The organism is Streptomyces rapamycinicus NRRL 5491 (assembly GCF_024298965.1).
GTDB lineage: Bacteria > Actinomycetota > Actinomycetes > Streptomycetales > Streptomycetaceae > Streptomyces > Streptomyces rapamycinicus.
Map to the genome: position 1 here is coordinate 4,575,877 of NZ_CP085193.1, position 57,671 is coordinate 4,633,547.

The 57,671-nt window shown below is 70.0% G+C and carries 48 protein-coding genes and 2 pseudogenes (2 of these 50 only partly in view); 29 read left to right on the forward strand and 21 right to left on the reverse strand.

All coding sequences use genetic code 11. From position 1 onward, the window contains the following. Nucleotides 1-81: the final stretch of a M1 family metallopeptidase gene (locus tag LIV37_RS18725; RefSeq protein WP_020868682.1), read on the forward strand. Its footprint begins 1,362 nt before the window's first position; only the last 81 of its 1,443 coding nucleotides appear in the window; its start codon lies off the left edge, out of view; its stop codon occupies nucleotides 79-81. Nucleotides 82-698: 617 nt separating this feature from the next. Here LIV37_RS18725 and LIV37_RS18730 read toward each other — a convergent pair. Next, entirely contained in the window at nucleotides 699-1,079 is a 381-nt protein-coding gene (locus LIV37_RS18730; RefSeq protein WP_148717832.1) for a hypothetical protein, read from the reverse strand. Between the two features lie 34 nt (nucleotides 1,080-1,113). Between LIV37_RS18730 and LIV37_RS18735 the strand changes: the two genes are divergently transcribed. After that, the gene (locus tag LIV37_RS18735; RefSeq protein ID WP_020868685.1) at nucleotides 1,114-1,704 is read left to right on the forward strand and encodes a Uma2 family endonuclease; all 591 of its coding nucleotides are present in this window, start codon (nucleotides 1,114-1,116) and stop codon (nucleotides 1,702-1,704) included. Between the two features lie 66 nt (nucleotides 1,705-1,770). Here the strand turns inward: LIV37_RS18735 and LIV37_RS18740 are convergent, their stop codons facing one another. The 5 genes from LIV37_RS18740 to LIV37_RS18755 form a co-directional block, all read right to left on the reverse strand. Next, complete coding sequence (locus tag LIV37_RS18740; RefSeq protein ID WP_020868686.1) at nucleotides 1,771-2,397, reverse strand: NADPH-dependent F420 reductase; 627 nt, start codon at nucleotides 2,395-2,397, stop codon at nucleotides 1,771-1,773. A gap of 100 nt (nucleotides 2,398-2,497) precedes the next feature. Next, nucleotides 2,498-3,937: an ATP-binding protein gene (locus LIV37_RS18745; RefSeq protein WP_121824772.1), complete on the reverse strand. Its 1,440-nt coding sequence runs from the start codon at nucleotides 3,935-3,937 to the stop codon at nucleotides 2,498-2,500. Between the two features lie 101 nt (nucleotides 3,938-4,038). Continuing rightward, nucleotides 4,039-5,937 carry a propionyl-CoA synthetase gene (locus tag LIV37_RS18750; RefSeq protein ID WP_020868688.1) on the reverse strand — a complete coding sequence of 633 codons (1,899 nt, stop codon included), beginning with the start codon at nucleotides 5,935-5,937 and terminating at the stop codon, nucleotides 4,039-4,041. 162 nt (nucleotides 5,938-6,099) lie between these two features. Continuing rightward, nucleotides 6,100-6,246: a creatininase family protein gene (locus tag LIV37_RS52595; protein WP_373920632.1), complete on the reverse strand. Its 147-nt coding sequence runs from the start codon at nucleotides 6,244-6,246 to the stop codon at nucleotides 6,100-6,102. Further along, nucleotides 6,182-6,463 (reverse strand): creatininase family protein, encoded by a 282-nt coding sequence (locus tag LIV37_RS18755; protein WP_243146207.1) that lies wholly within the window; start codon nucleotides 6,461-6,463, stop codon nucleotides 6,182-6,184. Before LIV37_RS18755 ends, LIV37_RS52595 begins: the two co-directional genes overlap by 65 nt. Nucleotides 6,464-6,644: 181 nt before the next feature. Here LIV37_RS18755 and LIV37_RS18760 point away from each other — a divergent pair, with 181 nt between their 5' ends. The 5 genes from LIV37_RS18760 to LIV37_RS18780 all read left to right on the forward strand — a co-directional run bounded on the left by LIV37_RS18760 (nucleotide 6,645) and on the right by LIV37_RS18780 (nucleotide 9,936). Then, nucleotides 6,645-6,800: a DUF6131 family protein gene (locus LIV37_RS18760; RefSeq protein ID WP_020868689.1), complete on the forward strand. Its 156-nt coding sequence runs from the start codon at nucleotides 6,645-6,647 to the stop codon at nucleotides 6,798-6,800. Between the two features lie 345 nt (nucleotides 6,801-7,145). Continuing rightward, nucleotides 7,146-7,355 carry a cold-shock protein gene (locus LIV37_RS18765; protein WP_020868690.1) on the forward strand — a complete coding sequence of 70 codons (210 nt, stop codon included), beginning with the start codon at nucleotides 7,146-7,148 and terminating at the stop codon, nucleotides 7,353-7,355. A 263-nt stretch (nucleotides 7,356-7,618) separates the two neighbouring features. Then, complete coding sequence (locus tag LIV37_RS18770; RefSeq protein ID WP_121824771.1) at nucleotides 7,619-9,136, forward strand: DEAD/DEAH box helicase; 1,518 nt, start codon at nucleotides 7,619-7,621, stop codon at nucleotides 9,134-9,136. A gap of 46 nt (nucleotides 9,137-9,182) precedes the next feature. Next, nucleotides 9,183-9,581 (forward strand): CBS domain-containing protein, encoded by a 399-nt coding sequence (locus tag LIV37_RS18775; protein ID WP_020868692.1) that lies wholly within the window; start codon nucleotides 9,183-9,185, stop codon nucleotides 9,579-9,581. Between the two features lie 46 nt (nucleotides 9,582-9,627). Continuing rightward, complete coding sequence (locus tag LIV37_RS18780) at nucleotides 9,628-9,936, forward strand: SCO5918 family protein (RefSeq protein WP_020868693.1); 309 nt, start codon at nucleotides 9,628-9,630, stop codon at nucleotides 9,934-9,936. Nucleotides 9,937-10,068: 132 nt separating this feature from the next. Here the strand turns inward: LIV37_RS18780 and LIV37_RS18785 are convergent, their stop codons facing one another. Then, nucleotides 10,069-10,443, reverse strand: coding sequence for a hypothetical protein (locus tag LIV37_RS18785; RefSeq protein ID WP_020868694.1), 375 nt, complete (start codon nucleotides 10,441-10,443; stop codon nucleotides 10,069-10,071). Between the two features lie 625 nt (nucleotides 10,444-11,068). On the opposite strand from LIV37_RS18785, the gene LIV37_RS18790 reads away from it, so the two are divergent. Further along, entirely contained in the window at nucleotides 11,069-11,407 is a 339-nt protein-coding gene (locus LIV37_RS18790; RefSeq protein WP_020868695.1) for a helix-turn-helix domain-containing protein, read from the forward strand. Between the two features lie 190 nt (nucleotides 11,408-11,597). Here LIV37_RS18790 and LIV37_RS18795 read toward each other — a convergent pair whose 3' ends face one another. From LIV37_RS18795 to LIV37_RS18810, 4 genes and pseudogenes are all read right to left on the reverse strand, one after another. Next, the gene (locus LIV37_RS18795; RefSeq protein ID WP_185057977.1) at nucleotides 11,598-11,783 is read right to left on the reverse strand and encodes a hypothetical protein; all 186 of its coding nucleotides are present in this window, start codon (nucleotides 11,781-11,783) and stop codon (nucleotides 11,598-11,600) included. Then, entirely contained in the window at nucleotides 11,762-12,406 is a 645-nt protein-coding gene (locus tag LIV37_RS51770) for an HAD family hydrolase (RefSeq protein WP_274596674.1), read from the reverse strand. The genes LIV37_RS18795 and LIV37_RS51770 overlap by 22 nt, the downstream gene beginning before the upstream one ends. 81 nt (nucleotides 12,407-12,487) lie before the next feature. After that, complete coding sequence (locus LIV37_RS18805; protein ID WP_020868696.1) at nucleotides 12,488-13,474, reverse strand: LLM class flavin-dependent oxidoreductase; 987 nt, start codon at nucleotides 13,472-13,474, stop codon at nucleotides 12,488-12,490. A 102-nt stretch (nucleotides 13,475-13,576) separates the two neighbouring features. Further along, nucleotides 13,577-13,801, reverse strand: a pseudogene (locus LIV37_RS18810) (MFS transporter); the annotation flags it as partial. Between LIV37_RS18810 and LIV37_RS18815 the strand changes: the two are divergent. From LIV37_RS18815 to LIV37_RS18830, 4 genes and pseudogenes are all read left to right on the forward strand, one after another. Further along, nucleotides 13,706-15,136, forward strand: coding sequence for an APC family permease (locus LIV37_RS18815; RefSeq protein WP_243146319.1), 1,431 nt, complete (start codon nucleotides 13,706-13,708; stop codon nucleotides 15,134-15,136). The pseudogene LIV37_RS18810 and the gene LIV37_RS18815 overlap by 96 nt on opposite strands. Further along, nucleotides 15,133-15,801, forward strand: coding sequence for a ThuA domain-containing protein (locus LIV37_RS18820; RefSeq protein ID WP_020868697.1), 669 nt, complete (start codon nucleotides 15,133-15,135; stop codon nucleotides 15,799-15,801). Before LIV37_RS18815 ends, LIV37_RS18820 begins: the two co-directional genes overlap by 4 nt. A gap of 36 nt (nucleotides 15,802-15,837) precedes the next feature. Then, nucleotides 15,838-17,625 carry a thiamine pyrophosphate-binding protein gene (locus LIV37_RS18825; protein ID WP_020868698.1) on the forward strand — a complete coding sequence of 596 codons (1,788 nt, stop codon included), beginning with the start codon at nucleotides 15,838-15,840 and terminating at the stop codon, nucleotides 17,623-17,625. A gap of 472 nt (nucleotides 17,626-18,097) precedes the next feature. Next, nucleotides 18,098-18,355: pseudogene (locus tag LIV37_RS18830) on the forward strand (aminotransferase class I/II-fold pyridoxal phosphate-dependent enzyme); the annotation flags it as partial. Here LIV37_RS18830 and LIV37_RS18835 read toward each other — a convergent pair. Beyond that, complete coding sequence (locus LIV37_RS18835) at nucleotides 18,298-20,430, reverse strand: nuclease-related domain-containing DEAD/DEAH box helicase (protein WP_309471151.1); 2,133 nt, start codon at nucleotides 20,428-20,430, stop codon at nucleotides 18,298-18,300. The pseudogene LIV37_RS18830 and the gene LIV37_RS18835 overlap by 58 nt on opposite strands. A 224-nt stretch (nucleotides 20,431-20,654) precedes the next feature. On the opposite strand from LIV37_RS18835, the gene pglW reads away from it, so the two are divergent. The 5 genes from pglW (at nucleotide 20,655) to pglX (ending at nucleotide 32,450) form a co-directional block, all read left to right on the forward strand. Further along, a complete protein-coding gene (gene pglW, locus LIV37_RS18840; RefSeq protein ID WP_020868701.1) occupies nucleotides 20,655-25,082 on the forward strand; it encodes a BREX system serine/threonine kinase PglW in 4,428 nt (1,475 codons plus the stop codon). A 41-nt stretch (nucleotides 25,083-25,123) separates the two neighbouring features. Further along, complete coding sequence (locus tag LIV37_RS18845; protein WP_148717831.1) at nucleotides 25,124-25,633, forward strand: hypothetical protein; 510 nt, start codon at nucleotides 25,124-25,126, stop codon at nucleotides 25,631-25,633. Further along, the gene (locus LIV37_RS18850) at nucleotides 25,630-27,027 is read left to right on the forward strand and encodes a KGGVGR-motif variant AAA ATPase (RefSeq protein ID WP_020868703.1); all 1,398 of its coding nucleotides are present in this window, start codon (nucleotides 25,630-25,632) and stop codon (nucleotides 27,025-27,027) included. The genes LIV37_RS18845 and LIV37_RS18850 overlap by 4 nt, the downstream gene beginning before the upstream one ends. Continuing rightward, nucleotides 27,024-28,511 (forward strand): hypothetical protein, encoded by a 1,488-nt coding sequence (locus tag LIV37_RS18855; RefSeq protein ID WP_020868704.1) that lies wholly within the window; start codon nucleotides 27,024-27,026, stop codon nucleotides 28,509-28,511. Before LIV37_RS18850 ends, LIV37_RS18855 begins: the two co-directional genes overlap by 4 nt. A 96-nt stretch (nucleotides 28,512-28,607) precedes the next feature. Continuing rightward, nucleotides 28,608-32,450, forward strand: coding sequence for a BREX-2 system adenine-specific DNA-methyltransferase PglX (gene pglX / locus LIV37_RS18860; RefSeq protein WP_020868705.1), 3,843 nt, complete (start codon nucleotides 28,608-28,610; stop codon nucleotides 32,448-32,450). A gap of 156 nt (nucleotides 32,451-32,606) precedes the next feature. Here pglX and LIV37_RS18865 read toward each other — a convergent pair whose 3' ends face one another. Genes LIV37_RS18865 through LIV37_RS18875 form a run of 3 tightly spaced genes read right to left on the reverse strand, consistent with a single transcriptional unit; the run spans nucleotide 32,607 to nucleotide 33,363 of the window. Further along, complete coding sequence (locus tag LIV37_RS18865; RefSeq protein WP_020868706.1) at nucleotides 32,607-32,828, reverse strand: hypothetical protein; 222 nt, start codon at nucleotides 32,826-32,828, stop codon at nucleotides 32,607-32,609. Further along, nucleotides 32,825-33,142: a hypothetical protein gene (locus tag LIV37_RS18870; RefSeq protein WP_020868707.1), complete on the reverse strand. Its 318-nt coding sequence runs from the start codon at nucleotides 33,140-33,142 to the stop codon at nucleotides 32,825-32,827. The genes LIV37_RS18865 and LIV37_RS18870 overlap by 4 nt, the downstream gene beginning before the upstream one ends. Next, nucleotides 33,139-33,363 (reverse strand): hypothetical protein, encoded by a 225-nt coding sequence (locus LIV37_RS18875; RefSeq protein WP_148717830.1) that lies wholly within the window; start codon nucleotides 33,361-33,363, stop codon nucleotides 33,139-33,141. Before LIV37_RS18875 ends, LIV37_RS18870 begins: the two co-directional genes overlap by 4 nt. Before the next feature lie 296 nt (nucleotides 33,364-33,659). On the opposite strand from LIV37_RS18875, the gene LIV37_RS18880 reads away from it, so the two are divergent. The 6 genes from LIV37_RS18880 (at nucleotide 33,660) to LIV37_RS18905 (ending at nucleotide 46,656) form a co-directional block, all read left to right on the forward strand. Then, nucleotides 33,660-34,634: a helix-turn-helix domain-containing protein gene (locus LIV37_RS18880; protein WP_121824767.1), complete on the forward strand. Its 975-nt coding sequence runs from the start codon at nucleotides 33,660-33,662 to the stop codon at nucleotides 34,632-34,634. A gap of 206 nt (nucleotides 34,635-34,840) precedes the next feature. Continuing rightward, nucleotides 34,841-38,761 (forward strand): BREX-2 system ATPase PglY family protein, encoded by a 3,921-nt coding sequence (locus LIV37_RS18885; protein WP_020868709.1) that lies wholly within the window; start codon nucleotides 34,841-34,843, stop codon nucleotides 38,759-38,761. Beyond that, nucleotides 38,758-41,508 (forward strand): BREX-2 system phosphatase PglZ, encoded by a 2,751-nt coding sequence (gene pglZ, locus LIV37_RS18890; RefSeq protein WP_020868710.1) that lies wholly within the window; start codon nucleotides 38,758-38,760, stop codon nucleotides 41,506-41,508. The genes LIV37_RS18885 and pglZ overlap by 4 nt, the downstream gene beginning before the upstream one ends. Next, entirely contained in the window at nucleotides 41,505-42,836 is a 1,332-nt protein-coding gene (gene brxD / locus LIV37_RS18895; protein WP_020868711.1) for a BREX system ATP-binding protein BrxD, read from the forward strand. The genes pglZ and brxD overlap by 4 nt, the downstream gene beginning before the upstream one ends. A gap of 35 nt (nucleotides 42,837-42,871) precedes the next feature. Further along, the gene (locus tag LIV37_RS18900) at nucleotides 42,872-45,007 is read left to right on the forward strand and encodes a DEAD/DEAH box helicase (RefSeq protein WP_020868712.1); all 2,136 of its coding nucleotides are present in this window, start codon (nucleotides 42,872-42,874) and stop codon (nucleotides 45,005-45,007) included. A gap of 656 nt (nucleotides 45,008-45,663) precedes the next feature. Further along, the gene (locus LIV37_RS18905; protein WP_148717829.1) at nucleotides 45,664-46,656 is read left to right on the forward strand and encodes a MerR family transcriptional regulator; all 993 of its coding nucleotides are present in this window, start codon (nucleotides 45,664-45,666) and stop codon (nucleotides 46,654-46,656) included. 241 nt (nucleotides 46,657-46,897) lie between these two features. Here LIV37_RS18905 and ychF read toward each other — a convergent pair whose 3' ends face one another. Continuing rightward, entirely contained in the window at nucleotides 46,898-47,986 is a 1,089-nt protein-coding gene (gene ychF / locus LIV37_RS18910) for a redox-regulated ATPase YchF (protein ID WP_020868714.1), read from the reverse strand. A 202-nt stretch (nucleotides 47,987-48,188) separates the two neighbouring features. On the opposite strand from ychF, the gene LIV37_RS18915 reads away from it, so the two are divergent. Further along, nucleotides 48,189-48,857 carry a DUF6542 domain-containing protein gene (locus tag LIV37_RS18915; protein WP_158634902.1) on the forward strand — a complete coding sequence of 223 codons (669 nt, stop codon included), beginning with the start codon at nucleotides 48,189-48,191 and terminating at the stop codon, nucleotides 48,855-48,857. On the opposite strand, the gene ppgK is transcribed toward LIV37_RS18915, so the two are convergent. Both ppgK and LIV37_RS18925 read right to left on the reverse strand, forming a co-directional pair. Further along, on the reverse strand, nucleotides 48,763-49,554 hold the full coding sequence (gene ppgK, locus LIV37_RS18920; protein ID WP_020868715.1) for a polyphosphate--glucose phosphotransferase: 792 nt from the start codon (nucleotides 49,552-49,554) through the stop codon (nucleotides 48,763-48,765). The genes LIV37_RS18915 and ppgK overlap by 95 nt on opposite strands. Next, nucleotides 49,551-50,576 (reverse strand): 4-hydroxy-3-methylbut-2-enyl diphosphate reductase, encoded by a 1,026-nt coding sequence (locus tag LIV37_RS18925; protein ID WP_020868716.1) that lies wholly within the window; start codon nucleotides 50,574-50,576, stop codon nucleotides 49,551-49,553. Before LIV37_RS18925 ends, ppgK begins: the two co-directional genes overlap by 4 nt. A 135-nt stretch (nucleotides 50,577-50,711) precedes the next feature. Between LIV37_RS18925 and xseA the strand changes: the two genes are divergently transcribed. The 3 genes from xseA to LIV37_RS18940 all read left to right on the forward strand — a co-directional run bounded on the left by xseA (nucleotide 50,712) and on the right by LIV37_RS18940 (nucleotide 53,327). Next, nucleotides 50,712-51,932, forward strand: a complete 1,221-nt coding sequence (gene xseA / locus LIV37_RS18930; protein ID WP_121825381.1) for an exodeoxyribonuclease VII large subunit — start codon at nucleotides 50,712-50,714, stop codon at nucleotides 51,930-51,932. A gap of 10 nt (nucleotides 51,933-51,942) precedes the next feature. Next, complete coding sequence (locus LIV37_RS18935) at nucleotides 51,943-52,257, forward strand: exodeoxyribonuclease VII small subunit (protein ID WP_020868718.1); 315 nt, start codon at nucleotides 51,943-51,945, stop codon at nucleotides 52,255-52,257. A gap of 479 nt (nucleotides 52,258-52,736) precedes the next feature. Continuing rightward, nucleotides 52,737-53,327, forward strand: coding sequence for a malonic semialdehyde reductase (locus LIV37_RS18940; protein WP_020868719.1), 591 nt, complete (start codon nucleotides 52,737-52,739; stop codon nucleotides 53,325-53,327). 108 nt (nucleotides 53,328-53,435) lie between these two features. Here LIV37_RS18940 and LIV37_RS18945 read toward each other — a convergent pair whose 3' ends face one another. Beyond that, nucleotides 53,436-53,975: a DUF4245 domain-containing protein gene (locus tag LIV37_RS18945; RefSeq protein WP_020868720.1), complete on the reverse strand. Its 540-nt coding sequence runs from the start codon at nucleotides 53,973-53,975 to the stop codon at nucleotides 53,436-53,438. Between the two features lie 212 nt (nucleotides 53,976-54,187). Between LIV37_RS18945 and glpX the strand changes: the two genes are divergently transcribed. Then, nucleotides 54,188-55,219, forward strand: a complete 1,032-nt coding sequence (gene glpX, locus LIV37_RS18950; protein WP_020868721.1) for a class II fructose-bisphosphatase — start codon at nucleotides 54,188-54,190, stop codon at nucleotides 55,217-55,219. Between the two features lie 216 nt (nucleotides 55,220-55,435). Here the strand turns inward: glpX and LIV37_RS18955 are convergent, their stop codons facing one another. Together LIV37_RS18955 and LIV37_RS18960 are read right to left on the reverse strand one after the other, a co-directional pair. Next, nucleotides 55,436-55,792 carry a WhiB family transcriptional regulator gene (locus tag LIV37_RS18955; protein WP_020868722.1) on the reverse strand — a complete coding sequence of 119 codons (357 nt, stop codon included), beginning with the start codon at nucleotides 55,790-55,792 and terminating at the stop codon, nucleotides 55,436-55,438. 178 nt (nucleotides 55,793-55,970) lie between these two features. Beyond that, entirely contained in the window at nucleotides 55,971-56,669 is a 699-nt protein-coding gene (locus LIV37_RS18960; RefSeq protein ID WP_373920777.1) for a DUF1707 SHOCT-like domain-containing protein, read from the reverse strand. Between the two features lie 219 nt (nucleotides 56,670-56,888). Here LIV37_RS18960 and LIV37_RS18965 point away from each other — a divergent pair, with 219 nt between their 5' ends. Continuing rightward, nucleotides 56,889-57,671 carry the 5' portion of a fumarate hydratase gene (locus LIV37_RS18965; protein WP_121824764.1) on the forward strand. Its footprint extends 909 nt past the window's final position, so only the first 783 of its 1,692 coding nucleotides appear in the window; it begins with the start codon at nucleotides 56,889-56,891; its stop codon lies off the right edge, out of view.

Genomic DNA, 57,671 nt, shown 5'->3' on the forward strand with positions numbered 1-57,671 from the left:
TGCGAACGCAAGTCCGGCAAGGACCTGACCCGCCTCTTCGACGTCTGGCTGTACGGCGAGGGCAAGCCGAAGAAACCGTAGGCGTCACTCACAGAGGTTCGGCTATGTCCTCCAACAGAGGACGCAGTTGGCGCAGGCCGACCTCGGCCGTCATCACCCCGAGCGCCATTTCGTCGGCCTGTTGACGGCTGAGGGGATGGAGCACGGACTCCTCCCGCGCTCGGGCGGCGAGGCGGTCCCTCAGCCCCCGGAGTGGAGCAGCCAGACTGGGTCGCAGACCTCTCCGCGTCGTAGCAGCCGGGAGCGCTCGCCGCCGAGGGATCGGTGTCAGCAAGTCCTGTTCCCCATCTCCTCCGCGTCGGTGGAGGGCATTGACGGCGGTCGCCAGGTCGCCGAATCCGGCACCCGTTCCTCTTCATCCGTGTCGGCGGCGGCGAGCAGTTCCGGCAGCCGCCGCCTGGAGGGATTCAAACCATCTCGCACATCGGCGAGTTGGAATACCTCCGCGATCCGTGGGTTCCATGGGCGGGGGTAGCTTTCCGAGGTCAGAGCAGACCACGCACGTGCGCGTCGGTTGACCTCAGGCGCACACAGCTGGGAAGGGGGTGACTCGCTGAGTGCACGCCGAATGAGCAGGCGCTTACGCCGGTCGGCGGGGAAGAGCTCCCTCAGTAGCAGAGCAGCATCGACCGCACGTCTCATAGCTCGGATACCGACGCGTCCACGGGTACATCGGGAAGTTCGGTGATCGGAGCACTACCGGACAGCACCTCGGCGATCTTTTCCTCAAGGAGTCCCTCAACCACGCAGACTCCCATCACATTGCGCCCCAGCGCACGCCCCCGGTCATTGGGCGTGAATTCAAGTGGGGAGTGGACGTGATCTCGCCTGTTGCTCATCTGCGCGATGCGATACAGCCGACGCGGCGTGGGGCAGCCGACCACCAGATGCGATTCCACGACCGCCACCTTGGCCGCCCGGACCGCGCGCGGCATCTCGCCGATTTCACTCACACCTTGGGCGTCCACAGATTTCGCGTATTCCGCGTATTCCGCGTTGAACAGCCTTGACGATCTCATGGCCCGTGCCTGGGGAGACCGCTACGGTTGACCCATGACCGCCCTCCCCGATTGGATGCGCCCGCCCCGCCCCGAGGGCTGGTTTGCGGATGATCTGGACCATCTACCGGAAGCACCCCGCCATACCGAGCTCATCGACGGAGCACTCATTTTCATGATGTCCCCGCAGAGGTGGTGGCACGGCCACCTCGTCACGATGCTCACCGTCGCGCTCATGGAGCAGGTACCCGCCGATGCAAGGGTCGGCCGCGAGATGACGATCAAGCTGGATCAGCGCAACCGGCCGGAACCGGATCTGCTGGTGACGACGGCCGACTTCGACAGTGACCGCACTTGGTTCGCACCGGATGAAGTGCAACTCGTGATCGAGGTCGTCTCCCCCGAATCGGCCCACCGAGACCGCACGGTCAAGCTCCGTAAGTACGCCGAGGCCGGGATTCCGCACTACTGGTGCATCGAGGACGAGGACGGGGTGCCTGTCGTCCACGTCTATGAGCTCGACGAGCCGACCGCCGCCTATGCCCCGGCCGGGATCTTCCGCCACCACCTCCAGCGGACGGTTCCGTTCAAGGTCGACATCGATCTGAACGGCCTCACCCCCGACAAGGACAAGCATGGCCGGTAGAGCGATCGGATCGGCGCGGCATCCGCGGCACACGGACGCCGGGCCCACGTGCACCGGGCCCCGGGTTCAGGCGACGCTCAGCAGGGCGCTGGTCTCGGCGGAGGACATCTCGGTCGCGTAGACGCGGCTGCCCGGCTGGTGCTTGCGGCCGCCCTCGCCCAGGTGGCCGGCGTCCACGGGGTCGAAGCCGATGTCGCGGATCAGCCCGGCCACGGCGGCCTTGGCCTCCTCGTCGTCGCCGGACAGCGGGATGGCCACCCGGTCGGTGGCGCCCTGGGGGCGGGCGTGGTCGCGGAGGTTCTCCCAGTAGATGGCGTTGAACGCCTTGACCAGGTTGGCGCCGGTGTGGGCCTGGATCCTCTCGCTCGAGGTGGTGGCGTCGGCGTCGAGTTCCGGGTCGTTGCCGTCCCGCTCGGGGTAGTAGTTGCAGGTGTCGATGACGACCTTGCCGCGCAGCGGCTCGGTCGGCAGCTCCCGGTAGCGGCCGTAGGGGATGGACACGACCACCACCTCGCCGATCCGGGCCGCCTCCTCGGCGGTCACCGCGCGGATCGGGCCGCCGATGTCGGTCACCAGGTCGGCCAGGGTGTCCGGGCCGCGGGAGTTGGCGATCGCCACCTCGTAGCCGATCGAGGCGAAGTGGCGGGCCAGCGTCGAGCCGATGTGGCCCGCTCCGATGATTCCGATGCGCACGGCGTTGCTCCCCTCCTCGTGTGTGGTGGGCCCCCGGCGGGTTACCGGCACCCCGCGGATCATGCATTCGAGGTGGGCCGGGTTTGGCCGAGGGCCGCGGCTATCGGGGCTGCCATGCCCGTACGAGGTCCTCCGGCCCCCAATGCGCGGTCAGCGGCAGACCGTCGGCCACCCCGCAGCGGGAGACCGCGACCAGCGGTGTGTCCGGGGCGGTACCGGGGACGGCGAGCATGTCGCGCACCAAGGCGTCGTACTCATGACGGCCGAAGGGCTGGGTCTCCAGCCACTTGACCGATCCGACGAAGTGAACCTCCCGGGCCGTCGGCTCGCGGTCCGCGCCGATGAGGTCGATCTCGGGGTTGTTCTGACGGTTCCACCAACCGCCGATGGCCTCGGTCCCGGGCCACTCAGCGCTGGGCATCAGACGGAGCAAGGACTCGCGGATCAGTGGCTCGACCGCTCGCCCGCGCCAAGTGGTCCACGACCGCTCGATACGTTCCAGTGCCAAGTCACCGCGGCCGCGCTCGATGAGCGGGATCGCGCGTGCCAGGAACGCCAGCCAGAACCGCAGATACGGGTCGGCGATCCGGTAGCGCTTGTTCTTGCTGTCCGGCTTGGTGGACAAGGGGAGGTCGGCGGCCAGGACTCGCTTGGCCTGCAACATGGCGAGCAGCGGGGAGAGCGTGCCGGACGGCAGCGCGCTGGCGCCGCCGGCCTGGGCCGCGATCGCGCTGAACGTGCGCTCACCGCTGCCGACCGCTTCCAGTACGGCCCGTGAGTGCGAAGCCTCGGGGAATTCACCCAGCAGGGTCAGCTCGCCGGCCACCAGCAGGGGGGAGAGTGGATTGGCGACCGAGGTCCGCAAGAACTCCGTACGGTCCATACCCGGCCGCCAGGACTGGACGATCTCGGGGAATCCACCGGTGATCAACTGGGCGTCGACGGCCCCCGAGGCGTCGAGCCCGGTCATGGCCCGCACATCGGCCAGATTCAGGGGATGGACGATCATCTTCGCCGCCCGGCCGAAGAACGGGCGTCCGTACGACTGCAAGGCCTCCATCACCGATGTATCGCTGCCGACCAGCACCAGAAGCACGGGCTTGGCGGACAGGTGACGGTCCCAGACGGTCTGGAGCGCGCCCTCGAATTCCTGGTCCTGCTCGACCAGCCAGGGCACCTCGTCGATCACCGCGATGCTGGGCGAGTCATCGGGTACCGCGAGCGCCAGCGAGCGAAGCGACTGGTTCCAGTCCTGCGCCTGGAGGCCACCGATCAGCTCCGCCCCCGGCAGCGGTGACCCCGCGAGGGTCGAGGCGAAGTCGGCGCGCTCCGTCGCGGGGTGACGCCCACGGGTGGCCTGGAACACCACGTACGGCACTCCCGAGTGGTCACAGAACTCCTGGACCAGGCGCGATTTCCCCACCCGGCGTCGGCCCGTCATGATCACAGCTCGCCCCCGGGTGGTTCCAAGGCCCTCCGCCACTGCCCGGTACTGCCCAGCCAGCAGCTCAAGATCTCCGGCCCGGCCTTGGAACTCCACGACACACCCCAGGGAACTAACGTAGATTCATTCTTACGTAGATTGAATCTTACTTTACCGGGATTACGGTGCGGCGCGAAAACTGGACCATTGCGCGAGAACTAGACGTCGTCGCGGAGTACCGGCCGCAGCGCCTCGATCACCGCGGGATCGTCGATCGTGGAGGGCAGCTCGGTGTCCCGGCCGTCGGCGATGTCGCGCATGGTGCGGCGCAGGATCTTTCCCGAGCGCGTCTTGGGCAGGGCCGCGACCACGTCGACCCGGCGCAGCGCCGCCACGGGGCCGATCGTCTCCCGGACGGCGGCGACGAGTTCCGTGGCGATGTCCCGCGGATCGCGGTCGAGGCCCGCCTTGAGTACGACGAGACCGCGCGGTACCTGCCCCTTGAGCGGATCGGCGACGCCGACGACAGCGCATTCGGCGACATCCGGGTGGGCGGCGAGCACCTCCTCCATCGCGCCGGTGGACAGCCGGTGCCCGGCCACGTTGATCACGTCGTCGATGCGGCCCATGACGTAGACGTAGCCGTCCTCGTCCTTACGGCCGCCGTCACCGGTGAGGTAGTAGCCGCTGTAGGCGGACAGGTACGAGCGCACATACCGGGCGTCGTCCTGCCACACGGTGAGCAGCGTGCCGGGCGGCAGCGGCAGCCGGATCGCCACCGCGCCGTCGGCGCCCGGCGGCGTGTCGCGGCCCGTCGCGTCGAGGATGCGCACGTCGTAGCCGGGCATGGGCACGGTGGGCGAACCGGCCTTGAGCGGATGCGGCTCCAGGCCCATGGGGTTGGCGACGATCGGCCAGCCGGTCTCGGTCTGCCACCAGTTGTCGACCACCGGAACGCCGAGCAGGTCCGTGGCCCAGCGGTAGGTCTCCGGGTCCAGGCGCTCGCCGGCCAGGAACAGGTGGCGCAGCGATCCGATGTCGTGGGCGTGCAGAAGCTCTCCGCGCGGGTCCTCCTTCTTCACCGCGCGGATCGCAGTCGGCGCGGTGAACAGTGCCGTCACGCGGTGTTCGGCGATCACCCGCCACAGCGCGCCGGCGTCCGGAGTGCCGACGGGCTTTCCTTCGTAGAGCACGGTGGTGCAGCCGGTGAGCAGCGGCGCGTAGACGATGTAGGAGTGGCCGACGACCCAGCCGACGTCCGAGGCCGCCCAGAAGACCTCGCCGGGGTGGGTGTCGTACACGTTCTCCAGGGACCAGCGCAGCGCGACCGCGTGGCCGCCGTTGTCGCGCACCACGCCCTTGGGCCGGCCGGTGGTGCCGGAGGTGTAGAGGATGTACAGCGGGTCGGTGGCGGCCACTGGGACGCAGCCGACCGGCTCGGCGGTCTCCATGATCTGGTCCCAGTCGAGGTCACGGCCGGTCATCTCCGCCGCGCACTGCGGCCGCTGGCGGATGACACAGTGCTCCGGCCGGTGTTCGGCCAGCGCGAGGGCATCGTCCAGGAGCGGCTTGTACGGCACGACGCGGGCCGGTTCGATACCGCACGAGGCGGCGATGACGAGCTTGGGGCGGGCGTCGTCGATGCGCACGGCGAGCTCACGCGCGGCGAATCCGCCGAAGACGACCGAGTGGACGGCGCCGACGCGGGCGCAGGCCAGCATGGCGACGACCGCCTCGGGAATCATCGGCATATAGATCACGACGCGGTCGCCCTGGGCCACCCCGAGTCCGGTCAGCGCCCCGGCGAACCGCGCGACCTCGTCACGCAACTCCCGGTAGGTGAACGCCGTCTTGCGACCGGTGACCGGGCTGTCGTACACCAGCGCGAGTTGCTCGCCGCGCCCGGCGTCGATGTGGCGGTCCACAGCGTTGTGGCAGGTGTTCAGCCGCCCGTCCGGGAACCACCGGTACAGCGGGGGCTCCGACGCGTCGAGGGCCCGGGTCGGGGCGACGGTCCAGTCGATGGCACGGGCGGCGTCCAGCCAGAAGCCCTCCGGATCCTCCAGGCTGCGCCGGTACTCAGCCGCATAGCCGTCCTGCTTCGGCCCCTGCGTCATGTCGATAGCCCCTCTCCTCGTTCCGCTTTCCTCGTTCCGTCCGCGCCGTGCCGAGAGGTGCCTCCCGCCCGCGCCCGTCCCGTACGAGCGGTTTGGCGGGCGTGCGGGCGTGCGTGCGGCACCCACGGTCAGCCCAGCGGATGTACCCGCCGGGCGCCAGGGTCATTTCATCAGCCATTCCGCGATGGCTTCCGCGAATGCGTCCAAAATGGCCTCGCCCTTCTCGGCGGACGCCCTGCGCGCGTCACCCGCCACGCCCGACGGCGTGACCGACGGCGATGGGCGCGGACAGTTCCCGGGAGATCTCACCGCTGATGGCGTTCAAGGCGCGTGAGGGTGAACGTACCGCCGAACTCGACATGATGGTCCGCCAGCCCGCACCAGAGGGACGGAGCGACGGCACGGGCCTGTCCTGAGCGACCATGATCCCGGCTGCCCGGCGGCATGCCTCCGCGCTGAGGAAGCCGTCGACGCCGGTGGGCAGGTGCGGACCGTGCCGCTCGGCGGGGCCCACGGGAAGCAGCACCGGTGCGTCCTGGGCCGCCCGCATACGACCTGAAGTCCGATCGTGGCCTTCCACGACACACTTTCGACAAAAGGCTCACCTAAAGGTAATTAGGCGCGGCAACAACAAGGGAACGCATTGGCGTGGAGCCGGTTCGGGAAGATAATGGAAGTGGAGCATTCCCGGAAGATCGGAGGATTCCATGATCGCCCTCGGGATTATTCTCCTCGTCGTCGGCTTCCTGACCGGCATCTCCATCCTGTGGACTATTGGCATCGTCATCCTCGTCATCGGAGCGATCCTCTGGGTCCTGGGCGCCGCCGGACACGCGATCGGTGGACGTCGGCACTACTGGTAGCAGAGGCGTCGACGCGTACCGGCCAGCGCCTGTGCCCGGCTGCTCGGCCGCGTTCCGGGCGGGCCAATACCTGTGGTGGCGAAATAAGAAATCGATGCAGCGCGCGAAGAAGATTTCTGACGTGACAGACGGAGCGAAATGATTTAACATGCGCAGCCGCATGCGCCGTGCTACCGTTGCCTCCAGTTGCAGTTGTGGTTCCCAAAATCTTCAAGCGCCCTCACTGGCCCTCCATGCCAATGGCAGTTCTTCTGTATTTCCGGTCACTTCCGGTCTGGGCAATCATCGCGCGACGCCGAGCCCGCACAGCGCGGGCCCGGGCACTGCCCAAAGGAGATGTGACGCATGGCTACTGGCACCGTGAAATGGTTCAACGCGGAAAAGGGTTTCGGCTTCATCGAGCAGGACGGCGGCGGCGCTGACGTGTTCGCCCACTACTCGAACATCGCCGCCCAAGGGTTCCGCGAACTCCTGGAAGGCCAGAAGGTGAGCTTCGACATCGGGCAGGGCCAGAAGGGCCCGATGGCCGAGAACATCGTTCCCTCCCGAAGCTGACGCACGCAGTGAGAAGCTGGGGCCCGCGCCTTGGGCGCGGGCCCCGAATCGTCGCGCCGCAGGGCGCTGCCCCCCGTCACGCCACACTCGACGCCCCGGCCTCTCCGACCCGGATCGCGCCGCCCGCTTCAGGGTCTCGGCCAGTGAGCATTTCCTCCGGCCGAACCCGTATCGGTATTTGTTCTGGCCCGTTCTTGCGATTCTCTGCGCTGCTCAGCGCTGCGGGAATTCCTTGATGCGTGCCGCTTCGAGGAAGGTTCCGCATGAACCGCACACGTACGAACGCTCGTTCCGTCCCCACCCGTACCGGCGGTTCCGGCTCCCGACAGGGCGGCAGCCGCTCGGGGGCTACGGTCTCCAAGCGCTCCGGTGGTCCGAGCCGTTCGCGCGGTTACGGGGGCCGGCCCGCCGCACCGCGGGGGGAGTTCGCCCCGCCGGTGACGAGCAGCCCCGCTCTCCCCGCCGCCGAGACGTTCGCCGATCTCGAGATGCCCCGGCATCTGCTGGCCGCGCTGGTCGCCGAAGGGGTGACCGTACCGTTTCCGATCCAGGCAGCGACCCTGCCGAACTCCCTCGCGGGCCGTGACGTACTCGGCCGCGGGCGCACCGGATCCGGCAAGACCCTGGCCTTCGGCCTGGCCCTGCTGGCCCGTACGGCCGGCCGGCGAGCCGAGCCCCGGCAGCCCCTGGCGCTGGTGCTGGTGCCCACCCGGGAGCTGGCACAGCAGGTCGCCGATGCGCTCACTCCGTACGCTCGCTCCGTGCAGCTGCGGATGGCCACGGTGGTCGGCGGGATGCCGATCAGCAAGCAGGTCGGTGCGCTGCGTGGTGGGGCGGAGGTCGTCGTCGCCACGCCGGGCCGGCTGAAGGACCTTGTCGAGCGGGGTGACTGCCGCCTGAACCAGGTCGACATCACCGTCCTGGACGAGGCTGACCAGATGACCGACATGGGCTTTATGCCGCAGGTCACGGCGCTGCTGGAGCAGGTGCGCCCGAAGGGGCAACGGATGCTGTTCTCAGCCACTTTGGACCGCAACGTCGACCTTCTGGTCCGCCGGTACCTGATCGACCCGGTGGTCCACTCCGTCGACCCGTCCGCGGCCGCGGTCACCACGATGGAGCACCACGTGCTGCATGTGCACGGCGCGGACAAGCATCGGGTGACAACAGAGATCGCGGCGCGAGAGGGCCGAGTGATCATGTTCCTGGACACCAAGCACGCCGTCGACCAGCTCACGCGCCACCTGCTGGAGAGCGGCGTACGGGCCGCCGCACTGCACGGTGGAAAGTCGCAGCCGCAGCGCACCCGGACCCTGGCCCAGTTCAAGACGGGGCAAGTGACGGTCATGGTGGCGACCAATGTCGCGGCACGCGGGATCCACGTCGACAACCTCGACCTGGTGGTCAACGTGGACCCGCCCAACGACCACAAGGACTACCTTCACCGGGGAGGCCGCACGGCCCGCGCCGGCGAGTCCGGTCTCGTCGTCACCCTGGTGACGCCCGGCCAGCGCCGCGACACGGTCCGTCTCATGTCGGACGCCGGGATCCGCCCTCGGACCACCCAGGTCCGCTCAGGTGAGGCCGAACTGAGCCACATCACCGGCGCGCGCACTCCGTCGGGCATTCCGGTCGTCATCACCACAGCGGGGGTGGAGCGCCCCAAGCGCGGCGCCCCCCACTCCCGCGATCGGCGCGGCCGTGCCGCTGGGGGCCGCCGGACCGGCGAGGCGACACACCGTAAGGCTCAGCGGCAGTCCGCCCTCGACGCGGCAGCCTAGAGCCTTCCTCGTGCAGGACTCTTGCCCACTCCCCAAGGAGGCACCTTTGACGCTGGTCCAGATGACGCCGCACCCGGCGGATTCCGCCACCAAGACCGTGGTCGACGCCATGGACGCGCCCGGCCCGCAGGTCTGGGACGACATGACCGTAGAGGTGGCCTTGTCCGTCATGGCCAGTGCCCGTTCCGGGCACCTGCTCGTCCATGACGAGGACGGCCGGTGCACGGGCCTGATCGCTCAGGACCAGCTCACCGTCGTCCGCGACAGCTCCGCATACACGGATCAGGTCCGTCTGCGGGACGTCTTCGGCGACAACGGACCCTTCACCTCGCCCATGGCCACGATCGCCGAAGCGGAGCGCACGATGCGGCACGGTCGGCTCGGGGCCCTGCCCGTCATCGACGAGCACGGCTGCGCCGTGGGCGTTCTCGCCCTCTCACGCTGATCCACCTCCCCCGCTCAGACCTTCTCCCTCTACCTGTGAGGCACCCATGCGTTGCGTCATCGCCCGCTTCCCGTTCGACCTGACCAAGAGTGGGGTGCTGGCGTCGATGAAGGGCGTCACGCCCGAGCTCGTCACGGGTGAGTCCGTGATCATCGGCCGCCGCCAGTACCCCGCGAAGCAGGTGGGCGAGGTCATCACCGGGCAGGACCGTCGTGACTTCACCGCCGGCGAAGTCACCAGGGCCATGACCCGTCTCGGCTTCACGTGCCGTGCCCTCCCCGAAATCTCACCCGCGCGCGGCCTCACTCCGCTTGAGGAAGCGTCGGCTCAGCTCGGCACCCCCGCGCCCAGGTAACCGACGGGACAGGCGAAAGCCGAGACCAGGACGGTGTTGAGGGCTCGACCGGCGCGCGCCGGTCGAGCCCTCGACGCGTTCAGTGTCCGGTCGGCAAGACAGCGCCTCCAGGGCCGACCAGAGGTCCGTGACTCATGAGTCGGAGTAGCTGAAGTCGCCAACGGTCCAGCCGCTGACGTCCTTGATCGCGACGCGGTACATCCCGCCCGTCTCAGGAATCCCCATGCTGCCTTGCAGAATCCGGGCGACGTGAAAGTGCAGATGCGTGGGCGGGCCGCCGCCGTCGGGCCGGTCCTGCGTCTCGCCGGCGGTGAAGACGCCGGCGAAGGGGCCCAGGCGGTCCGAGTCCCTGAGGATCTCCGACACACGCTGCCTCCACACGGCTTCGGGAGCCAACCGTCCGGTGATGACAGCGCCGCCGGTGACCACGGTCAGGGACATCTGGTTGCTCTGCTCGGACTCCACTATGGCGGCCATGTCAACGAGCAGTTCGTCAGCGTTCGGCATGAGAGCCGATTTTATTCATCGGCCCGGCCGGCCGTACCCCACTGAACGCGGCGAACGGTCCGACGCCTCCGGCCGGGGTGCGACCTCTGAGCCGGCCGGGTGACCAGCCGCACGCCCGCTGTACGGGCCGCAGGTTATCGAGGTCCGATGCACAACAAAATCTATGCTTGCCAGAGTAGACATTGGACTGTCGGGTGGTTAAGGTTTTTCTCGTAGACAGAGTCGAACGAGACCCGGCAGACACGAACTGGCGGGTAGAAGCACATGAAGTTCCCAGGTCGGTGCGGCTGTGGAGGTGCGACGCCAGGTTGTTCGCAGGACGGCGACGGGGCCGGCACCCGCACCGGGCAGCCCGGAGTGGATAACTCAGCGAAGAACGGAGGAAGCGGACGCCATCAGGATCGCCCGGGCACGGAGAACCGGCCCGGGTACCGCAAGACCCCGGAATGGAGGGTGGTCCCCGGTCACGCATCCGCGATCCCCGCGATCCCGCCCTCCTCGGGCGGCGTAGCGGAAGACAGAAGGTCGGCACAGCAGTAGGGCCGACAGATGGTGTTGAATTTCCTTCGGGGCCCTGGTGCTTACGGCACCAGGGCCCCTCGACGCGTTGCTCAACGAGGTGAGAATGACAGCAGACAATCCGCTCGGTGGTCGTCTGGACGACGACGACTACCCCGCCTACACCATGGGACGGGCAGCAGAGATGCTCGGCACCACCCCCGGCTTTCTCCGCGCCATCGGTGAGGCCCGCCTCATCACCCCGCTCCGCTCGGAGGGCGGGCACCGCCGGTACTCCCGCTACCAACTACGGATCGCCGCCCGCGCCCGCGAACTCGTCGACCAGGGCACGCCGATCGAGGCCGCCTGCCGCATCGTCATCCTCGAGGACCAGCTCGAGGAAGCTCAGCGCATCAACGCGGAGTTCCGCCGTGCCGCGGCCGAACACCACGACGACTCTCCATGAGCCCTTCCGGGCACAGTCGGCGCCGCAGCACGGGAGAGGCGCTGGTCCGCGTCCGGCATCCGCATGTTCGGCCCTGCCGTTCGCGAGCGCCGTCGAGGCGAAGAAGAGCGACTGTGAACGGTCGGGGCCGGGCCAAACCGACCCGGCATCGCCAGCCGCACTTACCGCGGCCCACCGCCCCCACCGCCTGTCAGGGGCTCAGCTGCCACAGGGCGTCCATGGGCAGAGCCCGGATCCGGCCGCCGAACGGCAAGGTCTGCTGTCCCGTATAGAGGACGTAGCCGGCGACGAACCGGTCCCCGAGCAGGTTGGCGAGCCGATAGTGGAAGAGGCGGCCTTGTTGCTCGGACCAGGTCAGCTGGCGGGCGAGTTCCATGACGACGAAGTTCTCCAACATGGCACCGGCCGCGCCGTCGGGTTCAGCGAGCCGGGCGGCGTTCTGACCCGTCGTAGCGCACCAGCGTGGTGCGGGGAATACCCGAGGCGGTGGCGAGCGCCGCAGGGACCAGCAAGCCCGCCGGCCCGCCCGGCAAGGAGACCGAGGAGTTTCAGTATCTCGCCATGCCGCTCGATACTGGCGGGCTCCAGCACATCACGTTCGACAATCGTCGAAAGACAGGCGTTGAAGAACGCGGTCCGGCGCCGGGGCGTGCGCTTGACGGTCTCAGCGAATCCGCCGACGACCGCGCGGTCCAGATAGTCGCGCTTACGCAGAGCGGAGGTGCGGCTGTCCGCCGGGATGTTGGACAGCAGGACGACCCGGGCGCGGTCCCGCAGGGTCCGCACGTAGGTGACCATGCGGTCGTCGACGCGGGACCAGCTGTCGATGTCGGTGAGCCGCAGCTCTTCGATCGTGTCGGCGTCGGCGGGGCGGGACAGCGCGTGCAGTACGTCGGTCCAGTACGCGGATGCGGCGTGCCGGCCGGCGTCGTAGGGCGGGCGGTGGGTCCAGTAGGCCGTGGTGAAGGCGTCGGCGGAGGTGTGGCAGCGGGCGGCCATCTTCGAAGAGGTCGAAGAGCACGATGCGGCGGCGGTCGGTGGTCATGAGGGTCGGTTCCCTTGGGTCTCGGGGCGTCGAGTTCAGTGCCGGTCGTGCAGTGCGCGGGCGAGGGAGTCGAGGGCGGCCAGGGCGTCGGGGCCCGCAGGGGCGAGCACGACGCTGGTCGCCCCTGCGGCGTGGCGGGCGTCGATCGCCGCGCGGGCTTGGGCGGGGGTGCCGGCGATGCTCAGCTGACGGACCCAGTCGGCGGGCATCGTCCGGGCGAAGTGCCGGGCGTCGGGGCTGGCGGCGCGGTGTGCGTGCAGTTCCTCGGCGAAGGGCAGGGGGTCGATGTGCGCGGCCCACTGCGGCTCACCGACCGACTCCAGGGCGGCGCGGACACGGCTCAGGGCGGCTTCCTCGTCGTCGTCCACGGCTGCGGCGTCGTAGACGACGGTCTCCCGAGGGTTCGCGGAGGCGCCCAGGTTGCGCAGGGAGGCGGTGATGTACGCGGGTGCGGCGGGCTCGGCCAGCAGGAGCCCGTCGGCGACCTCGCCCGCGACTGCCTGCGACTTGGGGCCCCGGACGCCAAGGATCACCGGGGGGACGATGTCCGGGATCTCGGTGAGGACCACGCCTTCGCAGCGGACGTACCGGCCGTTCTCGGGACCGGGCTCACCCGCGATGAGCAGGCGCAGCGCCCTCGCGTACTCCTTGATCAGCGTCAGAGGGCTTTCGGGCCAGGACCCGACCTGGCGCATCCAGCCGGGCATGCCGTGGCCGATCCCCGCGATGAGCCGGCCGGGGTGGAGCTGGGCGAGGGTGGCCAGTTCCATCGCGGCGAAGGCCGCATTGCGGGCGCCGGCGGGCATGATCCCGATCCCGACAGTGAGGTTCTTGGTGGAGGCCAGGACGGTGGCGGCCTGGGCGACACCACCGCGCCAGCCGAGGTCCTCCACCACCCAGACCTGGTCGAACCCCAGCTCCTCGGCGCGCCGGACATAAGGCAGCACCTCGCCGACGGGGAGATCGAGCGGCAGCATCACACCGACAGGGCCGCGGGCGGGGGGTGCGGGTGACTCGGACATCTGGGGCTCCTTCGGTCGGCTGAGGGCGTTGCTCCCGGCCCTGGTGACCGGGAGAGGAGAGCTTGTGCGGCATGGTTGTCAGGGACCGTGCCGCACAAGCGGTCAGTGGCTGCCGGCCGCCATCTCGGGGCGGCGGGCGCGGTCGGGTCCGGTGTGCAGGACGCCGGCGCTCACGGCGGTGGTCGCGCACAGCAGGGTCAGCAGGACGAAGGCGTGGTTGAGGGCGACGACGTGGGTCAGCCAGCCGATCACGGCCGGGCCGGCGAGCATGCCGACGTAGCCGAGTCCGGCGACGCGGGAGACGTTGGCCCCGGCGGCGGAGGGGTCGGGCAGTTCCTGGTCGCGCTGGTCTTCGGCGAGGTCGTCTCGCAGTTCCCGCTCGCGGGCGGGCTCTACCAGTGGGTCAGACGGCTGTGGAACGGGCGATATGCCTGGTTCAACGCCTGGATCTACATCTGTACCATCACCATCGGCATCACCAGCACCGCACTCTTCAGCTCGGACTTCCTGGCCAGCCTCTTCGCCGGAACCGCCGACGCGCCCGGCATCAGCTCCACCCCCACCCAGCGCCTGTGGATCGCGATCGGCATGACCGTCGTCTGCCTGATCTGCAACTGCTTCGGCACCAGGACACTGGCTCTGATCTCGAAGATCGGACTTGCCGCGGAGCTGATCGGCATCGTTCTCGTGGGCCTCTACCTGCTGATCTTCGAACGGCACAACTCCTTCTCGATCTTCTTCCAGACCAGCAGCTCCAACCACGACAACTACCTCATAGCCTTCATCGCCGCCTCGCTCGTCGGGCTCTTCCTCTTCTACGGCTTCGAGGCATGCGGCGAGATCGCGGAGGAGGTCCCCAATCCCTCCCGCAGCATCCCGCGGGCCATGCAGCTGACCGTGGCCGTCGGCGGAGTGGCCGCGCTCTTCGCCTTCGTTGGTTATGCCCTCGCGGCTCCGGACCTCGCTTCGATCCTCTCGGGCAAGGACACCAACCCGATCCCCTCGATCCTCCAGAGCTCGCTCGGCAGCGTGGGCACGAAGGCGGTGCTCGCGGTCATCGTCACGTCCTTCATCGCGGGTGTGATGAGCCAGCAGGCCGCCGCGAGCCGGATCGTCTTCTCCTTCGCCCGCGACGACATGTTCCCGGGATCCCGCGTCTTCTCGAAGATCTCCCGCAAGCGCCGCGTCCCCATGAACGCGTTGCTGGCCGTGAACGTCGTCCCGGTGCTGATCTTCGTGTTCGTCTACTTCTCGCCCGACTCCCTCACCAGGATCGTGTCGTTCCAGGTGCTGGCCGGATACGCGGCGTTCATGATGGTCGTACTGGCCGCGCTGCGGATGCGCCTGAAGGGCTGGCGTCCCGCCGGAGCCTGGAGCCTCGGCCGCTGGGGCTTCGTGGTCAACGTGGCGGCCCTGGTCTACGGCGTGCTCGGGATGGTTCTTCTCGCTCTGCCCACCGGCGGCTCGGGAACCTCGTTCGTGGACCAGTGGATCACACTCGTCGGTTTCCTCGTCGTCTCGGCCGTGGGTCTGGTGTATCTGCTGACCATGAAGCCGGACCGCAAGTCGACCGCGCCGGAGGGCGACGCCATGGAGGTGGCCGAGCGCCTGCGCCGCCGCGCCGCGGCCCTTGAGAGCACGACCGGAGGGAACCCCGCATGACACGCGTCCTGTATCTGTACGGAGGCTGGCCGGGGCACAAGCCCTACCAGGTGGCCGAGGAGTGGGCCCTCCCGATCTTCCAAAACCTCGGATTCGACGTCGACGAGACCAACGACATCTTCTCGCTCGACGCCGACCTCACCGGCTACGACCTCATCGCGCTCAACTGGAACAACGCCCTGCTGTCCGAGGGGCTGACCGCCGCCCAGGAGTCGAACCTGCTGGGGGCGGTGGAGAGCGGCACCGGGATCGCCGCCTGGCACGGCGCGGCCGCCGCGTTCCGCACCAGCCTCAAGTACCACTGGCTGCTCGGCGGCAGCTTCCTCGAACACCCCGCGGGCGAAGGCGTGAAGTACCCCTACGAGATCACCGTCACGGACACCGGCCACCCGATCACCGCCGGGGTGAAGGACTTCCGGGTCGCGTCGGAGCAGTACTACATGTCCGTCGACCCCAACAACCACGTCCTGGCCGAGTCCACCTTCACCGGCGAACACCTGCCGTGGCTGGAGGGAAAGACGGTCCCTCAGGCATGGACCCGCACCTGGGGCGAGGGCCGCGTCTTCTACAGCGCGGTCGGACACGACCTCGACGACCTCCAGAACCCGGACATCACCCGCCTGTGCACCCAGGGCTTCGCCTGGGCCGCCCGTCAGAACGCCTGATCCCACCGTCCGATCCGAGCTGATTGGGAACACACCATGCCTGTCCTCACCGGAGGCCAGATCGTCGCCCGGACCCTGCACAACTACGGGGTCGACGTCGTCGCCGGCATCCCCGGCCACGGCATCTGGTCACTGACCGACGCCTTCCTGGACGACGAGTCCCAGATCCCCTTCATCCAGACCTTCCACGAGCAGAGCGCCGTCCACCTCGCCGACGGCTACTACCGCGCCACCGGCCGCCCGCAGGCCGCGGTGACCTCCATCGGCGCCGGCGCGAGCAACACCGTCATCGGCATGGGCACCGCGTTCACGGACTCCACCAGTGTCCTCGTCGTCACGGGCGGCCCGCCGACCCATATGCGCGGCCACGGCCTGCTGCAGGAACTCGACCGCTACACGGCGAACGACTTCCCCAAGGTGGCCGAGGCCGTCAGCAAACGGCACTGGGTCGTCACCCGGGTCGAGGAGCTCCCCTTCGTCCTGCACCGTTGTTTCAACTCCATGCTGACCGGCCGCCCGGGCCCGGTGCACCTCGAAGTCCCCATGGACGTCCAGGCCGAGGCGGCGGACGTGCAGCTGCACGACCTGGAGCGGCGCATCCCGGTCGGCCGCCAGCACCCCGACCCGGAAGCCGTGGAGCGTGCGGTCGACGTACTCCGCGCGGCCACCCGGCCGGTCATCGTGGTCGGCGGCGGTGCGATCACGTCCGAGGCGTCCGACCAGGTCCTCGCGCTCGCCGAGCGGTGGCAGATCCCGGTCGTCACCACGTGGAACGGCAAGAGCGCCTTCCCCGAGGACCACGAGCTGTTCGCCGGCAGTGTCGGCCAGACCGGCACGATGACCGGCAACGCGATCGCCGGCTCCGCCGACGTCGTCATCTCCGTCGGCTGCCGCTTCACCGACTGGTCCGCCTCCAGCTACGCCAAGGGCATCAGCTTCTCCATCCCGCCCGCGAAGCTCATCCACATCGACATCGACCCGCACGAGATCGGCAAGAACTACCCCGCCGAAGTGGGCATCGTCGCGGACGCGCAGCGAGCCGTGGCAGCCATCGTCGACTCCCTCCCCGGCAAGGGCGTAGACCGCTCCGAGTACCTCGCCGAACTCGCAAGCCTCAAGCAGGACTGGGAGGAGAAGCTCGCCGGCCGCCGTGACAGCGACCGCTTCCCGTTCACCTCGCAGCGCCCGGTCGGCGCCCTGCGCTCCGTGCTCCCGCGCGACGCGATCATCGTCGCCGGGTCGGGCAACACCCAGGGGGCGGTCAAGCAGACCTTCCCCGTCTACTCGCCGCGCACCCACCTCACCTCCGGCGGCTTCTCCTCCATGGGCTGGGCCATCCCGGCGGCCATCGGCGCCAAACTCGCCCGACCGGACAGCCCGGTCGTGTGTGTCCTCGGCGACGGCGACTTCCTCATGACCTCCCAGGAGATCGCCCTGAGCGTCACCGCCGGCGCACCGGTGATCTTCGTCGTCCAGAACAACGCGGGCTACATGTCGATCCGCGGTGGCCAGCGCAAGCAGACCTCGCGCCACATCGGCACCGAGTTCTCCCACCCCGACGGCTCGCCGTACAGCCCCGACTTCGCGGCCATGGGCCGGGCCTTCGGCATCGAGTCGTGGAAGGTCGACGACGCCGCGTCCCTGGAGCCGACCCTGCGCAAGGCGGTCCAGTCCGGGGCACCCGCCGTGATCGAGGTTCCCACGGACCGCGACGCCGCGGGCCCCTGGGTGCCCGGCTGGTGGGACTTCCCGATCCCGGCGTACATCACCGACGAGCGCCAGGACGAGTACCACCGCACCCGGGCCACCGAACAGCACCTCTGAGACGGCGCCGCGCCCGCCATGGCCGACGACCGCCCGTGCAGCCGAGACCCGGCCGCACGGGCGGTCGTCATCGCGTCCGGGGTGCGGTGTGTCCGCGTGGACATCTCCACGGGCACCGGCCGCGTGACCGTCTGCAAGATGGAGCGGCACCAGTGCCACGCCTCGGGAACGAGGAATGGCGACGTCAGCCACGGGGACTGCGCGAATGAGGCAATCCACCAGCGTTGCCGCCCGGTGACGGCACCACTGCGGATGGAAGTCGCCATGGTGCCACGCCCCAAGGGGAGCACGACCATGCACGATCCGAGGGATGCGCTCCTGCGTGACATCTCGGCAAAGGCAAGCATGCTCCTGGGGCAAGAGGCGGAGTCCGACGAAGAGCGTGTGCACCCCCTCAGCCCTCGACTATCCCTACATCTCGCGAGGCCGCGACCGGCTATGAGCCAGGATGGTCCTGACCGCCAAGGATCAGAGCGCCATCGCCGCGCTCGCCATCAAGCACGACCTGCTCGTCGTCACTGACGAGGTCGACGAGCGCCTTGTCTACGAGGGCTCACACCGCCCTATCGCGGCCCTGCCCGGAATGCGCGAGCGCACGGTCACCATCGGCTCGGCCGGCAAGACCTTCTTCTTCACCGGATGGAAGGTTGGCTGGGACACAAGCCCTGCCCGTCATCGCTCCGCTGACGGTCGGTTCACGCTGCCCAGCCACAGCACGTCACGCGCTCGGGTCATGGCCACGAAGAGCTGGCTGCGGGACAGCTCGTTGCGCTCGCGCCCCGTTTCGGAGACTTCCGCGTCGGGTGTGCGGGAGCCGTCCGGCATAGTTGCGTCGTGCTCTGGGAGGTAAACCCGCTTGAACTCCAGTCCCTTGGCCCGGCGATAGCTGCCGAGTTTGACGGCGTCGACAGGGCGGCCGTCGTAGTGTTCCAGTAGGCATACCGGGATGCTCGCCCGTTCGAGAAGCCGCTGGTAGCGGCCGATGGCGCGCATGGAGGGGCAGAGCACCGCGGTGTCGGCGCGGGCTCCCGGTGGCAGGCTGTGCAGGGCCTCCAGAAGAGCTTGGTCGTGCTCGGATGGTGTCGGTTTCGAGACACGGATCACGTGACCGTCGTGGTACGTGAGGTCGACGTCTCGGCGGCCCGGTGTGCGCAGCCCGTCAATGTCCTCGAATGAGTCCTCGGCGACGACGGCAAGCGCCGCGTCGAGGATCTCCTTGCTGTTGCGGTAGTTGATGTGCAGCACTTGTCCCCGGTCGCCGCGGATGTCGATGCCCGCGTCGGACAGGCGGAACCCTCCGGGGTAGACGGCTTGTTGACCGTCACCGACCAGCAGCAGCCCGTTGGGAGTGTCTCCGACGAGAGCATGCAGAAGGCGCACTCCGACCAGGGTCAAGTCCTGGACCTCGTCCACGACCACAGCCGCGTAGCGGTGCTGCCCCGTGCGGCGGAGGGCCTCTGCCAGGGCGAGGGAGAGGACATCGTTGAAGTCGTGCACGCCACGCTCGACACGAAGCGCCTCGTACGCCTCGTACAGAGCCCAGACGGCCTCCCGATGCGGGCGGCGCAGGCTCGCGCGACGGCGTCGGCGGGGCACCGTGGCGTACTCCTCGAAGGAGGTGATACCCCGCCCTTTTATGACGTGGTCGATCTCCTCCTTCCAGTAGCCCGGTGCCGGGTCGATCTCGGTCAGGCAGCTGTCGCGGCCGACGTTCTTCCAGGCGAGGCTGAAGGCGGTCTGGGCCCTTTCTCCGTGCAGCCGAACCGAGACGCCGCAGTCGCGCAGGAACTCCTGAGACCAGGAGTGCAGGCTGCGGAAGTCGATCCTGTCTGCCACGGCGGGAGACATGGCCTTGAGAAAGGTGGCCTGCACCCGTGGGAGATTGTTGGCGAACGTGACGTACAGGATCCGGCCGGTGGTGCGCTGGGCGAGGTGGGCTGCGCGGTGCAGACCGACGACGGTCTTGCCAGTGCCCGCCGGGCCGCTGATCCGCGCGGGGCCGGCCCAGTTCCGGCGTACCAGGGCTACCTGATCGGGGTGGAGGAAGGTCATCCACTGCTCGATCGGGGCCCGCAGCGCTTCTTCCAGAGCTGCCTCACGCAGCCCGTCGAGGTCGAACAGACCGTCGGACAGTTCTTCTTGAGGCGGTGCCTGCGGTGGAGGCGATATGGCCCGAGTCGCGAAGGCTCCCTCGTACTCAGGGAAGGCCCGATCCAGGTGGTCGGCGATGACGCGTACGGATTCGGGGCGCAATCGGTGACGCTCCGAGAGCAGGGCCGGTCCGACCTCATGCTCCCCCAGCAGCCGAACCCTGCCCAGTTCAGCATCGACTCGGTGCCCTGCGAAAACCATGAGGGGCTGGACCGCGACCGGGGACATGCCCAAGGACGCCACCGCCGACTCGGCTACCTTCGTCACGGCAAGGAGCTTGGCCACATGCTCGTCGCGAGGCTCGCCGTCAACGCTGAGTCTTCCCTCTGAACACTCCGGTGCGGAGCGCCAGTTCTTCACATCGAGGACGAACGCCCCGCCAGGACCGACCAACAACATGTCCACATTGGCCATCCGCGTCCCCGGCCACCTGCGGTCCACCAGTAACCGCCACCCGCGCGCGGTCAGGACCAGCAGCTGGGCCGCGACCCTGCGTTCGCCCTCACTTGCGGCTTCCCATCGGCGTGCTTGCTGCCGGGCCGCCTGCCACTGCTCTCTCAGTAGCCGTTCCTGCCGTCGCGCCTCCTGCGCCCGCCGCGATGCCGATCCGCCAGCCGCCATACCCCTCCCCCTCGTACGCAGAGTAGTGATCATAAAACGATCAGCGACGGCGGGACAGGGTGCACGGCTGACGAGGTTCGTCCCCGCCGAACGACTTCGGCCATGCGCTGCGATCACCGGATACGCGGAGCGGCGGCTGAGGCTTTTGCAGTCGGCGATCGAGCCGGCACACAGCCGCCAGAAGGGGCCTCCGGCTCCGCGCTTGACATCGCTAGGCTTGCCTCATTGCCGCGCCACCCATGACCGGAGGACTCCACGTGACGCCGACCGCCGCCAAGCCCGGTCCCTCGGCGCGTCGCGAGCACTGGTTCCAGCCGCGCCGGTCCGGTTTCCGGTGGGAGCAGGAGGGGCTTGAGCACGTACGGCAGCTGATGCCGAACGCCGAGCCGTATCGGGCGTGGGCGACATTCCGGTTCACCGGTGTCACGGGCCGGGTCAACGAGTGTGATCTGCTGATCGCCGTGCCCGGCGGCGTCTACCTGCTGGAGCTCAAGGGGCACCCCGGCCGGGTGGTGAACCACGGGGACACCTGGCAGTTCCACGGTGACCGGGTGCGGACGCTGCGCAACCCTCTGCACCTCACCGACCTCAAGGCCAAGGAGCTCAAGGCACAGTTGGAGCGTGCCGCGCACGCGGCGGGGGTCCCCGAGGCGAAGATCCCCTACATCAAGCCCGCGGTCTTCCTGCACGACACCGACCTGGTGAGCGAGCTGGACGAGTTCCAGCGCGCGTCGGTGTACGGACGCAGCGGCGGTACGAGCGGTCTGCCCGGCATCTGGGACGGTCTGCTCGGGCTGCCGCCGGAGCGGGAGAGCTGGCGGGTCACCCCGCAGGACAGCCAGCGGCTCGAAATGCTGATGAAGCGTATCGGGATCAGCCACTCCACCAGCCACCTGCGCTTCGGGGACGACTGGCGGCTCGCGCCACGCGCGCTGGACGCGGGCCCCGGCTGGGAGGACCGGCTCGCCGTACGCGACGACGGCCTGGTCAAGGAGAGCGGCAGGGTCCGGATCTATCTGTCGGGCCAGGCGGCGTCGGCGGAGCAGCGTGGCCGGGTGGACCGGGCGGCCCTGCGCGAGTACCAGGTGCTCCAGGGCATCAACCACCGCGGCATCGTCCAGGCCGTCCAGATCCGCGAGCACCAGGGCGGCCCGGCGATCCTCTTCCGGCACCGGGAGTCGGACCTGCGGCTCGACGCGTACCTGGACGCGTACGGCGACCGGCTCACGCCCGCCGTACGCCTGGACCTGGTGCGCCAGCTCGCCGAGGCCGTCCGCTACGCCCACAACCGATCGCTGTACCACCGGGCGCTGTCGGCGCGCTCGGTGTACGTGTCCGCACGTGAGGACGACACGGAACCGGTGCTGCGGATCGCCGACTGGCAGACCGCCGCCAGGGACTTCGGCACCACCTCGCACCTCAGCCTCGGGCAGACACCGCTCGATTCCGGACTGGTGGCCGACATCGCCCAGGTGTACCTCGCCCCGGAGGCCGCCAGGGAGTTCGCCGATCCGGTGGACCTCGACGTCTTCGGTACGGGATCCGTCTCTTATCTGCTGCTCACCGGTAAGCCGCCCGCCGACGCGCGGGGTGTTCTGGTGGACCGGCTCGCCGCGGAGGGCGGGCTCCATCCGTCCGCGGCGTCCGACAGCGTCTCCGCGGCGCTGGACGACCTGGTCTTCCGGGCCACCGCCTCCGACGTGCAGAACAGGCTGTCGTCCGCCGAAGAGTTCCTGCGACTGCTCGACGCGGCCGAGGCGGACGATGCCGCGGCCCGGCGCGGGGCCGTCAAGGTCGAGGACCCGCTCACGGCCAAGGCCGGCTGCCGCGTCGACGCCGAGTGGGAAGTGGTACGGGTCCTCGGCACCGGCGCGACCGCCCGCGCTCTGCTGGTGCGCCGCGTCGAGGACGGGGTCCCGGACCCGTCGTCCCTGCGGGTGTTCAAGGTGGGGCTCGACCGGGAGAAGGACAGGCGGCTCCACGCGGAGGCGAGGGCGCTGCGCGAGGTGGGCGGCAACCGCGTCGTGAAGCTGTTCGCGCCCCCGCGTGAACTCGTCGGCCACACCGTCCTGGAGATCGAGTACGCGGGCGGGTTCCGGCCGGCTGGGGACCGGGAGCCGGTCAGTCTCGGGTCGCGGCTGCGCGGCGAGGGCCGACTGGGATACACCCAGCTGGAGCGGTTCGGCAACGATCTCTTCGAGGCCCTGGACAGCCTGGCCGCCCGTGGGGTGCGACACCGCGACATCAAGCCGGACAATCTGGGGCTGTTCAAGCGCAGTGACGGCTCCTGGCAGCTGATGCTGTTCGACTTCTCCCTGGCCGACGCCTCCGACCAGGACCTCCACGCGGGCACCCGGGGCTATCTCGACCCCTTCCTGGGCGGCAGCCGCCGCGCCCGCTACGACGACCACGCGGAGTGGTACGCGGCGGCGGTCACGCTGCACGAGATGGCCTCGGGCGAGCGGCCGGTATGGGGTGACGGCCAGGGCGATCCACTGACCGTCCCCCAGGCGGAGCTCTATGTGGCCCGCGAACTGTTCGAGCCCGCGCTGGCGGAGGGGCTGACCGAGTTCTTCGCGAAGGCCCTGCATCGTGATGTCGAGCAGCGCTTCGACAGCCTCCGTCAGATGCAGGAGTCCTGGCGCCAGGTCTTCCGCCGGGCGGACTCGACGCGCCCACCCACCACCCCCGCAACGGTCGACACACAGGCGGCGGACGTCGAGGATGCCCGTGAGCAGGCCGCCGCCGCCGCGGATCTCACGACCCCCCTGCACGCCGCGGGACTGTCACCGCGGGCGGTCTCGGTGGCCGCCGGTCTCGGTGCCGAGACGGTGGGCCGGCTCCTGGGTGTCCCGCCGCACACCATCTCCCGTGCACGAGGCGCGGGCAACGTCATCCGCAAGGAGCTCAACCGGCGCCACCGCCAGTGGACCCGGCAACTCCGCGGGCGCGCCACAGCTGAGCAGCCCGTACGGGTGGCTGCCGACACGCCCGTCGAGACCACGGAGTCCATCGGAACACTCGCGTCCCTGCTGGTCCCGGCCGAGGCCGGACCCGGCGCCCACCCCCGGCGCGACATCGTCCTGGCGACGCTGGGCCTGTCGGACGTCGAGCAGTCCGGTGAACTGCCGCCGTGGCCCGACCAGTCGGCGATCGCCAGGGCCCTCGGCGTCAGCCAGTCGGCCGTCTCGGAGAATCTGAGCGCCGCGATCGAGCGGTGGGCGGCGCTTTCGTGGCTGGAGAAGGTCCGGGACGAGCTGGTGACCATACTGTCCGAGCAGGGCAGGGTCATGACGGCGCAGGAACTCGCCACCGAACTGCGGGTACGCCACAGGCCGCTCGATGAGGGCGGTACGGAGGGCCGGTCCGGGCTTCAGACGCAGGCCCTGGCCGTCGTGCGGGCGGCCGCCGAAGTCGAGGCCCGCCGCGACGATGCCGCCGCCGCGGGAAAGGGCGACGAGGACGGCGCCTCCCGTTTCACCTTGTTGCGGCGCGGCAGCACGGTGCTGCTGGCCTTGGTGGATCTACCGGGCAGTGACGATCCGACTCCCGCGGAGCTCGCCGAGTACGCGACCCTCCTCGGCCGGGCCGCCGAGGAGGTGACGGCCCGCGATCCGCTGCCCGGCGGGGGCGCCGTCCTGCGGGAGCTGCGGGCGGTGCCCGCCCCGGAGGGCACGGCCCCACTGGCCGACACCCGCCTGCTGACGTTGGGCGCCGCGATGGCGGACGGAGTCGGCGTCACGCCGCGTTTCGAGCTGTTCCCCCTGAACCTCGGCCTCGACCGGGCGCTGCGGATCTCGCAGGCCGCGGCCGGGGTGCGTCCCGGTATCGGGATCGGTGCCGAGGAACTGCTGAGCCGGGTCAGGTCCCGCTTCCCCGGCCTTGCCACGCTCGCGGGCGTCACCTACGTGGAGTGGGAGGAAGCCCTGACCGCGGCGCACTTCCCGCTGGAGTACGACCGGGACAGCCGACGCTTCTACCCGCCCGCGCGGGACGCCGAGCAGAGCCGCCCGGCCCACACCGGCTCGGTGCTGACAAGCACCGGCGCGCTGTACGAGGCCGCGCAGGGCCAGCTGGCTGAGGGCCGCGACCCGGGCCACGTGGTGGAGGTACGGCTTCAGGAGGCGGTACGCCGGGGCGGGTTTCTCGCCCTGACCGTGCCGGGCGCCCAGCTGCCCGATACGGCCGGACGCCTCGCCGCCCGGTTCGATGTGCTGCCGGTCGATGTGGACGAGCTGTTCCTGGCCGCCCTGCGTGCCCTGGCCGACGAACAGCGGGTGAGGTGGGGGGCCCTGCTCAAGGCGGACGCCAAGTTCACCACCACTGGCCGCATCGGGCCCGCGCTGGCGTCCTACACCCGGCTCGCCGCCGAGCGCGTCACCGCCCGCTGCACGACGCTCGCCGAGCAGGCGGGCCCGCGCAGGGTGCTCCTCGCCCACCGTGCCTCCCTGGTGGCCCGGTACTGGGAGGCGGGCGGCCGCGAGTTGCTGGTGTCCCTCCAGGAGGCGGCACGCCGCCCGGCCGGCGTGCCGCACGGTCTGTGGCTGCTGGTTCCCATGGACGACCCGCAGGCCACCCCGGCGCTGGACGGCCGCACGGTGGACGTGGTGGACCGGGTGAGCGAATGGGTGGTCTTGGAGGGGCTGTTCATGAAGGGGCTGACGAAGCTCCAGGAGGCGAGCTGACGGCTGACGCGGGATCAGCCGAAGACCCTATGATCTGGGTCGTGGGGGACGACGAGGAAAGCAAGAAGGCGAAGACGGATTACGCCTGCGCGGGGGAACGGCACTACGAGGACGCCGCCTATCTCCACGGCGATGGAAGGCTGTTGAACGCGGACCATCTGTTCGGGCTCGCGGTGGAGTGCCTGATGAAGGGGCTGCTGAAGCGGTTCGCCGGGCCGCACGGGGTGTCCATGCGGAACAGCGGGGGCTCCGACGACGACCGGCTCTGGTGGGACGACCCCGACGCCAAGAACCAGAACAAGAAGCGGAAGGCTCTGGGGCATATAAACCAGATGCGCCAGGCCCTCCCCTTGCTGCTCGACGGACGTCCCGGCCCCGCTCTGACCCAAGTCCTGACAAGGGTCTCCGCGGACTTCGAGAAGTGGATCGTCGACGACCGCTACACCGACGGAACCCACCTCGACCGGGCGCTCCTGTCCCGCCGTCAGGAGGCGGCGACACTCGCCCACGAGCTGCATCTGCACGTCCAATTCACCGGAAAGCTGCCATGACCCTCTACGACGCACCGGTCCGCTTCGACGAGGCGCGCCCGGCCGCCGTCGCCCTCGCCTGCGAGGTCGCCGCGGCGGGCTTCGACGTCCTCCTCGTCAGGGATGTGGTCGGCAGGTTCTCCTTGGTGGTGGACGACGGCGAGAGGGACGACGGGGCGAGCGCCGAACAGGCCGAACGCTGGCGGGAGTCGTTGACCCGCCGGCTGGGCCGCTACAGCGGCGAACGTCCGCTCGTGCTGACCTCGGTCACCCGCCTGCCGAAGACCCTGACGGCTTCGCCTCGCACCCTGGAGGTCGTGGCGGCCACCGGCACGGCGGGCGCGGTCCGGCTCCTCGACAACACCGTCGTCGGTGAGGAGTGGTCCCACGTCACCGCTCCCTCCACCGACGAGAACGGCGGGGCATCCCGCCCCCGCCGTACGGCCCTGTACGGGTTCAAGGGCGGCGTGGGCCGCACGACGGCGGCCGCGGTTCTCGCCCGCCGGCTCGCCGACGAGGGGCTGATCGTGCTGGTCCTGGATCTCGACCTGGAGTCGCCCGGCGTGGGCCCGCTCCTGCTCGGGGACCGCGATCTGTGCACCCACGGTGTCGTGGACCACCTGGTGGAGTCGGCGCTCGGCAACGCGGACGGCCTGGAGATCGTGGTCCGCTCCGGGTACACCCCGCGCAACCGGGGCGAGCTGTGGATCGCGCCGGCGCGCGGCGCGGGCACCGAGGGCATCCCCAACGCGTACGTGGACAAGCTGAACCGGGTGTACGCCGACACGGAGGGCGCCCGTTTCTCCGACCGCCTGGCCGCCACGGTCCGTGCCTGCGAGGAGGCGGTGGAACGGAGCGACAGCGGCCGTCTGCCCGATGTGGTGCTGCTCGACAGCCGGGCGGGCATCCACGACGTGGCGGCCGTGACCATCTCCCATCTGTGCGACTACGCGCTGCTGTTCGGCGCGGACAACGACCAGACGTGGTCAGGCTACCGTGACCTGTTCGAGGCGTGGGCGGCGTCCGGGCAGGCCCCGGCGATCCGGCAGAAGCTGCGCATGGTGGCGTCAATGGTCCCGGACTCGGTGCACTACTCGAAGGACACCCACCTTCAGTCCTTCCGCCAGAACGCCCTTATGACGTTCAGCGTCCTCTACGACTCGCTCGCGCCGGACGAGGTCGCCGGAGCCACGGAGGGCTCCTGGGACCTGGACGACGACGACGCGCCCCACTCCCCGATCCCGATCCTGTTCGAGCCGGGTTTGGTCGGGATGAACGTGCCCCGCTCCCCGGACTGGCAGGAGCGTGCCTTCGTCGAGGCCGCGTACCGTGACTTCCTGGACACGGCCGTCCCGCTGATCCTGGCGGGCCCGGCCGAGGATTCCGGCACCGAGTCCGAGGACGACCGCCCATGACCGAGCCGCTGACCTCCGACGAGTACCGCGACCTGCTGTCGCGCGCGCTGGAGGGCACCGTGGACGCGGACACCCGGCCCCCCGAGCCGCACACCCTGTACATGCCGGACGCGCACCGCGCCGCGCTGTACGTGGACAGCACCGTGGTCCAGGGCGACCGTGGGGTGGGCAAGACGTTCTGGGCGCGCTCCCTCCTCGACGCCGACCTGCGCGCGGCGGCGGCCCTCGAGTACCGCATCAACCGGCTGAACCGGCTGCGCGTCACACCCGGCTACGGCATGGATATCGTGCCGCACTACCCGGGCCCGCTCGCCCTGCCCGCCCTGCTCACCGGCGGCGCGCTCCCGGAGGAGATCTGGCAGGCCGTCCTGCTCACCGCCCTGGCACAGCCCGAGCTGCGGGCGACGGAGGACTGGGCCGAGCGCGTCGCCTGGGTGCGCGCCAACGCCGGACCGGCCGAGACCACCCTCGCGCGGGTGGACGCGGAGGCCGCCGCCGAGGACACGGTGCACCTGCTGGTCTTCGACGGCCTGGAGCATCTGCACAGCGACTGGGACACCCGCAACCGTATGATCGCCGAGCTGCTCCGCCTGGCGATGCGGATGCGGTTCGGCACCCGCAACATCCGCCTGAAGGTGTTCCTGCGCCCCGACATGTTCGACGCGGCCAAGCAGCTCTTCCCCGACGCGTCGAAGCTGTCCGGGAACGCGGCCCACCTGGAATGGACGCGCGCCGACCTGTACGGCCTCCTCTTCCACCACCTGGGCAACGAGGACGACGAGGCGGCCGAGCGGTTCCGCCGCTTCACCGGCGGCTGGCAGCTCGCCGAGGCCGGCACAGCGGTGCGGTACGCGGCCCCGCCCGGCCTGCGCAACGACGAGAAGGCCCAGCAGCGGCTGTTCGAGCGCGTCGCCGACCCCTTCATGGGCACGAACGTCCGCCGGGGCCGCCCCTACGCCTGGCTGCCCAACCACCTGATGGACAGCAACGGCCGGATCAGCCCGCGCAGCTTCCTCAAGGCCCTCGACGTGGCCGCCGAGACGACGCGCGCCTCCTACCCCTCGCACGGCCGCGCGCTGCACCACGACGCCATCCGGAGCGGGGTCCGCGAGGCGTCCGCGGTGCGTGTGGTCCAGATCTGCGAGGACGTCCCGTGGGTCGAGCGGGCCATAACGCCGCTCGCGGGCTGCCAGGTCCCCCTCGCCCAGGGAAAGATCATCAACATCTGGAAGAACCGCGACCTCCCGCAGCTGCTGCGGGAGGACACGGCCCGCTACGCCCAGGCCGACCGCCCCGAACTGGTCCGCACCGGCCCTCGCCACCCCGACGACCTGCCGCGTCTGGTCCAGGAGCTGATCGACCTCGGCGTGCTGCGCCGCCGCGACCACAACGTCGACGAGTACTCCCTCCTCGACCTGCCCGACATCTACCGCCTCGCCTTCGGCCTGGGCCGCCTCGGCGGGATTCCGCTCGCCAAGCGGTAAGTCCTGGTGGGCCCGCCGTACCGTCCGGGCTGGCAGGATGGACGGACCGGCGCGAGAGCGACACGCCGCAGATCCCGAAGCGAAGGAATGACCCCGGTGCCCTCCCAGGATGCCCGTACGACCGCGGAAGCGACGGACACGCCGGTCGCCGCGTCACTGGACCACGACGCGCTGCTCAAGGACCTCCAGAAGCAGGTCGCGGCCCTGGAGGCGGACCTGCGTGAGCGCGCCCACGGTGACAGCGAGCAGACCGCGGCCCTGAAGGCCGAGTACGAGCGGGCCCTCCTGTCCGACCGCACCTCCGTCATGTACGAATCATGGCTGGAGGAGCGGGTGGTGCAGATCGCCGCCGCCTGGGTCCTCGCCTGCGTCTTCGTCCGCTTCTGCGAGGACAACGGCCTGGTCCCCGACGCCCGCCTCTCCGGCCCCGGTGAGCGGCTCGCCGAGGCGCAGGACAACCACGACGCGTTCTTCCGCGAGCGTCCCGAGCTCAACGACCGCGACTGGCTCAAGGAGTCCTTCCACGCGCTCGGCCGCGAGCACGAGATCGCCGAGGGCCTCTTCGACCCCGCCCACAATCCGCTGTGGGAACTCGACCCCTCCTACGGTGCCGCGTCCCGCCTGCTCTCCTTCTGGCGCGAGCGCGGCCCCGACGGCCGCATCCGCCACGACTTCACCGACCCGGACCTCGGCACCCGCTTCCTGGGCGATCTCTACCAGCACCTGTCCGAGCACGCCCGGAAGACGTACGCGCTGCTCCAGACCCCCGAGTTCGTCGAGGAGTTCATCCTCGACCTCACCCTGGACCCGGCCCTGGAGGAGTTCGACCTGAACCCGGCGTGGAAACACGTTCCCGAGGGCTGGCGGGGCGAGACGTCGGAGGAGATCGACGAGAACGGCGACCTCACCACCGTCGTCCGCGGCCTGCGCTGCATCGACCCCGCCTGCGGCTCCGGCCACTTCCTCCTCGGCCTCTTCCGCCGGGTCCTCGCCGCCTGGCGCGAGGCCGAGCCCGGCACGGAGAACTGGACGCTGGTGCGCCGCGCCCTGGAGTCCGTCCACGGCGCCGACAAGAACCCCTTCGCCGTCTCCATCGCCCGCTTCCGCCTGCTGGTCGACATGCTCAAGGAGTGCGGGGTCGACCGTCTCTCCGCGGCTCCGTCGATGCCGATCCGTATCGCGGTGGCCGACTCCCTGCTGCACGGGCGGGAGGCGGGGCGCGAGACCGACCCGACGTTCGACGACGTCGAGCGGGGCGAGACGTTCACGTACCGCACCGAGGATGTGGCGCAGTACGTGAAGGAGGCCGACCTGCTGGGGCGCGGCTCGTATCACGTGGTCGTGGCGAACCCGCCGTACATCACGGTCAAGGACAAGGCGGAGAACGAGAACTACCGCAAGATCTACTGGGCGTGCTCCGGGAAGTACGCCCTGTCCGTTCCGTTCGCCCAGCGAATCTTCGAACTGGCGGTCCGGGCGAGCGGTGACCAGCGGAACGGGGGCTTCACCGGGCAGATCACGGCGAACTCCTTCATGAAGCGGGAGTTTGGGGCGACGCTCATCGAGTCGTTCTTCCACGGAAGCCGCTACAAGGACCCGCAGACGCGACGCTGGCGGGACGCTCCGGGTGTCGAGCTGACGCATGTGCTGGACACGTCGGGGGCGTTCATCCCGGGGCACGGTACGCCGACGGTGATTCTGGTGGGTCGGAACCACGGGCCCCGGCAGTCGCTGCCTATTCGGGCGGTGCTGGGGGTTCGAGGGGAGCCGAGCCAGCCGGAGGACCCGGCTCGGGGGGAGGTGTGGCAGGCGATCGTCTCGCAGTGGCGGAAGCCGGGGGTGGGTTCTGAAGAGTGGGTGAGCGTTGAGGATGTGGAGCGGCAGCGGTTTGCTGGGCATCCTTGGTCGCTGAGTGGCGGTGGGGCGGGCGACCTGCTGAAGAGAGTCGAAGGCGCGACAGAAATGCGCCTGAGCGATGTCGCTGACTCTTTGGGAATTACATGCTTCACGCTTGAGGACGACTTGTATCTCATGCCCAAGCGCGCTGCCACGACTGCCGGAATCCCTGACCAATGGACGCGCCCCATGGTCACCGGCGACCTGCTGCGCGACTGGAGCGGCGGGGACTACGAGGTTGCGCTGTTCCCGTACTCCTCGTCGTTCGCGCCAATTGACGTGGAAGGCGTCGCGCCTCTGTACCGGCTCATGTGGCCCGCTCGAACGACCATCGCGAACAACATCCTGTTCGGCCGTAAGACCAAGGTCGAAGGCGGCCTGAAGTGGTCCGAGTACGGACGGCTGACGTCGAACAAGCTACGGACGCCGTTGTCGATCGCATATGGCGAGGTCGGGACGCACAACCACTTTGTATTGGACCGGGGCGGGAAGGTGTTCAAGCAGACCGCGCCGGTGATCAAGCTGCCCGAGACCGCGAGCGAGGAGCAGCACCTTGAGTTGCTCGGGATGCTGAACTCGTCGACTGGCGGCTTCTGGATGAAGCAGGTCGCCCAGCAGAAGGGGGGCGCGGACAACAACAGCGGCGGCGGCAACCGGTGGGCCTTCGAGGCTTGGGAACGCTTCTACCAGTTCAACTCCACCAGACTCCAGCAGTTCCCCGTCCCCAGGGAGTTCCCCCTCCCCCTCACCCGCCAACTCGACACCCTCGCCCAGGAGCTGGCCGCCCACGAGCCCACCGCCCTCACCGCCTCCTCCGCCACGCCGCCCACCCGCGAAGCCCTCGAAGTGGCCGAGGCCGAGCAGGAGCGAATCCGCGCCCGCATGATCCTGCTCCAAGAGGAACTGGACTGGACCGTGTACGGGCTGTACGGGCTGCTCACGCCCGCCGAGGTCGCGCGCACCACCCTCCCCGGTGATCCAGCCGACCTCACCGACACCTATGTGCCCAAACTTCAGCTTGGTCAGCGTGCGTTCGAGATCGCGCTCGCTCGCAGCGGTGCCAACACCGCGTGGTTCGAGCGCCACGGTTCCGCCCCGGTCACCGAGATCCCCTCCTCACCCGGCTGGCCCGAGTCCTACCGCCGGATCGTTCAGGCTCGGCTCGATCTCATCGCCGACAACAAGGACATCCGCCTGATCGAGCGGCCCGAGTTCAAGCGCCGCTGGTCCACCAAGCCCTGGAAGGACAGGGAGGCCACCGCCCTGCGGTCCTGGCTGCTGGACGCCATGGAGCGCGAGGAGTTGTGGTTCGAGGAGCGCGATGGGATCGACTCCCCGCGCCCGCTCACGATCTTCCAGCTCGCCGACGCCCTCCGCCACGACAGCGACGTACAGGACGTCGCCGCGCTCTACGCCGACCGTCACCTCGGCAAGCGAGACGTCCCGCTGTCCACCGTCCTGGCCTCCGTCGTCGAGTCCGAGCACGTCCCGTACCTCGCCGCCCTCCGCTACAAGGAGGCCGGCCTGCGCAAGCGCGCCCAGTGGGAGCAGGTCTGGGAGGAGCAGCGCGAGGAGGACAAGGACGGCAAGCGGGGTGACATCAAGGTCCCGCCGAAGTACACGTCCGCCGACTTCGTCAAACACAGCTACTGGTCGAACCGGGGCAAGCTGGACGTCCCCAAGGAGCGGTTCGTCTCCTACCCCGGCGCCTCCCCCGACAACGACCCCTCCCTCCTCATCGGCTGGGCGGGCTGGAACCACCGCCACCAGGCCGAGGCTGTCGTCAACCTCCTCAACGACCGCCTGAACGTCGACGGCTGGCGCAAGGAGGACCCCCGCTTCGTCCCGCTCCTCGCCGGGCTCGCGGAAATCATGCCGTGGGTGAAGCAGTGGTACGACGAGTACGACGACGAGTGGGAGGGCAACCCCGCCGAGGACTTCAACAGCGCCCTCGTCGCCGGCATGTACGGCCGTCAACTCTCCCTGGACGACCTCGCCGCCTGGCGCCCGGAGAAGACGAAGCGGGGCCGGGCGGGCAAGTAGCTCCGGCCGACTCCGTACAGGTCCCCGCCTCTGAGCCGTTGGAGTTCGGCGGTTGTCGGGGGTGGCCCCGGTCGCCTGCCACGAGGGAGCACGGCGACCGGGACCGGGGGGCCGTCCGCCCGGCCCCACGGGGCAGGCACGGGGCGGACGGCCGTCTCAGGTCCGCCTGAAGCGGTGGGCATCGTTCTCGTCGCGGTGGCGGGGGCACTGGCACGGTGGCCACGCCTGCCCCAGCGCGTAAGCGTCGGCGCTGTCCTTGCCGACCAGGACGGCCACCACCGCACGGCGTGCGGTCACGATCCCGTCGCGTGCCATGGTGTAGACGCGCATCGTCATACGGGGCGGTTCGCCTCCGCCCCGCGCCTTGTCGGCGATCACCGGGGCTCCCCCTCGACCGGGGCATAAAGCTGAAGCACGCTGCGCAGACTCCGCTTCACCGCGCCCAAGTGGTAGACCAGCTCTTCCGGCGCGGCGATGGCCAGGTCGAGGGATTCCGCCCCCGCGAGGGTCTGTCCGGCCACGATCACCACGGCCCGCTCAAGGCCGTCGCGGGTGGGCTTTCCGGCCGCGATACATGCCGGGCACAGGCCCGGACGCGGGTCGGCGGGGTGACGGGGCCTGAAGGTGCCGGGGGCGGCGCACAGGGCACAGCCGGGGGCCGGGGCGGGCGCGGCATGGCCGTTGGTCGTCACCGGATCACCACCATGCCGTGTGGGGCACAGAGCAATTCCACCCGGGGGACGCTCTTCGACCGCTGGTGCCGCCGCCGCTCATCGGCCACCACGGAGGGGCGCACCAGCGCGGGCAGTTCGCTGCCCAGCGGCAGGAAGGGAATGGTGTGCAGTTCGCGGGTCGGGGAGTCGTTGTACGGGTGCGGGGGCACCGGTCGGTGGTTGACGGTCGAGGAGTCCACGGCCCCCACCACGGGCCGGGAAGGTCCCGGGTACGGGGTGGGGCAACCTGGGACGGCACGGTGACGGCCGGACGGCCGTAAGGCCAGAACTGCCCTCGCCCATGCGAACAACCACCCGATAGTGTTGCTCATGTTCATCAGCTCCTTTACAGCTGGTGGGCCATGCCCCCGGGCCGCTCGCAGCGCGGTTGCGGGGGTCTTGTCATCCTTGCCGGGATCTTGGGCAGTTGGCCCGCATTGAGTGTTGACTAGAGTTGTTAGTCATCAGGCCCAGTTGGCATGGAGCGGGGCGACGCATGACCGATAGAACGTTCGCTGAAGCGGCAGCGCAAGCACTGCACGAGCGAGGCATAAGTCTGCGCGCGGCTGCCCGTGCGATGAACTATGACCCTGCTTACCTGTCACGAACCCTCACCGGAAAACAGCTGCCGTCGGCGCAACTCGCTAAATCCATCGACAGGTTGGTCGGTGCCGAGGGGAAGCTAGTCGCACTCGCCGCTGCCACCAACGAGGAAAGCGTCGCACGCGTGGCGAGATCCATGAAGAACCCGTCACGCATAGACGCAGGAACGGTTAAGGTATTTACTGATTGCTTGTGGGCCCAAAGGAAATTGGAAGACGTCATCGGACCGCGATCAGTACTTCCCGCAATGCGCGGACAAATTGGCACGATCAGAGAGCTGGCACGAAACGCGAGAGGAAAACACCGCGACGCCTTCCTTGCCACCGCTGCCGAGTGGATGCAATACACAGGATGGCTCCATGCCGCGGTTCGCAGGGATGAGCGCGCGATTGATCTCCTTTCGCGGGCAGAGGAAATTGCCGATGAGGCAGGCGACCCTGTAACTGCCGCTATCGCGGTCAGCTTTAAGGGGTATGTGGCTCGCCAGCAGGGCAGGAGTCGGGGCGTCGTGCGGAACGCCATGGCCGCACTGCACACCCCAGGATCGCATCCCGCTCAGCGCTGCTTTGATCTGCTCCAGGCGGCCCAAGGGCACTCCTCAATGAATGAAAAGAAGGAAGCACTTGGCCTGCTGGAGGATGCAACTACGCTCATCCAGAAGGAAATTGAACCGCCTCGCTCCCTTTACTGGTACAAGCCGCCGTTCTTTCAAATGAACATCGGCATGGTTTATTGGGAGCTAGGCGAAAATCAGATGGCTGCCGACTTCCTTTCATCTGGATTGGGTGATCTTCCAGAAGATCAACAGGGGGCCGAATGGACTCACGAGTATCGCGAAGTACTGAGCCATGCCGAGCGAGGGCGCTGAGTGCTTGCCTCCCCCACGTCACCCGGTCACCGTTCAATCCGCTGTCACGGACAGCGAGCGGCACATGACACCGATTCCCCCGGCCCTCCCACCGGCGCCCCCACCCCTGGCAGGATGGACATTCGTGGTGTGCGCGGGCCGGTGCCCGCCGAGGGCCCGGCCGCGGCAGCCGGGCGTGACGATGCTGTGGGGAGCGGAAGCGGCTGATGGCGCGAGGCAGCGGGGTCGTACTGAGGGATGTCCTCGACATCAAGGAGGACGTTCTCTCCGGAGACTTCAAGATCGCCCTGTCCGAGGGGTTCACCGGCGATGCCGCCGGGTCGATCGACGACTACGTCGTCACACCGCAGCTCCAGGGCGAGTTCCGCAAGGCCCTGAAGCTGGTCGGCAGTGCCCTGCGCAAGAACGCCTCGCACGCCGCGTACCTGCACGGTTCCTTCGGCGCCGGTAAGAGCCACTTCCTGACCGTGCTGCACGCCGTGCTCAACGGGGATCCGGCCGTCGAGAGCAAGACGCGGCTGCGGGAGGTGGTCACCGAGCACGCCGACTGGCTGCCCGGCAGGAAGTTCCTGATGGTGCCCTACCACCTGGTGGGCGCCGCCAGCCTGGAGTCGGCGCTGCTCGGCGGCTATGTGAAGGCCGTGCGCCGGGAGCGGCCCGAGGCGCCGACGCCCCTGGTGTTCCGGGCCGACTCGCTGCTCGCCGACGCGCGTGAGCTGCGCGCGAAGATCGGCGACGAGGCGTTCATCGGACTGCTGCCCGCGCCCGTCGCCCCGCGGGCCGCCGCCGCGGACGACGAGGACGGGGAGCACGACGAGGACGACGAGGACGGGGAGCTCCCGCCCATCGGCGCCGTCCCCGCCGTCGGCTGGACGAGCGCGGCCCTCGACGCCGCGTTCCGCGCGCCCGCCGGCGACCCGCAGCGCGACCAGCTGCTGACGGCCCTGTTCAACGGGCCGAACAAGCACTACGCGGACACGGTCAGCGGTGACGCGGCCGCGTATGTGACGCTGGACGACGGGCTCAGCGAGATGAGCAAGCACGCCCGGTCGCTCGGCTACGACGGCGTGGTGCTGTTCCTCGACGAGCTGGTGCTGTGGCTCCAGGCCAGGATGTCCAACCGGACGTTCATCAACGACGAGATCCAGAAGCTCAGCAAGCTGATCGAGTCCAGCAACCCCGACCGGCCGGTGCCGATCCTCTCGTTCATCTCCCGCCAGCGCGACCTGTCCCAGCTCATGGGCTCCGACATCCTCGGCTCGGACGTGGAGAACCTCCAGCAGGCCCTGGAGTACCTCAAGGAGCGCGTCACCGTCGTCGATCTGGAGGACCGCAACCTCCCCGAGATCATCAAGGAGCGGGTCCTCAGGCCGCTCCCCGGGCAGGAGCGGGTGCTGGAGGCCGCGTTCACCGGGATCGACAAGGCGGGCCAGCTCGTCAAGGACGTGCTCCTCGACGGGGAGGGTGCCACCGGCGCCGACTGGGAGGACTTCCGGGCCGTCTACCCGCTCTCCCCCGCCCTGCTGAACGTCCTCGTGGCCCTGTCCGGGGCGCTCCAGCGTGAACGCACCGGCCTCAAGCTGGTCCAGCAGCTGCTGGAGCGGAACGCCGACGCCGAGGTCGGCCGGCTGATCCCGCTCGGCGACCTGTGGGACGTCCTCGTCGACGCCACCAGCACCGCGTTCACCGCCAAGCTCCAGCAGGAGTCGGAGACCGCCCGCCGCTTCTACGCCAAGGCCCGCCGCTACCTGCTGAACAGGTACGGGCGTGCCGATCACCCCGACTTCCTCGCCGACGAGCGCTACGTCAAGACGCTGCTGCTCGCCGCCCTCGCGCCCGACGTGCCCGCGCTGCGCCGCCTGACCGCCGGCCGGCTCGCCGCCCTCAACCACGGCTCGCTGCGCTCACGGGCCGTGCCCGTGCGGGAGAAGGTCATCGAGCGGATGCGGGCGCTGCAGGGCGCCTTCCCGGGCGAGCTGCGCTCCGAGGGCACCGACGACCCGGTTTTCTCCCTCCACCTGTCCGACCTCGACGTCGAGCCGATCCTCGACGCCGTCGTCGGCGAGGACAAGGGCGGTGCGCGGCGCGCCTGGCTGCGCGAGCGGCTGTGGGAGGAGCTGGGCCTCACCGGCCGGCAGGGGCAGCTCCTCGACGAGAAGAAGATCGTGTGGCGCGGCTCCGAGCGCACGGTGGAGTTCGTGTTCGGCGAGGTCCGCAACGCGCGCAGTGTCGCGGACGAGGCATTCGAACCGGCCACCGCGGGCAACCTGCGGATCATCCTCGACTGCCCCTTCGACGAGGAACCGGGCCGCTCCCCCGACGACGCCTACCGGCGCGTCGCCGGCCTGCGCGCGTCGCATCCCGGCGCCCCCGTGCTGGTCTGGCTGTGCGACCACTTCTCCGAGCAGCGCAAGGCCCAGCTGGGCCGCCTGATGAGGATCAACTTCCTGCTGGAACGCGACCGGTTGTCGGACTACACCCGCACCTTCCCGCCGGACGACCGCCTCAAGGCCCGCCGCAGCCTGGAGCATGCCCGCGACAATCTCACCCGCACCCTGGTCGAGTCGCTGCGTGAGGTGTACGGGCTCGCCGAGGCCAAGGACGGCACGCGGGGCGCCGAGGTGGCCGACGGGCGGCATGTGCTGTCCCTCCAGCCCGAGTTCCCGCGCCCGCAGCCGGAGGGCAGCAAGCCGTTCGACCTGGCGGTGGCGCAGCTCGCCGACGGCATGTTCTCGGCCCTCTACGACAAGCACCCCGACTTCGGCCCGGGACCGGGCACCACGCCCCGCGCGGTCACCCCGGCCGACCTCGCCGCGGCCCTGAAGTGGCTCATCCGTGCCGTGGACGAAGGCGGCCGGGCCGAGGTCGACACAAAGGAGCTGCGGGCCGTCAAGCGCGTCGTCGAGGCACTGGAGCTGGGCACCGTCCACGACGGTCCGCTCGTCGTGCGCGGCGACCAGTTGCGCACGCGGATCAACCAGGCCGCCTCCGCACACGGCGAGCACGGCGAACTCGCGGTCGAGGACATCCGCAACTGGATCAGGGACGACCTCGGCCTGCGCGGCCTCGACAAGCACGTCTCCAGTCTGCTCATCGCCGCCTACGCCCTGTTCGACGACCGCTCCTGGGTGCTGTACTCCGGCACCGAGACCACGCCTCCCCCGCTGTCCGAGATCGGCCTGGGCTGGAAGCTGCGGGCCCAGCAGCTGCCCACCGAGGAGGAGTACGCCACCGCCCGGGACCGCGCCGGCCAGCTGTTCGGCGTCACCGCCAAGCCCGGCCTGTTCGCCCGGAACGTCAACCGGCTCGCCACCGACGTCCTGGCCAGGGCGACCGCGTACGAGAAGAGCGTGGGCGACGTGCGCACCGTGCTCAAGCGGCACGCCGCCCTGCTCGGGCTCGACGGGGAGGGCACGACCGAGCGCGGCCGTATCCTGCGGGAGGCCGCCGCCCTGCTGGCCCGCCTGGTGCGCCACACCGACGATGCCACCGGGCTGGTGTGCGAGCTGGCCTCCGTCTCGTACGACACGCCCGCCCGGGAGCTGTCCCACGCGATGGACAGCGCCGCCGACGTGCTGGCGGCCCTGGACGGCACCAACTGGCGGCTGCTGACCAGCGTGCACGGGCTCACCGGCCGCGACGACAGCATCGGCGACCGCGCACAGCGGCTCATGGACCGGATCGGCGAGGCGGCGCGCACCCCCGAGTTCCGGCGGTCCCTGATCCCCGTGCTCGGCGAGGTCCGCGAGCTGGGGCACGCCCTGGTGGACTCCGCCCTCCGGCTGGAGCGGCCCGCTCCCGACGAGCCCGCTGCCGAGCCGGACCCGGTGACGGACGCCGGGCAGGTCACGCTGTCCGAGCACGGCGCCCCGCCGATCTCCTCGGACCCCGCGGGGCCGGTGCGGGGCGAGCAGCAGCCGCTGTCCTGGGAGCCCGAGGGCTCGGGGACCGGCGCCGACGGGCCCCGTCCGCCGCGGGCCGCCCGCCGGGTCATCGCCCCCGGCCCGGCCGCGCTCCACGCCGACCTCAGCGCCGTACGCGAGGAGGTCGAGGCATTCCGGGCCCTGCACCCGGACACTCCGGTGGAGATCTCCTGGCGTGCCGAGCCGGACGGTGAGAGCCGGTGACGATCACCCGTCCCGTCGCAGGCCGACGCGCCGTCGAGGTGCTGCTCCAGACCGAGCTGAGGCACGCGCCCGACCGCCGGCTCGTCCTGGTCGACGCGGTATGGGATCCCGAGGAGAAGGACACCGAGTTCACCGTCGCGGTCGACGGCGGGCACCGCCGCGTCGTCGTCACCGACCAGCGCTCCCCGCTCGGCGTCACCGATGCCTGGCACCGCCACCTCGCGGGCGGCGCGGGGGACGACGACAGCGTCCTCGTCATCACCGGCACCGTCCCGTCCGACCAGCTCGGCCTGGACCTGCGGGCCCACGCGGTGCGCAGGTATCCGCTGCCCGTCGACCGCGCCGAGATCGTCGCCCAGCTTTTCGGGGCCGCCGACCTCGACCCGCGCATGCTGGGCGAGCACTGGCTGCTCGACGCGCTGCTCCAGGCCGAGCCGCTCGACGGCTGGCCCCGGGTCGGTGCCGTCCTCACCCGCGACCGGGCCGTACGCGCCCTGCTCGGTGCGCGCCTCGGGCTCGGCGATCCCGCGTCCGACACCCTGGACCTCGACGCCGACGCACTGTTCGCCTGGACCCGCACCCCGGCCGGGCCCTCGCTCTACGCCGCCCTGCCCAGGGAGGAACAGCGCGGTCTGGAGACCTGGCTGGCCCGGACCATCGGGCCCGCCGCTCCCACACTCCTCACCCTGGCCGCCGAGGGGCGGGGCAGTGACGCGCTGCCGCTGGGCGTGCTCGCCTCGGCCGCCCTGAGCTCACCGTCGTCGGAGGCCGCGGGCTTCGCCCTGGGCACCCTGTTCGGTCCGGCCCTCGCCTCCTTCGACACACTGCGGGCCTTCGCCGACGCCGCCACGGGCGTTCTCACCCGCTGGATCGCGCAGGCCGAGGGCCCCACCGCACCGGCCGGCGCGGCCCGTTCCCGGGTGGTGGCCGTCCTCGAACGCGCCGACCAGCTCGCCGCCGACGCGCGCCTCACCGATCTGGTCCGCGGCGACCGGCTGCTTCCGTCGGGCTACCTGGGGCGGCTGCGGGCCCTGGCCACCTGCCTCGGCGACCGCGGCGAGGACGCGACCGCACTACTCGCCGAGGCCGCCCTGCACGACTTGGAAGCACATCAGCTCGCCCTGCTCCACGCCGAGTCCACCGAGACCGCCCGTACCGCCGTCCGCCTGACGCGCTGGCTCGCCACCGACCCCCCGTCTCCCGCGACCGTCGCTCAGGGCGTGCGGGAACACCTGGCCTCCTCGGGCTGGGCCGACCTGGCCATCGGTGTCCTCGCGGAGGGAGACGCCTCCCGTGACGCGGCCGTCGGCGAGGCGTACCGGCGGCTGATAGGAGCGGCGCGGGAGCGCCGCGCCGTCCTCGACGCCCGTTTCGCCGGTCTGCTCTCCTCCTGGTCCGAGACCGCCTGCCAGCAGGCGAACGGCGGTGCGCTGCTCATCGAGGACGTCCTCGCCCGGACGGCGGCCCCGCTCGCCCAGGGCGGCGGCCGTCCGCTGATCCTCGTCCTGGACGGGATGAGCGCGGACGTCGCCGTCCGCATCGCCGGAGAACTGGACCGCAGGGCGTGGACCGAGATCGTGCCGGCCGCGGCGAAGGGCACCCTGCCGGTGCGGCAGGCAGCGGTGTCCATACTGCCGTCGGTCACCCGTGTCAGCCGGGCGTCCCTGCTGAGCGGCCGGCCCTCCGAGGGCGGCCAGTCCGCCGAGCGCACCGGCTTCGCCACCTTCTGGCGCAAGCGGCGCCGCGACGCTCACCTCTTCCACAAGGGGGGCTACGAGGGCCCGCCCGGTCACCGGCTCGCCCCCGAACTCGTGCAGGCCCTCGCCTCCGACGACATCGTCGCCGTCGTCGTCAACACCATCGACGACGCGCTGGCCGACGGCCGGGAGGGAACCAGCGGCCGCTGGGGCCTGGCCGACATCGGGAAACTGCCCGATCTGCTCAACGCCGCCCGCGACTACGGGCGTCCGGTCGTGCTCGTCTCCGACCACGGCCACATCGTCGACCGCACCGAGCGCGGACACCAGCCCGCCGAGGTCACCGGGGTGCGCGGCGCCCGCTGGCGCACCGGGGACCCCGGTGACGGGGAAGTCGCCCTGGCCGGTCCGCGCGTACTGACCGACGGCCGGCGCATCACCGCCGCCTGGCGTGACGACCTGCGCTACACCGCGCGGCAGGCCGGATACCACGGCGGTGCCTCACTCGCCGAGGTCACCGTTCCCGTGATCACCCTGGTGCCGTCCGGAGGCACCGTGCCGCCGGGCTGGGTGCTGCTGCCGCCCGAGTCGGCCGAGCCCGCCTGGTGGAAGGAATCCGGCACCGCGCCCGGGGTGGTGGCCCAGAACACGCCGGAACCGCCCGCCCGCGTCGAGGAGCCGAAGGCTCGGCCCGCCCGCCGTTCCACGGCGTCCGGCCGGCTCACCCTCGGGCAGCGGACGGTGCGCAGCGCCCCGTACCGGACGCAGCGCGAGTTCGTCCGCGCCGCGCCATCCGACAAGGCCGTCGAGGCGGCGCTCGACGCCCTGGACGCGGCGGGCGGGAAGCTGTCGCCCGGAGCGGTCGCCGCGGCGGCCCAGGCCGCCACCGGCAAGTCGCAGCGCAACCCCGCGCGCTTCGCCACGATGCTGGAGCGGCTGCTCAACATCGACGGTTACCCCGTGCTCCAGCTGGTCGAGTCGGGCCGCACCGTGCAGCTCGACCGCGCCCTGCTCAGCCAGCAGTTCCTGCCGTCGGAAGGCAACGCATGACCGGGCCCGCCCTCGACATCAGCGCCGCGCGCCGCCGCGACGTCGTCGACGCGCTGCGGCGCGGCACCGTCCCGCGGGCGGGGCTCGGCCTGTTCGCCGTCGGGCTGGAGCGCTTCGAGGGCGCGCTCGACGACGACCTGGCCACCGTCGCCCGTGGCGGTGCCGCCTTCCACGCCCTGCGCGGTGAGTACGGCTCCGGCAAGACCTTCTTCGCCCGCTGGCTCGCCGAGCGGGCCAAACGGCGCGGACTTGCCGTCAGCGAGGTCCAGATCTCGGAGACCGAGACCCCGCTGCACCGGCTGGAGACCGTCTACCGCAGACTCACCGAACGGCTCACCACCGCCACCCATCAGCCGTCCGCACTGCGCGCTGTCGTCGACTCCTGGTTCTACGCCCTGGAGGAGGAGGCGCTGGCCGGAGGCGATGTGGCGGACGACGACGAGGAGGCGCTGGCAGCCGCCGTCGACGTGCTCCTGGAGCAGCGGCTGGCCTCGGTCGCCCGCACGACGCCCGCCTTCTCGGCAGCGCTGCGCGGATACCGGCGGGCCGTGGCGGCCGGTGACGGTGCCCTCGCCGAAGCCCTGATCGCCTGGCTCGGCGGGCAGAAGTCGGTGGCCGCCGCCGCCAAGCGCGCCGCCGGAATCCGCGGCGACCTCGACCACTTCGCCGCCCTCGGCTTCCTCCAGGGCCTGCTGACCGTGTTGCGGGACTGCGGGCACCCCGGACTCCTGCTCGTCCTGGACGAGGTGGAGACCCTGCAACGGGTGCGCGGCGACGTCCGGGAAAAGTCCCTCAACGCGCTGCGCCAGCTCCTCGACGAGATCGACACCGGACGCTTCCCCGGCCTGTTCCTCGTCATCACCGGCACCCCCGCCTTCTACGACGGTCAGCAGGGCGTACAGCGCCTGGCGCCCCTCGCCCAGCGCCTCGCCACCGACTTCACCACCGACCCGCGGTTCGACTCCCCGCGGGCGGTGCAGCTGCGGCTGCCGGGCTTCGACCTCGCCTCCCTTGGCGAACTGGGGCGCAAGGTGCGCGACATCTTCGCGGCCGACGCCCGTCATCCCGCGCGGCTCGCCGCGCTCGCGGACGACGCCTACCTCGACGAGCTGGCCCGTGCCGTCACCGGTGCGCTCGGCGGGAAGGTCGGCATCGCGCCACGCCTGTATCTGCGCAAACTGGTCGCCGATGTCCTGGACCGCATCGACGAGTTCGAGGACTTCGACCCCCGCAGGCACTACTCCCTGACCCTGCACACGGCCGAACTCAGCGACACCGAGCGCAACGCGGCGAGCAGCGCGGCGGACATCCCCCTGGACCTGCCGTGAGCGACCGGGCGTCCGAGGAGGGAGGCGGGCCACGCGTGCCCGACGCCTTCGATCTGCTCGACCCCGTCCTCGGACACCACGTCGTCAACGCGCTCGGCTGGCACACCCTGCGTCCCCTGCAGACCGAGGCCGTCGCCCCACTCCTCGCCGGTGAGGACGCCGTACTGCTGGCCCCCACCGCGGGCGGCAAGACCGAAGCGGCCGTCTTCCCCTTGCTGACCCGGATGAATCGGCGCGGTTGGAAGGGCACCAGCGTGCTGTACGTGTGCCCGCTCAAGGCCCTCCTCAACAACCTGCACCCGCGCCTGGAAACGTACGCGGGCTGGCTGGGCCGCAGCACGGGCCTGTGGCACGGTGACGTCACCACCTCGCGCCGCCGCCGACTGCTCGTCGAACGCCCCGACATCCTGCTGACCACACCCGAGTCCCTGGAGTCCATGCTGGTCAGCACGCATGTCGACCATCGCGCCTTCTTCAGCGGCCTGCACTCGGTCGTCATCGACGAGGTTCACGCCTTCGCCGGCGACGACCGCGGCTGGCACCTGCTGGCAGTCCTCGAACGCCTGGCGCGCGTCGCGGGCCGTCCCCTCCAGCGCGTCGGCCTGTCCGCGACCATCGGAAACCCCACCGAGCTGCTGGACTGGCTCCAGGGCTCCGGGCACGGCCGACGGCCCGGCCGCGTCATCGCTCCCGATGCGCGGCCGCTGCCTCCGTCGGCGGGGGCCACGCAACCACCCGGAGAGATCGAACTCGACTACGTCGGTTCGGTCGCCAACGCCGCTATCGTCATCGCCGCTCTCCACCGCGGCGAGAAGCGTCTCGTCTTCTGCGAGAGCCGGCGCACCGTCGAGGAGCTGGGCGAGCAGCTACGCCTGCGCGGCGTCACGACCTTCCTCTCCCACGCCTCGCTCTCCGTGGACGAACGCAGACGGGCTGAATCAGCGTTCGCCGAGGCGCGGGACTGTGTGATCGTCTCGACCAGCACCCTGGAACTGGGCATCGACGTGGGTGACCTGGACCGGGTCATCCAGCTTGACGCGCCCCGCACCGTCGCCGCCTTCCTCCAGCGACTGGGCCGCACCGGTCGCCGCCCCGGCAGCAGCCGAAACTGCCTCTTCCTCGCATTGGACGACGAAGGGCTCCTCGCGTCGGCGGCCCTGCTGCTGCAGTGGTCACGTAACTGGGTGGAGCCTGTCACCCCGCCCCCCGAGCCCCGCCATCTCGTCGCCCAGCAACTGTTGGCCCTGTGCCTCCAGGAACATCAGGTCGGCGAGCACATGTGGCAGCAGTGGTGGGGCGGTACCGGCCCCTTCGGCCCCGGAGCCGCGCCTGTCGTCCGGCATCTGGTCGAACAGGGTTACCTCGACCAGGACTCGGGCCTTCTGTTCATCGGCCCGGAGGCCGAACACCGCTACGGGCACCGCCATTTCATGAACCTCACGGCCGTCTTCACGGCCCCGCCCGAGTTCACCGTCCTCAACGGCCGCAGCGAGATCGGCCGTACCGACCCCGACCTGCTCACCGAGGAGGTCCAGGGTCCTCGCAGGCTCCTGCTGGCCGGACGGAGCTGGCAGGTCACCCACATCGACTTCAGCCGTCGCCGCTGCTTTGTCGCCCCGGTCGACGAGGGAGGACGGGCCCGGTGGGCAGGCTTCGGCACCGAGCGGATCCTCTCCTTCGAGCTGACCCGCGCCACACGCGACGTACTCCTCGGAGAGAACCCGCCCGTGCGCCTCACCGGGCGGGCCTCGGCACGCCTCGCTCAGGCCAGGGAGGCGCACGTGAACACGGTGCATCCCGGAGGTACCGTCATCGTCCGACGCCCCGATGGGGACGTCCGGTGGTGGACCTGGGCCGGCCACCGCGCGAACGCCACGCTCGCCGCCACCCTGCTGCCCGCTGTGGCACCCCACCGGCGCACCCACGCCCACTGGATCCGGCTGCGGGACGACCTCACGCGCGAGGAGTGGGCAAGGGCCATGGCCCAGGCAGAAGGCGGCCTGAGCCTTCCCGAGATCGACGGGCGTGCTGTGCGCGGCCTCAAGTTCGCCGAGGCGCTGCCCGCCAGGCTCGCCGAGGCGACGCTGGCCACACGCACCGTGGATGAGGCAAGTGCCCGCTGCGTCCTCGAAGAGCCGGTCCGGTTCGCCATGCTCCAGGCCGGACTCTGAGTGCGGCCGACGCATCGACCATGGGCGCGCCATCCCGGCCAGTGACAGCACCACGCCGCGAGGGACGATGATCTCGTCGTCCATGACCAGGTGGACAAGGCGGTACTCGACACCCATCCGTCTGCACCACGCCCTGGACAAGTTGTCAAGAGACTCTCGCTGGGGGTCCTCGCGGCAGGATTCGCCCTCCGCTCAGAGCCCGCACCACTCAGCCACAGGCAATATGTAGGTCGGGATAGCGGGTGGAGCTCGCTCCAGCGATCGGTTCGAACACAGCCGCCGTATCCCGGAAGCCCAGATCCAGGAGCGCCCGCAGCTCCGTCAGCAGCGCGCCCATGTCCTGCGCACATGCCCTCGGTCCCCGGGCCAGGATGCGTGTCAGCAGGATGAATCGACCGGGATAGGGACTCTCCCGCAGGTTTTCTGGAAGCGCGCTCAGGCGCTGCCTATGGCTGTATCAGGTGGCGAGCCCGGCTCCGCCGACGGGACAGCTGAAGCGCGAATCCGACCGATACTCGCATGGACAGGAACGAACAGGAAGCCCAGTAACAAACATTCCTTACACGATTGAGTGAGCCGACAGGGGAGGGCGTTAGAATTCCCCCCGATCGGCCATAATTGGGCACGGCTGGTCACCGAAATTTGGGGAACAGATCATGGCAGATGTCTTCGATCAAATTGAATGGAACGTTCAGAAGATCTTCGACGGAGAGCCGGTTTGCGTACATGTGGGAAATGCCATGGAGTGCGAGCTCAAGCGGCACCCCAGTTATCCGAAGTTTCACACCGAGGCGGTCCGAGCGGGAGTCCAGCCAGCTTCAAGCTCCCGTCTATGGGAATCCCTGATAGCCATGGGAAGGCTGTCCGACCTGGACGGTGACTGCACGTGGCGACTGGTCATTCTCGACTGCATCATTCCCAGCTTGCGCTCAGTGTCCGCGAGGGTATCCCGCGATTTCCGAGTCGATTGCGAAGAAATCCGGTCGGATATGGTGGCAACCGCACTGGAGGCATGGAAAGATACTGCCACAGGTGTTGCTCCGCGCAATGTGCGGGATCGAATGGTGAAAGCGGCCTTCGATGCGGCCTTCCGACAGGGGAAGGCCACTTCTTCAGAGCGTCCGATGGACGACATCGAAGCATTATCCTGGCAGGAACCCACTGCTCAGGACTGCAAACCGAGGGCGTCGTCGATTATCGATGTTGACGATATCCGAGACGCGGATGTCGCAGAACAGATCAGGGGCGAGCGAGCCGGTGCGATGCTCCAGAGGTGGGGTTGCTTTGACGCCGTGCATAGCTTTCATGACGAAATCCGCTCCGGTCACCGTTCAGGGTCGGCCGGTCAGGCCGTGAAGACTTCGCGGTCGCGATCCCTGATCTCCAACCCAAACCTCTACTACTACAGTTCAGATCTCTACCCCCGGCACATCGGACTCTCAGAAGCTGCAGGCGTCATGGGGATCGCAGAATCGGCCGCACATCGACTCATCAGGACAGGCCAGTTCCCCCTCCCTGTGGCGAGGGTGGGACGGAGTTACAAGGTATCCGTCAGGGCTCTCATGCACTTCAAAGATATTCCGGACGCCATCATCCATGTCGACGACGTCGAGAACGGCGCTCTCCATGCACGGGACGCGGTACCGTGAGCCATTATGTCGCCACTCGAACTCTCGGTCCTTGGTAGCCGGACATGCTTGTCGCCGCTAGAAGCGAACCAGCCCCGCTGACGGCACAGACGGGTCGGCGGGAAACCGGATCAGGGGGCGAGGTGATACCACGCCAGACCTCCAGCACATCCCGGCACGGGAAAGAGCCAAGGGTCCGACTCCAATGAGCCGGACCTTTGTGGCTTGCATATTTGACAGCCGCAACGTGGTGGAATCGCATCTACACATTGAAGCGGAACTCCACCACGTCCCCGTCCCGCATCACATACTCCTTGCCCTCCATGCGCGCCTTGCCGGCCGCGCGGGCCTCGGCGACGGAGCCCGTCTCGACCAGGTCCTGGTAGGAGATGACCTCGGCCTTGATGAAGCCCTTCTGGAAGTCGGTGTGGATGACACCGGCCGCCTCCGGGGCCGTGGCGCCCTTCTTGATGGTCCAGGCGCGGGACTCCTTGGGGCCGGCGGTGAGGTAGGTCTGGAGGCCCAGGGTGTTGAAGCCGACGTGGGCGAGGGTGGCGAGGCCGGGTTCGTCCTGGCCTACGGACTGGAGGAGCTCGAGGGCCTCGTCCTCGTCGAGCTCGGCGAGGTCGGCCTCCAGCTTGGCGTTGAGGAAGATCGCCTCGGCGGGGGCGACGAGGGCGCGCTGCTCGGCCTTGAAGGAGTCGTCGGTGAGCTCCTCCTCGTCGACGTTGAAGACGTAGAGGAAGGGCTTGGTGGTGAGCAGGTGCAGCTCGTGGAGGAGGGCGGCGCGCTCGCCGCCCTGGACGATGCCGGCGGAGAAGAGGGTGCGGCCCTCGTCGAGGATGGCCTTGGCCTCCTCGATGGCCTTGACCTGGGGCTGCTTGTCCTTCTTGATCCGGGCCTCCTTGACCAGGCGCGGCAGCACCTTCTCGATGGTCTGGAGGTCGGCGAGGATCAGCTCGGTGTTGATCGTCTCGATGTCGCTCTTCGGCGAGATCTTGCCGTCGACGTGGACGACGTTCTCGTCCTTGAAGGCGCGGATGACCTGGCAGATGGCGTCCGACTCACGGATGTTCGCCAGGAACTTGTTGCCCAGGCCCTCGCCCTCCGAGGCGCCCTTGACGATGCCCGCGATGTCGACGAAGTCGACGGTGGCGGGCAGCTTGCGGGCCGAGCCGAAGATCTCGGCGAGCTTGTCCAGGCGGGGGTCGGGCACGCCGACCACGCCGACGTTGGGCTCGATGGTGGCGAACGGGTAGTTGGCCGCCAGCACGTCGTTCTTGGTGAGGGCGTTGAACAGGGTCGACTTGCCGACATTCGGCAGACCGACGATTCCGATCGTGAGCGACACGTTGACGACTTCCCGTAGCTTCCCGTGGCGGGGATGTGAGGACCGATGACGGGCCCCGGTGGAGCCGGGGCCGGTCCACCAGTCTACGGGGCCGCCCTCGATCACCCGGCCGGGCTGACAATCGGTCGAACACACTGCCAAGGTCCTGCGAAGGGCGTGTCCAAGACCGGATTCTCGCCCTCCGGCGACCTACGTTGGTCGGGTGGAGCATTACAGCACGCGTACGCCCCGCCGCGCGGCGGCACCGCCGCCCCGTCCGGCCGCGGACGACACGTATCCGGGACGGGGCAGAAGCACCGGTCAGGGCCGGGGGCAGCCGAGCGGCGCCGCGCGGGCGCCGCGGCCCGCCGCACGCCGTACGGGGCCGTCCGGAGCGGCCGCGGCGCTGCCCGCCGTCCTGCGGCGGGCCCGGGGGCTGTCCCTCCCCGATCCCCGGCTGACCGGGCTGGGCGCGGGGCTGCTGACCACGCTCGCCATGCTCGGCGTCGGCTGCCTGGACGCGCTGCTGCTCTCCGGCTCGCCCACCGTCTACAGCGTGCTCTTCCTGCCCGCCTGCGCGGCCTGCGGGCTGTGGGTGCGCCCGGCCGATCTGCTGGCGGCGCCGGTGACGGCGCCACTGGCCTATACGGTCGGGCTGCTGCCGATCAACGAGGGCTCGGCGGGGCTCAGCGGACAGGCGGTGGGGGTGTTCACCGCGCTGTCGCTGCAGGCCGGCTGGCTCTACGCGGGAACGCTGCTGACCGTGGTGATCGTGCTCGTACGGCGGGCCGTGCTGGTCACCCGGCGTCGCCGGCAGCAGCGGCCGCGGCCATCCCGGCACCCACGATCCCCGCGTTGTTCTGAAGCCGCGCCGGCACGATCTCGGCCCTGACGCCCTCGATCAGCGGCAGGAACTTGTCCGCCTTACGGCTCACCCCGCCGCCCAGCACGAAGAGCTCGGGAGAGAAGAGCATCTCCAGGTGATGGAGGTACTTCTGCACCCGGCGCGCCCAGTGCGACCAGCTGAGGTCGTGGTCGTCCTTGACCTTGGTCGAGGCCCGCTTCTCCGCCTCGTGGCCGTCCAGCTCCAGATGGCCCAGCTCGGTGTTGGTGAGCAGATGCCCGTCGGTGAAGACCGCGCTGCCGATGCCGGTGCCGAGGGTGAGCACGATCACGGTGCCCTTGACGCCGCGGGCGGCGCCGAACGTCGCCTCCGCGACCCCGGCCGCGTCCGCGTCGTTCAACACCGTGACCGGGCAGTCCAGCCGCTCGGTGAGGCGCGACGCCAGATCGGTGCCGATCCAGCTCTTGTCGACATTCGCGGCGGTAAGGGTGACACCGTCCTTCACCACGCCCGGGAAGGTCACCCCGACCGGCCGCCCGGACCAGTCGAAATGCCGGACGACCTCCACCACACCGTCCAGGACCGCCTCGGGCGTGGACGGATGCGGGGTGAGCACCTTATGGCGCTCTTCGGCGAGCTCACCCCGGTCCAGGTCCACCGGGGCGCCCTTGATGCCCGAACCGCCGATGTCGATGCCGAACACCTTCGCCGCGGACGCCCCCGTGGCCCCCTGGCCGTACGTCACCGCTGCGACCCCTCGGGCCGACCGGCGACCGCCGACGCCTCGGGCTCGCCGGAGGCCGCGGCGGCCTCGGCCCGCAGGTCCCGGCGCAGCTCCTTGGGCAGCGAGAAGGTCAGCGACTCCTGCATGGGCTGGACGACCTCGACATCGCCGAAGCCGCGCTCGGCCAGCCACTCCAGGACGCCCTCGACGAGCACGTCAGGAACGGAGGCGCCCGAGGTCACACCGACCGTGGTGACGCCCTCCAGCCATGCCTCGTCGATCTCGCTCGCGTAGTCGACCAGATGGCCCGCCCTGGCGCCCGCGCCAAGGGCGACCTCCACCAGCCGCACCGAGTTGGAGGAGTTCTTGGAGCCGACCACGATCACCAGGTCGGACTCGGCGGCCACCTGCTTGATGGCGGTCTGCCGGTTCTGCGTGGCGTAGCAGATGTCATCGCTGGGCGGGCTGATGAGCCGCGGGAAGCGATCCTTGAGCGCGTCCACGGTCTCCATGGTCTCGTCGACCGACAGGGTGGTCTGGGAGAGCCAGACGACCTTGGACTCGTCCCGCACCTCGACGTTCTTCACATCGTCGGGGCCGTCGACCAGGGTGATGTGCTCGGGGGCCTCACCGCTGGTGCCGATGACCTCTTCATGGCCTTCATGGCCGATCAGGAGGATGTCGTAGTCCTCCTTGGCGAACCGGACTGCTTCCTTGTGGACCTTGGTGACCAGGGGACAGGTGGCGTCGACGGTGGCCAGCTTGCGCGCGGCGGCCTCCTCGTGGACCACCGGCGCGACACCGTGCGCCGAGAAGATCACGATGGAGCCCTCGGGCACCTCCTCCGTCTCGTCGACGAAGATGGCGCCCTTCTTCTCCAGGGTCTGCACGACGTACTTGTTGTGGACGATCTCCTTGCGCACGTAGATCGGCGCGCCGTACTGCTCCAGGGCCTTCTCGACGGCGATCACGGCACGGTCGACACCGGCACAGTAGCCACGGGGGGCCGCGAGCAGGACCCGGCGGGCGGAGGTTGCAGTCATGCCCCCATGGTAGGGGCGATGCCCGCGGGGTCCGCCGGTTGGTGGGGGCGATGACCGCCTCGGTGGGGACGAGGACCGCCTCGGTGGAGGCGATGACCGCCGCCGCTGTCGGTGGTGGCCGATACCCTCGCGGTCATGGCTGTCAACACGTCCGCGGAGGCGCCGATCCCGGTCGGCGAGGTGTCCCGGCTGATCGGGGGCTGGATCGACCGGCTCGGCGCGATCTGGGTCGAGGGGCAGATCACCCAGCTGTCCCGGCGCCCCGGCGCCGGTGTGGTGTTCCTGACCCTGCGCGACCCCAGTTACGACATCTCGCTGACCGTCACCTGCTTCCGCGCCGTCTTCGACAAGATCGCGGACACGGTCACCGAGGGCGCGCGGGTCGTGGTGCACGCCAAACCGGAGTGGTACGCGCCGCGGGGCCAGCTGTCCCTGCGGGCCGCCGAGATCCGCCCGGTGGGCGTGGGCGAACTGCTCGCGCGGCTCGAGCAGTTGAAGAAGGGGCTGGCGGCGGAGGGGCTGTTCGCCGCCGACCGCAAGAAGCCGCTGCCGTTTCTGCCACAGCTGATAGGGCTGGTCTGCGGCCGCGCCTCGGCCGCCGAGCGCGATGTGCTGGAGAACGCGCGGCTGCGCTGGCCCGCCGTCCGCTTCGAGGTGCGCAATGTGGCCGTGCAGGGGGTGCACGCGGTGCCGCAGGTGATCGAGGCCGTCAAGGAGCTCGACGCGCTGCCCGAAGTGGACGTGATCGTGGTGGCGCGCGGCGGCGGCAGTGTGGAGGACCTGCTGCCGTTCTCGGACGAGCAGCTGGTCCGGGCGGTGGCCGCGTGCCGTACGCCGGTGGTCTCCGCGATCGGCCATGAGCCGGACTCGCCGCTGCTCGACCTGGTCGCCGACCTGCGCGCCTCCACGCCCACGGACGCGGCGAAGAAGATCGTGCCCGATGTGGGCGAGGAGCTGATGCGCGTCCAGCAGCTGCGGGAGCGGGCGCTGCGCAGTGTGCACGGACTGCTGGACCGGGAGGAGCGCGGGCTGGCCGCCGCGCTGGCCCGGCCGTCCATGCGGGAACCGCACCGCATGGTCGACGAGCGCGAGGAGCGGATCACGGCGGCGCTGGAGCGCGCCCGCCGCTGCCTGGGCCATCTGCTGGACCGGGCCGACTCCGAGCTGACCCACACCCAGGCACGGGTGGTGGCACTCTCCCCCGCCGCGACGCTGCGCCGCGGCTATGCGGTGCTCCAGCACCCCGACGGCTCGGTGGTGCGGGCGGCCGAGGAGGTCGCGGAGGGCGAGGAGCTGCGGGCGCGGGTCTCCGACGGCGAGTTCCGGGTACGGGTCGCTGTCGGACCCGCTGAATAGGGTGAGGGGTATGGCGAAGACGGACGAGCAGACCGGACCGGACGAGCAGACGGACGGACGGGCCGGACAGGCCGGGCAGGGCGCGCGGGCGGAGACCACGCTCGGCTACGAGCAGGCACGGGACGAGCTGGTCGAGGTGGTCCGCCGCCTGGAGGCGGGCGGCACCAGCCTGGAGGAGTCGCTGGCGCTGTGGGAGCGCGGCGAGGAACTGGCAAAGGTCTGCCGCCACTGGCTGGAGGGCGCGAGGGCCCGGCTGGACGCGGCGCTGGCGGAGGACGAGACCGCCGAAGGCGCCGAGGAAGCGGAGAGCGCCGGGAAGGGCTGACCACCCACCGTCCGCCGCCGAACGACCGCTGTCAGCGTTCCCCACCGTCGGACGGCCGCCGCACTCGGTCACGCCGTCCGCCGTCCGCCGAGGACGCGGAGAGCACCGCCGGGCGCTGACCGCCGCCGTCCAGCGCTCGCCGTCGAACGGCATCGATCAACCGGCATCGGTCAACCGGCGTCGGCCTCGACCGCCGTCGATAGGCGCCAGGCGATCACGCCGTCCACCGGCGGCCCTCAATCGGCCGCCCTCGGCGGCACCGGAGCCAGCGCTCTCGGCCGGTCGCGACCGGCCGCGCTCTCCCAGGGCGGCCGCGCCCGGCCACTGCCGGCCCGCCGTGGCCGGTCTTCGCGTCGGGCGGCGCATTGTGATTCGGAGCACCTTCCCATCCCCACGCCAACTTTTTAGTTGAACATTAATCTAAGCATCGTAGAGTGGAGCCCGTCAGCGATATCCCCGCTTATGCAGAGGTTTCTTCCATGGCACTCGTTCTCGACCCCGCCGCCCAGGATCTGCTCTTCCGCGAGGCCCGCACTGCCAACACCTTCACCGATGAGCCGGTGACCGAGGAGCAGGTGCAGGCGATCTACGACCTGATCAAGTACGCGCCGACCGCGTTCAACCAGTCGCCGCTGCGTATCGTGCTGGTCCGCTCGCCCGAGGCCCGTGAGCGGCTGGTCCAGCACATGGCCGAGGGCAACCAGCCCAAGACCTCGACCGCCCCGCTGGTCGCGATCCTCGCCGCGGACAACGAGTTCCACGAGGAGCTGCCCGCGCTCTTCCCGCACTTCCCGCAGGCCAAGGACGTCTTCTTCGCCGAGCGTGCCTCCCGTGAGCAGGCCGCGGCGCTCAACGCCTCGCTGCAGGCCGGTTACTTCATCCTGGGCATCCGCGCCGCCGGTCTCGCCGCCGGCCCGATGACCGGCTTCGACCCGGCCGGGGTCCAGAAGGAGTTCCTGGACGAGGACCACACCCCGCTGATGGTCATCAACATCGGCAAGCCGGGCGAGGACGCCTGGTTCCCCCGTGGCCCCCGCCTGGACTACGGCGACGTCATCACCACGGTCTGATCGGCCGCTCCTGATCGGCCGCTCGATCGCGCCCGGTCGCGCTTGACCGACCACGGGCCCCTGGCCCGGACCGCCCACCGGTCCGGGCCAGGGGCCCCACGCCTCCGCTCAGCCCTTCTTCTCGGTCAGCGCCTCGGCCATCTTCGTCAGCTGCCCGTACGACGCCGTCCCGGTGACCACCGTGGTCACGCCCGGCTCCTCGCGCACCAGCGCGTCGTACTTGTCGCCGTCGTAGCGGACCCAGTCCTTGCCGTCGATCCGCTGCGTCCGCTTCGTCTCCCGAGCCTGCTGGGTGACCTCCTCCACGAACGGCACGGGCTTGCCGTCGCTCTGCTCGACCGCGATGTACTCCTCGTTCTGGTCGAGGAAGCCGAGGTGCCAGAGCGCGCCGTCCTGCGCGGCGGCCGGGCGGTAGGTCACCGATGTCGCGCGCCATCCCTTGGGCAGGGTCCCGGGGTCGGGGGCGGCCACCGGGTACGGGGCGGCGCGGCGGGCCGTGGCCAGCTCCACGCGGTAGTCCACCGTCTTCACCCCGGCGCCCTTGGGGCCCTCGTCATGCGGGATACCGAAGAGGTAGATGGCCGCCGCGACGACGCCGATCGCCGCCAGCGACAGCACCATGTCCCGGACCGTCTCTTTGCCACGCATACCTGCCACGCCCCCTATCGTCCCTCATCGGGTCGCCGCACCTCGCAACAGGGCCGCGCTCATGCGTGGGGCTGTGCCGCGCTCATGCGTGGGGCTATCTGCTCACTTAGCCAATCAGCGGATAAAGTCATGAACACCCTCACCCTCCTGTGTCCCCCTTGCGGGGAGGAGGGGCCCTCACGGTCCGTCGCCGTACAGAAAGGTGCGCTCCGATGACCGAGCATCATCTCCCGTCCCAGCTAGAGGTCAGCCCCGAGGCTCCCGATCGCAACCTCGCCCTGGAACTCGTCCGGGTCACCGAGGCGGGTGCCATGGCCTCCGGACGCTGGGTGGGCCGCGGCGACAAGAACGGCGCCGACGGCGCCGCCGTCAAGGCCATGCGCTCCCTCGTGCACACCGTCTCGATGAACGGCGTCGTCGTCATCGGAGAGGGGGAGAAGGACGAGGCGCCGATGCTCTTCAACGGTGAGCGCGTGGGCGACGGCACCGGCCCGGAGTGCGACGTGGCCGTGGACCCGGTGGACGGCACCACGCTCACCGCGAAGGGCATGGCCAACGCCGTCTCCGTCCTCGCGGTCGCCGAGCGCGGCACCATGTTCGACCCGTCGGCCGTCTTCTACATGGACAAGCTGGTCACCGGCCCCGACGCCGCCGAGTTCGTCGACATCACCGCGCCCCCCGGCGTGAACATCCGCCGGATCGCCAAGGCGAAGAAGTCCAGCCCCGAGGACGTCACCGTGGTGGTCCTGGACCGCCCCCGCCACGAGGGCATCGTCAAGGAGATCCGGGAGGCGGGCGCCCGGATCAAGTTCATCTCCGACGGCGATGTGGCCGGCGCGATCATGGCCGCGCGCGAGAGCACCGGTGTGGATCTGCTGCTGGGCGTCGGCGGTACGCCGGAGGGCATCATCGCGGCCTGCGCGATCAAGTGCCTCGGCGGCACCATCCAGGCCAAGCTGTGGCCCAAGGACGACGAGGAGCGGCAGCGCGCCCTCGACGCGGGCCATGACCTCGACCAGGTCCTGGAGACGGACGACCTGGTCAGCGGCGACAATGTGTTCTTCGTCGCGACCGGCATCACCGACGGGGATCTGCTGCGCGGGGTGCGGTACCGCGCGGAGACCGCCACCACCCAGTCGCTGGTCATGCGGTCCAAGTCCGGGACGATCCGGCAGATCGACTCCACCCACCGGCTGGCCAAGCTGCGCGCCTACGCCTCGGTCGACTTCGAACGGCCGAGCTGAGCGAGGTGACGGCGGCGTCCGGCCGACGGCGGCGTTCAGCCGATGCCGCCTGAGAGGCCCGGCCTGAGATACCCCGCATGACCGGCCCCGCATGACCGGCCCCGCATGAGAGACCGCGCATGAGAGGCCGCGCATGACAGACGCCGTATGACAGGCCCCGCATGACAAGGGCCGGGTCCCGCCTCCCGGCGGTGCCCGGCCCAGGTCCCGAAGAGTTCAGCCGGCGGCGGCGACCCGCACCGCGCGCTGCAGCTCCGCCTCCCGGCGCCGACGGCGGGCCAGCACGACCCGGCGCTCGGCCGCGGTCAGCCCGCCCCACACTCCGTACGGCTCGGGCTGCAGCAGTGCGTGCTCCCGGCACTCGACCATGACCGGGCAGCGCGCACAGACGCGCTTGGCGGCCTCCTCCCGCGACAGCCTGGCAGCCGTGGGCTCCTTGGAAGGAGCGAAGAACAGCCCGGCCTCGTCCCGTCGGCACACCGCCTCCGAGTGCCAGGGGCCGGCCTGATCCCGCGCGGGGACGCGCTGCGGGGGCACGGCGGCTTCCAGCAGGGGCTGATGCGGTTGCAGCACGGTCTACTCCTGACGACGGCTCCGGTGGTCACCCTTGCCCGCCTCGAGGTGTACGGCCCCGTTAGCACCCCCATCAGCCGTACGAGAGACGATGCACCAAGCCTTACCCGCTGTGCGCGCGCTTATGCACACCGTTGTCCCACCCGGAACTTCCCCCTGCACACCCCTTCTTCAGGGCTTATGCTCGCAGGTTCTTCAGCCGCTTGCCCCGCTTGGGCTTGGCCTCCACACCGCCGAATACGGCGAACCCGGTGACGTGAATCACCGGTGCGTCGGGGTCCTGCGCCTCGTACGTCGTGACGTCGAAACCGCCCAGGATGCCCGCGCCCGAACCGCGCAGCGAGACGTTCTCCGGGACCTTGATCTCCACACCACCGAAGGCGGCCACGACATGAATGACGATCTCCTGCTGCTCGAAGACCGCCTCGGTCAGATCGATCTCGACGCCGCCGAAGATCGCCAGGGCGTTCGTACGGCGCCTGACCCGCCAGCGGCCCTTGCGCGTCGAACCGCCGAAGACCGCCACCAGGTTCTCCGACTCGGGGAGGGAGCGCGGCCACCCGGACTCCGCGTCGCGCGCGTCAGCGGAGGCGGCCCCGCGGGTGGGAGCGGCGGGCAGATCGCGCACCAGGGGCTCCAGCTCGCCGAGGGTCTTGGCGCGATAGACCGCGTCGATCCGCTCGGCGTGCTCCTCCGGCTGGAGCCGCCCCTCGGCGAGGGCCTCCCGCAGGATGTCCGCGATCCGGTCGCGGTCCGCGTCGGACGCGCGGAGCTCCGCGACGGCCGCGGGCGCGGCGGCCGCGGGCGCGGCAGGAGCGGGCGCCGGGGCCGACGCGGCCTCGGACGCCGGAGCCGGGGCGGATTTGGTCAGGGGCACGGGCTGCTGCTCATCCACGGGCTCAGCGTACCCAGTCGCGATAGATCGCGACTAGGGGACGATCCCTGATCCTTCCCCTACTACCGGGAGCCCCCTGTGCGGGTGGCACAAGCGCCCGCGCTGGCTACTGAGCCTTACCTCACAGGTTCCGTCCCGCCGCCCCGTTCTAGGCTTATACGCGCTGTCGACGAAGTCAGCCGAAGCCCTGTCGAGTGAGGAATGGCCGCGATGCCCGAGTTTGCCTATTCGGATCTGCTCCCCCTGGGAGAGGACACCACGCCGTACCGTCTGGTGACCTCCGACGGTGTGAGCACCTTCGAGGCCGATGGGCGCACCTTCCTGAAGGTCGAGCCGGAGGCGCTGCGCAAGCTCGCGGCCGAGGCGATGCACGACATCTCGCACTATCTGCGCCCCGCCCACCTCGCCCAGTTGCGCCGCATCCTCGACGACCCCGACGCCAGCGCGAACGACCGCTTCGTCGCGCTGGACCTGCTGAAGAACGCCAACATCGCGGCCGCCGGGGTGCTCCCGATGTGCCAGGACACCGGCACGGCGATCGTCATGGGCAAGCGCGGGCAGAACGTGCTCACGCGGGGCGGCGACGAGGAGGCCCTCTCGCGCGGTGTCTACGACGCGTACACCAAGCTCAACCTGCGGTACTCCCAGATGGCCCCGCTGACCATGTGGGAGGAGAAGAACACCGGCTCCAACCTGCCCGCCCAGATCGAGCTGTACGCGACCGACGGCGGCGCCTACAAGTTCCTCTTCATGGCCAAGGGCGGCGGCTCGGCCAACAAGTCCTTCCTCTACCAGGAGACGAAGGCGGTGCTGAACGAGGCATCGATGATGAAGTTCCTGGAGCAGAAGATCCGCTCGCTGGGCACGGCCGCGTGCCCGCCGTACCACCTGGCGATCGTGGTCGGCGGCACCAGCGCCGAGTACGCGCTGAAGACCGCGAAGTACGCCTCCGCGCACTACCTGGACGAGCTGCCCACCGAAGGC

Bases quoted from the DNA above. Each gene is read 5' to 3' on its own strand.
- LIV37_RS18760 (WP_020868689.1), top strand. From the start codon at position 6,645: ATGATCGCCCTCGGGATTATTCTCCTCGTCGTCGGCTTCCTGACCGGC.
- LIV37_RS18935 (WP_020868718.1), top strand. From the start codon at position 51,943: ATGGCGAAGACGGACGAGCAGACCGGACCGGACGAGCAGACGGACGGA.
- LIV37_RS18765 (WP_020868690.1), top strand. From the start codon at position 7,146: ATGGCTACTGGCACCGTGAAATGGTTCAACGCGGAAAAGGGTTTCGGC.
- LIV37_RS18820 (WP_020868697.1), top strand. From the start codon at position 15,133: ATGACACGCGTCCTGTATCTGTACGGAGGCTGGCCGGGGCACAAGCCC.
- glpX (WP_020868721.1), top strand. From the start codon at position 54,188: ATGACCGAGCATCATCTCCCGTCCCAGCTAGAGGTCAGCCCCGAGGCT.
- LIV37_RS18945 (WP_020868720.1), bottom strand. From the start codon at position 53,975: ATGCGTGGCAAAGAGACGGTCCGGGACATGGTGCTGTCGCTGGCGGCG.
- LIV37_RS18925 (WP_020868716.1), bottom strand. From the start codon at position 50,576: ATGACTGCAACCTCCGCCCGCCGGGTCCTGCTCGCGGCCCCCCGTGGC.
- LIV37_RS18805 (WP_020868696.1), bottom strand. From the start codon at position 13,474: ATGTCCGAGTCACCCGCACCCCCCGCCCGCGGCCCTGTCGGTGTGATG.
- LIV37_RS18790 (WP_020868695.1), top strand. From the start codon at position 11,069: ATGACAGCAGACAATCCGCTCGGTGGTCGTCTGGACGACGACGACTAC.
- LIV37_RS18880 (WP_121824767.1), top strand. From the start codon at position 33,660: ATGACCGATAGAACGTTCGCTGAAGCGGCAGCGCAAGCACTGCACGAG.
- LIV37_RS18855 (WP_020868704.1), top strand. From the start codon at position 27,024: ATGACCGAGCCGCTGACCTCCGACGAGTACCGCGACCTGCTGTCGCGC.
- LIV37_RS18785 (WP_020868694.1), bottom strand. From the start codon at position 10,443: ATGCCGAACGCTGACGAACTGCTCGTTGACATGGCCGCCATAGTGGAG.
- LIV37_RS18905 (WP_148717829.1), top strand. From the start codon at position 45,664: ATGGCAGATGTCTTCGATCAAATTGAATGGAACGTTCAGAAGATCTTC.
- LIV37_RS18770 (WP_121824771.1), top strand. From the start codon at position 7,619: ATGAACCGCACACGTACGAACGCTCGTTCCGTCCCCACCCGTACCGGC.
- LIV37_RS18850 (WP_020868703.1), top strand. From the start codon at position 25,630: ATGACCCTCTACGACGCACCGGTCCGCTTCGACGAGGCGCGCCCGGCC.
- LIV37_RS18940 (WP_020868719.1), top strand. From the start codon at position 52,737: ATGGCACTCGTTCTCGACCCCGCCGCCCAGGATCTGCTCTTCCGCGAG.
- LIV37_RS18750 (WP_020868688.1), bottom strand. From the start codon at position 5,937: ATGACGCAGGGGCCGAAGCAGGACGGCTATGCGGCTGAGTACCGGCGC.
- LIV37_RS18780 (WP_020868693.1), top strand. From the start codon at position 9,628: ATGCGTTGCGTCATCGCCCGCTTCCCGTTCGACCTGACCAAGAGTGGG.
- LIV37_RS18735 (WP_020868685.1), top strand. From the start codon at position 1,114: ATGACCGCCCTCCCCGATTGGATGCGCCCGCCCCGCCCCGAGGGCTGG.
- brxD (WP_020868711.1), top strand. From the start codon at position 41,505: ATGACCGGGCCCGCCCTCGACATCAGCGCCGCGCGCCGCCGCGACGTC.
- LIV37_RS18835 (WP_309471151.1), bottom strand. From the start codon at position 20,430: ATGATCACTACTCTGCGTACGAGGGGGAGGGGTATGGCGGCTGGCGGA.
- LIV37_RS51770 (WP_274596674.1), bottom strand. From the start codon at position 12,406: ATGGCCGCCCGCTGCCACACCTCCGCCGACGCCTTCACCACGGCCTAC.
- LIV37_RS18825 (WP_020868698.1), top strand. From the start codon at position 15,838: ATGCCTGTCCTCACCGGAGGCCAGATCGTCGCCCGGACCCTGCACAAC.
- LIV37_RS18730 (WP_148717832.1), bottom strand. From the start codon at position 1,079: ATGAGATCGTCAAGGCTGTTCAACGCGGAATACGCGGAATACGCGAAA.
- LIV37_RS18885 (WP_020868709.1), top strand. From the start codon at position 34,841: ATGGCGCGAGGCAGCGGGGTCGTACTGAGGGATGTCCTCGACATCAAG.
- LIV37_RS18795 (WP_185057977.1), bottom strand. From the start codon at position 11,783: ATGGAACTCGCCCGCCAGCTGACCTGGTCCGAGCAACAAGGCCGCCTC.
- xseA (WP_121825381.1), top strand. From the start codon at position 50,712: ATGGCTGTCAACACGTCCGCGGAGGCGCCGATCCCGGTCGGCGAGGTG.